This window comes from Faunimonas pinastri, from assembly GCF_900110915.1.
Lineage (GTDB): Bacteria > Pseudomonadota > Alphaproteobacteria > Rhizobiales > Afifellaceae > Faunimonas > Faunimonas pinastri.
Map to the genome: position 1 here is coordinate 56984 of NZ_FOFG01000015.1, position 42026 is coordinate 99009.

The 42026-nt window shown below is 65.8% G+C and carries 38 protein-coding genes and 1 pseudogene (1 of these 39 cut by a window edge); 15 read left to right on the forward strand and 24 right to left on the reverse strand.

The window, feature by feature from the left end:
* The 5 genes from urtE to urtA all read right to left on the reverse strand — a co-directional run.
* Window positions 1–218, reverse strand: the 5' portion of a protein-coding gene (urtE, locus tag BMY25_RS17040) for an urea ABC transporter ATP-binding subunit UrtE (RefSeq protein WP_092498775.1). The gene continues 478 nt to the left of window position 1, outside the view; the window shows 218 of its 696 coding nt (coding positions 1–218); it begins with the start codon at window positions 216–218; its stop codon lies beyond the left edge, outside the window.
* Between the two features lie 4 nt (window positions 219–222).
* A complete protein-coding gene (gene urtD, locus BMY25_RS17045; RefSeq protein ID WP_092498777.1) occupies window positions 223–975 on the reverse strand; it encodes an urea ABC transporter ATP-binding protein UrtD in 753 nt (250 codons plus the stop codon).
* A gap of 4 nt (window positions 976–979) precedes the next feature.
* The gene (gene urtC / locus BMY25_RS17050; protein ID WP_092498779.1) at window positions 980–2173 is read right to left on the reverse strand and encodes an urea ABC transporter permease subunit UrtC; all 1194 of its coding nucleotides are present in this window, start codon (window positions 2171–2173) and stop codon (window positions 980–982) included.
* Window positions 2170–3792 (reverse strand): urea ABC transporter permease subunit UrtB, encoded by a 1623-nt coding sequence (urtB, locus tag BMY25_RS17055; protein ID WP_092498781.1) that lies wholly within the window; start codon window positions 3790–3792, stop codon window positions 2170–2172. The genes urtC and urtB overlap by 4 nt, the downstream gene beginning before the upstream one ends.
* Window positions 3793–3856: 64 nt before the next feature.
* Window positions 3857–5101, reverse strand: coding sequence for an urea ABC transporter substrate-binding protein (gene urtA / locus BMY25_RS17060; protein WP_092498851.1), 1245 nt, complete (start codon window positions 5099–5101; stop codon window positions 3857–3859).
* A gap of 291 nt (window positions 5102–5392) precedes the next feature.
* Here urtA and BMY25_RS17065 point away from each other — a divergent pair, with 291 nt between their 5' ends.
* The 4 genes from BMY25_RS17065 to BMY25_RS17080 all read left to right on the forward strand — a co-directional run bounded on the left by BMY25_RS17065 (window position 5393) and on the right by BMY25_RS17080 (window position 14250).
* On the forward strand, window positions 5393–8788 hold the full coding sequence (locus BMY25_RS17065) for a hybrid sensor histidine kinase/response regulator (RefSeq protein ID WP_092498783.1): 3396 nt from the start codon (window positions 5393–5395) through the stop codon (window positions 8786–8788).
* Window positions 8778–9695: a response regulator gene (locus tag BMY25_RS17070; RefSeq protein WP_092498785.1), complete on the forward strand. Its 918-nt coding sequence runs from the start codon at window positions 8778–8780 to the stop codon at window positions 9693–9695. Before BMY25_RS17065 ends, BMY25_RS17070 begins: the two co-directional genes overlap by 11 nt.
* 92 nt (window positions 9696–9787) lie before the next feature.
* Complete coding sequence (locus BMY25_RS17075; RefSeq protein WP_092498787.1) at window positions 9788–11083, forward strand: efflux RND transporter periplasmic adaptor subunit; 1296 nt, start codon at window positions 9788–9790, stop codon at window positions 11081–11083.
* A gap of 2 nt (window positions 11084–11085) precedes the next feature.
* Entirely contained in the window at window positions 11086–14250 is a 3165-nt protein-coding gene (locus BMY25_RS17080) for a multidrug efflux RND transporter permease subunit (RefSeq protein ID WP_092498789.1), read from the forward strand.
* 29 nt (window positions 14251–14279) lie between these two features.
* Here the strand turns inward: BMY25_RS17080 and BMY25_RS17085 are convergent, their stop codons facing one another.
* The 4 genes from BMY25_RS17085 to BMY25_RS17100 form a co-directional block, all read right to left on the reverse strand.
* Entirely contained in the window at window positions 14280–14708 is a 429-nt protein-coding gene (locus tag BMY25_RS17085; RefSeq protein ID WP_092498791.1) for a DUF1178 family protein, read from the reverse strand.
* Window positions 14705–15565, reverse strand: a complete 861-nt coding sequence (locus BMY25_RS17090; RefSeq protein ID WP_255365516.1) for a carbon-nitrogen hydrolase family protein — start codon at window positions 15563–15565, stop codon at window positions 14705–14707. Before BMY25_RS17090 ends, BMY25_RS17085 begins: the two co-directional genes overlap by 4 nt.
* Before the next feature lies 1 nt (window position 15566).
* A complete protein-coding gene (gene grxC, locus BMY25_RS17095) occupies window positions 15567–15821 on the reverse strand; it encodes a glutaredoxin 3 (RefSeq protein ID WP_092498795.1) in 255 nt (84 codons plus the stop codon).
* 93 nt (window positions 15822–15914) lie between these two features.
* The gene (locus tag BMY25_RS17100; RefSeq protein WP_092498797.1) at window positions 15915–16670 is read right to left on the reverse strand and encodes a ComF family protein; all 756 of its coding nucleotides are present in this window, start codon (window positions 16668–16670) and stop codon (window positions 15915–15917) included.
* A gap of 82 nt (window positions 16671–16752) precedes the next feature.
* On the opposite strand from BMY25_RS17100, the pseudogene BMY25_RS17105 reads away from it, so the two are divergent.
* Window positions 16753–17613 (forward strand): annotated as a pseudogene (locus BMY25_RS17105) (methyltransferase domain-containing protein); the annotation flags it as partial.
* Between the two features lie 129 nt (window positions 17614–17742).
* Here the strand turns inward: BMY25_RS17105 and mutT are convergent.
* From mutT to BMY25_RS17120, 3 genes are read right to left on the reverse strand one after another with little or no spacing between them, the layout of a single operon-like run.
* A complete protein-coding gene (mutT, locus tag BMY25_RS17110; RefSeq protein ID WP_092498799.1) occupies window positions 17743–18147 on the reverse strand; it encodes an 8-oxo-dGTP diphosphatase MutT in 405 nt (134 codons plus the stop codon).
* A 4-nt stretch (window positions 18148–18151) separates the two neighbouring features.
* Window positions 18152–19390, reverse strand: coding sequence for a bifunctional glutamate N-acetyltransferase/amino-acid acetyltransferase ArgJ (gene argJ, locus BMY25_RS17115; protein ID WP_092498801.1), 1239 nt, complete (start codon window positions 19388–19390; stop codon window positions 18152–18154).
* A gap of 8 nt (window positions 19391–19398) precedes the next feature.
* Window positions 19399–20484, reverse strand: coding sequence for a peptidylprolyl isomerase (locus tag BMY25_RS17120; RefSeq protein ID WP_092498803.1), 1086 nt, complete (start codon window positions 20482–20484; stop codon window positions 19399–19401).
* Between the two features lie 232 nt (window positions 20485–20716).
* On the opposite strand from BMY25_RS17120, the gene secA reads away from it, so the two are divergent.
* The 3 genes from secA to BMY25_RS17135 all read left to right on the forward strand — a co-directional run bounded on the left by secA (window position 20717) and on the right by BMY25_RS17135 (window position 25093).
* On the forward strand, window positions 20717–23443 hold the full coding sequence (secA, locus tag BMY25_RS17125; RefSeq protein WP_092498805.1) for a preprotein translocase subunit SecA: 2727 nt from the start codon (window positions 20717–20719) through the stop codon (window positions 23441–23443).
* A gap of 260 nt (window positions 23444–23703) precedes the next feature.
* Entirely contained in the window at window positions 23704–24132 is a 429-nt protein-coding gene (locus BMY25_RS17130; RefSeq protein ID WP_143062034.1) for a hypothetical protein, read from the forward strand.
* 181 nt (window positions 24133–24313) lie between these two features.
* Complete coding sequence (locus tag BMY25_RS17135; protein ID WP_092498809.1) at window positions 24314–25093, forward strand: DUF4396 domain-containing protein; 780 nt, start codon at window positions 24314–24316, stop codon at window positions 25091–25093.
* Window positions 25094–25100: 7 nt separating this feature from the next.
* On the opposite strand, the gene aroQ is transcribed toward BMY25_RS17135, so the two are convergent.
* The 3 genes from aroQ to BMY25_RS17150 form a co-directional block, all read right to left on the reverse strand.
* Window positions 25101–25526 carry a type II 3-dehydroquinate dehydratase gene (gene aroQ, locus BMY25_RS17140; protein ID WP_092498853.1) on the reverse strand — a complete coding sequence of 142 codons (426 nt, stop codon included), beginning with the start codon at window positions 25524–25526 and terminating at the stop codon, window positions 25101–25103.
* Window positions 25527–25698: 172 nt separating this feature from the next.
* The gene (locus BMY25_RS17145; protein ID WP_092498811.1) at window positions 25699–26652 is read right to left on the reverse strand and encodes an aminoglycoside phosphotransferase family protein; all 954 of its coding nucleotides are present in this window, start codon (window positions 26650–26652) and stop codon (window positions 25699–25701) included.
* Between the two features lie 369 nt (window positions 26653–27021).
* Window positions 27022–27984 (reverse strand): hypothetical protein, encoded by a 963-nt coding sequence (locus BMY25_RS17150; protein WP_092498813.1) that lies wholly within the window; start codon window positions 27982–27984, stop codon window positions 27022–27024.
* 210 nt (window positions 27985–28194) lie between these two features.
* Here BMY25_RS17150 and BMY25_RS17155 point away from each other — a divergent pair, with 210 nt between their 5' ends.
* Together BMY25_RS17155 and BMY25_RS17160 are read left to right on the forward strand one after the other, a co-directional pair.
* Entirely contained in the window at window positions 28195–28923 is a 729-nt protein-coding gene (locus tag BMY25_RS17155) for a response regulator (RefSeq protein WP_092498815.1), read from the forward strand.
* Window positions 28920–30476, forward strand: a complete 1557-nt coding sequence (locus tag BMY25_RS17160; RefSeq protein ID WP_092498817.1) for an ATP-binding protein — start codon at window positions 28920–28922, stop codon at window positions 30474–30476. The genes BMY25_RS17155 and BMY25_RS17160 overlap by 4 nt, the downstream gene beginning before the upstream one ends.
* A gap of 20 nt (window positions 30477–30496) precedes the next feature.
* Here the strand turns inward: BMY25_RS17160 and BMY25_RS17165 are convergent, their stop codons facing one another.
* Window positions 30497–31408, reverse strand: a complete 912-nt coding sequence (locus BMY25_RS17165) for a DUF3829 domain-containing protein (RefSeq protein ID WP_092498819.1) — start codon at window positions 31406–31408, stop codon at window positions 30497–30499.
* On the opposite strand from BMY25_RS17165, the gene BMY25_RS17170 reads away from it, so the two are divergent.
* Genes BMY25_RS17170 through BMY25_RS17185 form a run of 5 tightly spaced genes read left to right on the forward strand, consistent with a single transcriptional unit; the run spans window position 31407 to window position 33472 of the window.
* On the forward strand, window positions 31407–31640 hold the full coding sequence (locus tag BMY25_RS17170; protein WP_092498821.1) for a hypothetical protein: 234 nt from the start codon (window positions 31407–31409) through the stop codon (window positions 31638–31640). The genes BMY25_RS17165 and BMY25_RS17170 overlap by 2 nt on opposite strands.
* Entirely contained in the window at window positions 31625–31909 is a 285-nt protein-coding gene (locus BMY25_RS21240; protein WP_238858394.1) for a hypothetical protein, read from the forward strand. Before BMY25_RS17170 ends, BMY25_RS21240 begins: the two co-directional genes overlap by 16 nt.
* Complete coding sequence (locus BMY25_RS17175) at window positions 31876–32718, forward strand: M20/M25/M40 family metallo-hydrolase (RefSeq protein WP_238858395.1); 843 nt, start codon at window positions 31876–31878, stop codon at window positions 32716–32718. The genes BMY25_RS21240 and BMY25_RS17175 overlap by 34 nt, the downstream gene beginning before the upstream one ends.
* A gap of 9 nt (window positions 32719–32727) precedes the next feature.
* Complete coding sequence (locus BMY25_RS21485; RefSeq protein WP_092498823.1) at window positions 32728–32997, forward strand: GntR family transcriptional regulator; 270 nt, start codon at window positions 32728–32730, stop codon at window positions 32995–32997.
* Entirely contained in the window at window positions 32909–33472 is a 564-nt protein-coding gene (locus tag BMY25_RS17185) for a GntR family transcriptional regulator (protein WP_092498825.1), read from the forward strand. The genes BMY25_RS21485 and BMY25_RS17185 overlap by 89 nt, the downstream gene beginning before the upstream one ends.
* Window positions 33473–33487: 15 nt before the next feature.
* Here the strand turns inward: BMY25_RS17185 and BMY25_RS17190 are convergent, their stop codons facing one another.
* The 8 genes from BMY25_RS17190 to BMY25_RS17225 form a co-directional block, all read right to left on the reverse strand.
* Entirely contained in the window at window positions 33488–35284 is a 1797-nt protein-coding gene (locus BMY25_RS17190) for an ABC transporter ATP-binding protein (protein WP_092498827.1), read from the reverse strand.
* Entirely contained in the window at window positions 35281–36225 is a 945-nt protein-coding gene (locus BMY25_RS17195) for an acetamidase/formamidase family protein (RefSeq protein WP_092498829.1), read from the reverse strand. The genes BMY25_RS17190 and BMY25_RS17195 overlap by 4 nt, the downstream gene beginning before the upstream one ends.
* Window positions 36215–37837 (reverse strand): ABC transporter substrate-binding protein, encoded by a 1623-nt coding sequence (locus tag BMY25_RS17200; protein WP_428976981.1) that lies wholly within the window; start codon window positions 37835–37837, stop codon window positions 36215–36217. The genes BMY25_RS17195 and BMY25_RS17200 overlap by 11 nt, the downstream gene beginning before the upstream one ends.
* A 62-nt stretch (window positions 37838–37899) precedes the next feature.
* On the reverse strand, window positions 37900–38820 hold the full coding sequence (locus BMY25_RS17205) for an ABC transporter permease (RefSeq protein ID WP_092498831.1): 921 nt from the start codon (window positions 38818–38820) through the stop codon (window positions 37900–37902).
* Window positions 38820–39734, reverse strand: coding sequence for an ABC transporter permease (locus tag BMY25_RS17210; protein WP_428976982.1), 915 nt, complete (start codon window positions 39732–39734; stop codon window positions 38820–38822). The genes BMY25_RS17205 and BMY25_RS17210 overlap by 1 nt, the downstream gene beginning before the upstream one ends.
* On the reverse strand, window positions 39706–40320 hold the full coding sequence (locus BMY25_RS17215; RefSeq protein ID WP_092498833.1) for an ANTAR domain-containing response regulator: 615 nt from the start codon (window positions 40318–40320) through the stop codon (window positions 39706–39708). The genes BMY25_RS17210 and BMY25_RS17215 overlap by 29 nt, the downstream gene beginning before the upstream one ends.
* A complete protein-coding gene (locus tag BMY25_RS17220) occupies window positions 40317–41495 on the reverse strand; it encodes a transporter substrate-binding domain-containing protein (RefSeq protein WP_092498835.1) in 1179 nt (392 codons plus the stop codon). Before BMY25_RS17220 ends, BMY25_RS17215 begins: the two co-directional genes overlap by 4 nt.
* 173 nt (window positions 41496–41668) lie before the next feature.
* On the reverse strand, window positions 41669–42026 hold a 358-nt coding region (locus BMY25_RS17225; protein ID WP_177176831.1), incomplete at its 5' end, for a transposase.

Sequence of the window (42026 nt, forward strand, 5' to 3'; positions counted from 1 at the left end):
CGTGAATAGGGCGCGGAGCGACCGAGCCTCTCGCCGTTGAGAACGATCTGACCGCCGGAAATCGGATGCTGGCCGGCGATCGCCCGGAGCAGGCTCGTCTTGCCGACCCCGTTGCGACCGAGGACGCAGGTGACCTTGCCCGGCACGGCGGCGACGCTGACGTGTCTCAGCGCCTGCGCGGCCCCGTAATACAGGTCGATGGCTTCCACATTCAGCATGGCTTTACCGCCCGAGATAGACATCGATCACCTTCTGGTCGGCGCTGACATGGTCGAGCGATCCCTCGGCCAGCACCGATCCCTCATGCAGCACGGTTACCTTGACGCCGAGATCGCGCACGAACGTCATGTCGTGCTCCACGACGACCACCGACCGCGTTTCGGCGATGCGGCGAAGCAGCGTCGCCGTCTGAACCGTTTCCTCGTCGGTCATGCCGGCGACGGGTTCGTCGACCAGCAGCAGCTTCGGGTCCTGCGCCAGAAGCATGCCGATCTCCAGCCATTGCTTCTGGCCGTGGCTGAGGCCGCCGGCGAGGCGGTTGCGGAGATGACCGAGTCGGGTCGTCTCCAGGATCTCGTCGATCCGCGCCTGCTCGCGCGCGTCTGTGTTGTGGAACAGGGCGGCAAAGACCGAGCGCTTGCCGGAAAGCGCGAGCTGGAGATTGTCCCAGACTGTGTGGCTCTCGAAGACGGTCGGCTTCTGGAACTTGCGGCCGATGCCGAGCGAGGCGATGTCGGCCTCGTCGCGACGCGTCAGGTCGATATCGCCGCCGAAATAGACATCGCCGGTATCCGGCTTCGTCTTGCCGGTTATGACGTCCATCATCGTCGTCTTGCCGGCGCCGTTTGGCCCGATGATCGCCCGCATCTCGCCTTCCGCGATCACCAGCGAGAGGCCGCGCAGGGCCTTGAAGCCGTCGAAGGAGACGTTGACGTCATTGAGATAGAGCAGGTTGTTGTTAGCGCGTTCGCTCATTGCCCTACTCCGCTGCGGCCGGTTCGTATTTGCTGCCGGCGGGCATATCCGGCGGCAGGCGAGGTTCGGCATCCGTGCCCGTCTCGGCAGACGACGAGGCCCGGCGCTGCCGCAGGCCCGACCAGCCGTGGGCGAGCGTGCCGATGATGCCGCGGGGCAGGAACAGCGTGACGGCGACGAAAAGTCCGCCGAGCACGAAGAGCCAGAGCTCGGGCAGCCAGCCGGTGAAGAAGCTCTTGCCGGCATTCACCAGCAGCGCGCCGACGATGGGTCCGATCAGCGTGGCGCGGCCGCCGACTGCGGTCCAAATCACGATCTCGATGGAGTTGGCCGGGGCGAATTCGCCGGGATTGATGATGCCGACCTGCGGCACGTAGAGCGCGCCCGCCACCCCCGCCATGCAGGCGGAAACCACGAAGGCGAAGAGCTTCACCCGCTCCGGCCGGTAGCCGAGGAAACGCGTCCGGCTTTCCGCGTCCCGCACCGCGATCAGGATCTTCCCGTATTTCGAGCGGATGATCGCCGACGTGACGAGCACGCCAAGGGCGAGCGCCACGGCGGAAGCGGCGAAGAGGACCGAGCGGGTCGCGTCGGACTGGATGTCGAAGCCCAGGATGTCCTTGAAGTCGGTCAGGCCGTTATTGCCGCCGAAGCCCATGTCGTTGCGGAAGAAGGAGAGCAGCAGCGCGTAGGTCAGCGCCTGCGTGATGATGGAGAGGTAGACGCCGGTGACGCGGGACCGGAAGGCGAACCAGCCGAAGACGAAGGCGAGCAGGCCCGGAACCAGCAGCACCATGATTGCTGCGAACCAGAAATGGTCGAAGCCGTGCCAGAACCAGGGCAACGTCTTCCAGTTCAGAAACACCATGAAGTCCGGCAGCAGCGGATTGCCGTAGACGCCGCGCGAGCCGATCTGGCGCATCAGGTACATGCCCATCGCGTAGCCGCCGAGCGCGAAGAACGCGCCATGACCGAGCGAGAGAATGCCGCAATAACCCCAGACGAGGTTCAGCGCGACCGCGAGGAGCGCATAGGTCAGGTATTTGCCGAAGAGCGACACGGTGAACGTGGAAAGGTGCAGCGCGCTGCCTGGCGGCGTCAGGAGGTTCAGCGCGGGAACGACGGCGGCCAGGACCAGCAGCGCGAGGATCGCCAGCGAGGCCTGACGGTCGAGGGCGCGGAGGAAGAAGTGGCTCATTGTTCCACCGCCCGGCCCTTCAGCGCGAACAGGCCGCGCGGGCGCTTCTGGATGAAGAGGATGATCAGGACGAGCACCAGGATCTTGGCAAGCACCGCGCCGGCATAGGGTTCGAGGAACTTGTTGAGAACGCCGAGCGACAACGCGCCGACCAACGTACCCCAGAGATTGCCGACCCCGCCGAAGACCACGACCATGAAGCTGTCGATGATGTAGCTTTGTCCGAGATTGGGCGACACGTTGTCGATCTGCGACAGCGCCACGCCGGCGATACCGGCAACGCCGGAGCCGAGCGCGAAGGTGAAGGCATCGACCCACGGAGTGCGGATGCCCATCGAGGCGGCCATGCGCCGGTTCTGCGTCACCGCCCGCATCTGCAAGCCGAAGGACGTGGCGCGCAGGAGAACGTTCAGCAGGACGAACACGGCCAGCGCGAAGACGAGGATCCAGAGGCGGCTGTAGGTGATCGTGAGATGGTCGACATCGAACGCGCCCGACATCCAGGCGGGCGCGCCGACCTGCCGGTTGTTCGGGCCGAAGATCGAGCGGACCGCCTGTTGCAGGATGAGGGACAGGCCCCAGGTCGCGAGCAGGGTTTCCAGCGGCCGGCCATAGAGCCAGCGGATGATGGTGCGCTCGATGACGAGGCCGATCGCGCCGGCGACGATGAAGGCCAGTGGCAGCGCGATGGCGAGCGAATAGTCGAAAAGCCCGGGCGCGGAGGTGCGTATCGCTTCCTGCACCACATAGGTCGTGTAGGCGCCGAGCATCACCATCTCGCCATGCGCCATGTTGATGACGCCCATGACGCCGAAGGTGATGGCGAGACCGATGGCCGCGAGCAGCAGCACGGAGCCGAGCGACAGGCCGTAGAGCACGTTCTGCCCGGCGTTCCAGAAGGCAAGATCGCGCTGGATGCCGGCGATGGCCTTTGCGGCGGCCGTCCGGAGATCGCCCTGCGCGGAGGATTGGACGGCGTTCAGCACCTTCAGCGCGTCGTCGTTGCCGAGAGCCGCGATGCGCTGGACGGCCTCGATCTTTTCCGCTTCCGGATGCTGTGAATTGAGGATCGCCGCTGCCCGCGCGTTCTCCATGGCGTCGCGCACCTGCGCGTCGGTTTCCTTGGCGATGGCGGTGTCGAGGATCTCCAGCGCATCCGCGTCGCGGGCCTGGAACACGGCGTTTGCGGCCGACAGCCGCGTGTTCCGGTCGGGGCTCATCAGCGTCAGCGTGCCGATGGCGGACCGGACCACCCGGCGAAGCTTGTTGTTGACGCGCACCTTCTCCAGTTCGGAGCTCTTGGCGGTGCCGAGGTCGGCGCCCGTGATCGGATCGGTCAGCGCGAGATCGCTGCCCTTGCGCCTGGCGATCACCACGGACTTGTCGGACTTGCGCGCGTAGAGATCGCCGTCGCCGAGCGCCTGGATGACCGGCGCGGCGCGGCTGTCTCCGGTCGCGGTGATCGCGTTCACCGCCTGCTCCGTCTGGTCGTAGCCGCCCTGCCCCAGCGCGGCCACCAGCGGCGCGAGGTCCGTCGCGGCCTGGGCCGGCGAGAACAGCCTCCCCCCGAGAACGAGGACGAGACCGAGAAGCAGGACGATGCGGGTGATCGGGGTCATGACGCGTTCCGCTGGCTCAGGAAAGAGGCTGCGGGCGGGTGCCCGCAGCCGGGTTTGCGCGAGGTCAGGAGCCCTTGCCGCCGCATTTGCCGGTCGCGACGTTGAAGTTGCCGCACGACATCGGCTTGCGCCAATCGGAGATCAGGTTCTTGGAGTCCGGCAGGTAATCGGACCAGGCGTCGCCCACGACTTCACCCTTGGTCTGCCAGACGACATCGAACTGTCCGTTGTCCTGGATTTCGCCGATGAGAACCGGCTTGGTCAGGTGATGGTTCGGCATCATGGTGGCGTAGCCGCCGGTCAGGTTCGGCACGGTCACGCCGACCATGGCATCGATCACCGCGTCCTGGTTGGTGGTGCCGGCCTTCTCGACCGCCTTGACCCACATGTTGAAGCCGATATAGGCGGCTTCCATCGGATCGTTGGTGGTGCGCTTGTCGTTCTTGATGAACTTGTGCCACTCGTCGATGAACGCCTTGTTCTCCGGCGTGTCGACGCTCTCGAAGTAGTTCCAGGCGGCGAGATGGCCGACCAGGGGACCGGTGTCGAGACCGGCAAGCTCTTCCTCGCCGACGGAGAAGGCCACGACCGGCGTGTCTTCCGCCTTCACGCCCTGGTTCGCCAGTTCCTTGTAGAAGGGAACGTTGGCATCGCCGTTGATGGTGGAGACGACGGCGGTCTTGGCGCCCGATGCGCCGAAGCTCTTGATCTTGGAGACTTCCGTCTGCCAGTCGGAGAAGCCAAAGGGCGTGTAGTTGACGATGATGTCTTCCGGCTTAACGCCCTTGGATTGCAGGTACGCCTGCAGGATCTTGTTGGTCGTGCGGGGATAGACGTAGTCGGTGCCTTCCAGCACCCAGCGCTTCACGCCTTCCTCGTTCATGAGGTAGTCGACGGCCGGGATCGCCTGCTGGTTCGGCGCGGCGCCGGTATAGAAGACGTTGCGCGAGCTCTCCTCGCCTTCGTACTGCACGGGATAGAACAGGATGCTGTCCAGTTCCTCGAAGACCGGCAGCACGGACTTGCGCGACGAGGAGGTCCAGCAGCCGAACACGGCGGCGACCTTGTCCTGGCTGATCAGCTGACGGGCCTTCTCCGCGAAAAGCGGCCAGTCGGAAGCCGGATCGACGACGACCGGCTCCAGTTTCTTGCCGAGGAGACCGCCCTTCTTGTTCTGCTCGTCGATGAGCATGAGCATGACGTCTTTCAGCGTCGTCTCCGAAATCGCCATCGTGCCCGAGAGCGAATGCAGCACGCCGACCTTGATCGTGTCGTCGGCGGCCAAGGCGCGCGTGGCCGTGCCCGCCATCAGGCCGGCAATGGCAAGGGCGCCCAGAATGCGGCCTGCGCCGATCCCGCGCCTGAAGTTGTTCAATCCCCCGGAAAACATGATGCCCCTCCTCGAAATCCAGCGAGCGGCAGCCTCTCGGGGCGCCGCTTGGGGATCAGTGTGGAGCGGATCCTGCGGTGCAGCATATACGTCGATTAACGTAGGCCCGGACGCGCCGGACGGGCGCTTAGGCGTTTGCGCCGCAAGGACCGCGCGATAGAGTGCGCGAGCGGCACGGGCTCGCCTCCGCACGAAATCACACGGAACGTCATGGCAGGACGCCAGCGCATTCTTCCGGTCCGGCGGGACTATAATCGCTGGGTCGCCAACCAGACGCTGGAGGATTACGCGCTTCGCTTCACCGCCAAGAGCGCGCGTCGCTGGTCGCCTTTCCGCGTCGGGCAGACTGCCATGGGCGCCATCTCGTTTCTGGCGCTGGAAGCGATCGGCGGCACCGTCACGTTGACCTGCGGGTCGACCAACACCATCGCGGCGATCCTCGTCGTCAGCGTGATCCTGTTCGTCACCGGCCTGCCGATCAGCCGTTATGCCGCGCGCTACGGCGTCGATATAGACCTGCTGACGCGCGGCGCGGGCTTCGGCTACATCGGCTCCACGGTCACCTCGCTGATCTATGCGAGCTTCACCTTCATCCTCTTCGCCATCGAGGCCTCCATCATGGCCTCGGCACTGCAGCTCTGCTTCGGCGTACCGCTGGCGCTCGGCTATATCGTGAGCTCGCTGGCGGTGATCCCGCTCGTGATCTACGGCATCACCGTAATCAGCCGCTTCCAGCTCTGGACGCAGCCCTTCTGGATCGTGCTGAACGTCCTGCCCTTCGCCTTCATCGCGCTTCACGACTGGCCGGCGGTGGTGGCGTGGACGCGGTTCGGCGGGACGGAAGGGTTTTCGGCTGGCGGCTTTGACCTCCTGCGTTTCGGAGCGGCCGCGTCGGTCATCTTCGCGCTTTTTCCGCAGATCGGCGAACAGGCCGATTTTCTCCGCTTCCTCCCCGCGCGAAAGAAGAAGCGGGACCCGCGCTGGACGGCGGCGCTGATGATCGGCGGCCCCGGCTGGATCGTGCTGGGTGCGCCGAAGCTCCTGGCCGGATCGTTCCTCGCGGTGCTGGCGCTCCGGGCCGGCGTGCCGCCCATGCATGCGGGCGAACCCGCAGAGATGTATCGGGTGGCCTTCGAATACGTCATCCCGTCCGCCCGCGCGGCGACGATCCTGACCGTCGGCTTCGTCGTGATCTCGCAGCTCAAGATCAACGTGATGAACGCCTATGCCGGTTCGCTCGCCTGGTCGAACTTCTTCTCCCGGCTGACGCACAGCCATCCCGGCCGCGTCGTCTGGCTGGTCTTCAACGTCACCATCGCCTTGCTGCTGATGGAGCTCGGCATCTATGGCGCGCTGGAGCGGACGCTCAGCCTCTTCGCCATCGTGGCGGTCGCGTGGCTCGCCGCCGTGTCATCCGATCTGGCGATCAACAAGCGGCTCGGGCTCAGCCCGCCCGGCATCGAGTTCAAGCGGGCGCATCTCTACGACATCAACCCGGTCGGCGTCGGCTCCATGCTGGCGGCGACGGCGGCGGCACTGGTTACCTTCTCCGGCTGGCTCGGCCCCTTGCCGCAGGCGCTCTCGCCCTTCGTGGCGCTCGTCGTCGCCCTTATCCTGGCGCCGGTGATCGCGTGGGCGACCGGCGGCCGCTTCTATCTGGCACGCAAGCCGAGGGCGCAATGGGCGACGCTGACGGAGATCCAGTGCAGCATTTGCGAGCATCATTTCGAGCCGGAGGACATGGCGTTCTGCCCCGCGTATTCCGGGCCGATCTGCTCGCTCTGCTGCTCGCTGGATGCGCGCTGCCACGATCTCTGCAAACCGCAGGCGCGGATGCAGGCACAACTTATCGGCGCACTCGGCTCCGTGCTTCCGGCACCGGCCGTGGCGCGGCTGAACTCGGGCGTCGGCCAGTATCTCGGCATCCTGACGCTTTCGGTCGCGGTGATCAGCACGATCCTGTCGCTGATCTACTGGCAGGCGACGGTCGGCGGTTCTGAATTCGCCGAGATCATCGGGCGGACGCTCTGGGCCGCGTTCTTCTTCCTGCTGATCGTCGCGGGCATCGCCGCGTGGTTCTTCGTGCTGGCGCAGGAAAGCCGCCGCGTGGCGCAGGAGGAATCGGCGCGGCAGACGACGCTGCTGCTGCGGGAAATCGAGGCGCACCGGCGCACCGACGCTGAATTACAGCGCGCCAAGGAGGTGGCGGAAGCCGCGAACCGCGCCAAGAGCCGCTACGTCATCGGCCTCAGCCATGAACTCCGCACACCGCTGAACGCGGTTCTCGGCTATGCGCAGGTGCTGGAACGCGACCCGGCGATCCCGTCGGCACGGCAGAACGGCGTGCAATCCATCCGCCGCAACGCCGAGCATCTCTCCGGCCTGATCGACGGCCTGCTCGACGTCTCCCGCATCGAGGCGGGGCGGCTGCAACTGCATCAGGATGAAATCCGCATCCGCGAGTTCCTGGAGCAACTTGCCGACATGTTCCGCCCGCAGGCACAGGCGAAGGGTCTCGCTTTCGAGGTCTCGCTGCCGGAAAACCTGCCGCCGGTCATCCGCTCCGACGAGAAACGACTGCGGCAGATCCTGATCAATCTCCTGTCCAACGCGATCAAGTTCACCGAGCGGGGAGAGGTCGCCCTCCGCGTAAGCTACCGCAATCAGGTCGCCGGTATCGTCGTGGAGGATACGGGGCGCGGCATCCGGCCGGAGGACCGGCAGCGGATCTTCGAGCCTTTCGACCGCGGCACCCTGCCCGGCGCCCATTCCGCGCCGGGTCTGGGGCTCGGACTGACCATTACCAAGCTGCTTTCAGAGCTGATGGGCGGCGACATCAACGTGACGAGCGAGATCGGCAAGGGCAGCACCTTTCAAGTCCGTTTGATGCTTTCCGCCGTGAACAATCCCTCCGCCGCGCCAGCCTCGACGCAAAGGATCAAGAACTATCGCGGCGCGCGGCGGACGGTGCTGGTCGTCGACGACGACCCGGACCACCGCGAGCTCGTGCGCGAAATCCTGATACCGCTGGGCTTCGTGGTGCTTGCCGCGCCCGATGCCGCCGCCGCGCTGGATCTCGTCGCCGAGCTTCGGCCGGACGTCTTCCTGCTGGATATCTCGATGCCCGGCATGAGCGGCTGGCACCTCGCCAGACGGCTGCGCGCCAGCGGGCATGAAGACGCGGCGATCGTCATGCTGTCCGCCAATATCGGGGAAAGCCTGCCGGAAGGGGCCGGCGATGACGCAGGTGGCGATGCCCATGACGACGCCTTGCCCAAGCCGCTGCAAATCCGCCGCCTGCTGGACAGCCTGCAGCGGCTGCTCGATCTCGAATGGATCGAGGAAAACGATGCGCTCCCGGCGCCGCCGCCGATTTCAGCGGCCCCGCGCCCAGAACCGGGCCCCTCGCTCGTCGCCCCGGAACAGGTGGAAGAGCTGCTGCATCTCGGCCGCATCGGCTATGTCAGGGGCATCGAGGCAAAGCTCGACGAGATCGCCTCCGAGCCGGCCAATGACGATCTGGTCATCGCGCTGCGGTCGCGCGTGCGGAACTTCGACTTCGCCGGTTATGCGTCCATCCTGAAGGAAATCGGCCATGGTCGGTGACCCCGGGAGCGCCCGCGACATGGTACTGGTCGTGGACGATTCGCCCGACACCCTCCGCTTCCTGACCGACGCGCTGGAGCAATCGGGCTGCACCGTGCTGGTTTCGATCGGCGGCGAGCAGGCGCTGGCGCTGGTGGAGGAAATCACGCCCGACGTGATCCTGATGGACGCCGTGATGCCAGGGCTGGACGGCTTCGAGACGTGCCGCCGGCTGAAATCGATGGGAGCCCTCGCCCATGTGCCGGTCATCTTCATGACGGGCCTCAGCGAGACGGAGCACATCGTGCGCGGGCTGGAAGCCGGCGGCGTCGATTACGTCACCAAGCCCATCGTGCTCGACGAGCTCTTCGCCCGCATCCGGGTCCACCTCGGGAATGCGCGGGCGGCGCAGAGCGCGCGCATGGCGCTGGACAGCGCCGGCCGCTTTCTCTTCGCCGCCAATCGCGCCGGTCGCATCCAATGGTCGACGCCGCAGGCACTGAAGCTGCTTGCGTCCTTCCTGCCGCCGGACGGAGCCGACATGCTGCTCGATGGCGTGCCTGGAGACTGGATCCGGCAATTGCCCGCGACCGGGTCGGCGGCCGATCTCACCGTCTCCGAATCCGGCCCACAGCTGCAGTTTTCGCTGATCGGCAGCGTCGGGCCGGACGAACTGCTGATCCGCCTCACCCGCCTCGATAGCGCGGACGAGCAGGCGAGCCTCCGCAGGAGCCTGCCGGTGACCGCCCGCGAGGCGGAAGTTCTGCTATGGATCGCGCGAGGCAAATCGAACCGCGATATCGCGGAGATCCTCGGCCTCAGCCCGCGAACGGTGAACAAGCATCTGGAGCAGATTTTCGAAAAGCTGGGCGTCGAGAACCGGGCGTCCGCGGCGGTCGTCGCCATGAAGGCGATCGCGGGCGGCTGATCTTCCCTCGGCGACACGAACTGGTGATGGAAAGTTTTCCTCAACTTCGCGTTGATCGGATTCGATCCTCCAAGCCCCGTCTCAGGCGCTCCATGACCGACGAACCCCGTTCCCGCAAGATCGTCCGCTGGGGTCTTCCGCTTGGCGTCCTCGTGCTTGCCGTCGGGGGTTATTTCGGCTGGTCGCACTTTCACGGAAAGAGCGGTCAGGGCGACCAGCAGGCGCAGTCGGGACAAGGCGGCGGCTCGGGTGGCGGGAAGAAGGCCGGCAAGGGCGGCGGCGGCAAGGACGATGCTTCCGCCCAGTCCGTGCCGGTGACCGTGAGCGCGGTCTCGACCAAAGACTTCCCGGTCTATTTCGACGGGATCGGCACCGTACAGGCCTACAACTCCGTGGCCGTGCGCTCGCGAGTGGACGGACAGATCGAAAAGCTCGCCTTCAGCGAAGGGCAGATCGTCCAGCAGAACGACGTGCTGGTGCAGATCGACGCGCGAACGTTCCAGGCGGCGCTGGACCAGGCCAGGGCCAAGCTCGCGCAGGATCAGGCGAACCTCGGCAACGCCCAGCGCGATCTTTCCCGATATCAGGAACTCGCCAAGAGCGACGATGCCTCGCGCAAGCAGGTCGACACGCAGTTCGCCACCGTGAACCAGCTCAAGGCACAGGTGGATGCCGACACGGCGTCCGCCGACAGCGCCGCGATCCAACTGAGCTACACCACGATCCGCGCGCCGATCACCGGCCGGGTCGGCTTCCGCGGCGTCGATCGCGGCAACATCGTCCACGCCACGGACACGGACGGCATCCTGACCATTGCGCAGATCCAGCCGATCTCCGTGCTTTTCACGATGCCGGAGGACCAGCTGCCGGCAATCGACAAGGCCATGACGGCGGGCGCCGTGCCGGTCACCGCGCTCAGCTCCGACGGACGCGAGACGCTTGGACAGGGCAAGCTGGAGGTGATCAACAACCAGGTCGATACCTCCAGCGGCACGATCCAGATCAAGGCTACCTTCGAGAACAAGGACCGGGCGCTCTGGCCCGGCCTCTCCGTCAATGTCCGCGTGCTGGTACAGACGCTCAGGAATGTCGCCGTCATACCGGAGGGCGCCGTGCAGCATGGGCCGGACGGGCTCTTCGCCTTTCTCGTGGGCGATGACAACAAGGCCAGGCGCCAGCCGATCAAGGTCCGCCAGCAGGGCGAAGGCGAAGCCGTTCTGGACGGCGGCCTCAAACCCGGCCAGCGCGTCGTCACGGACGGGCAGTACCGCGTGAAGGACGGCGCTCCGGTGCAGCCCAAGGATGCGGAAACGAAGACGGCGGAAAACGACAGCCCCGGCGGCGCCGGCAACAAGCAACAGGCCGCCCCGGCCCCGAAGGCGGAGTGAGTATGAAGGGCGGCGGCATCTCCGGTCCGTTCATCCGGCACCCGATCGCCACATCGTTGCTGATGATCGGCATCCTCTTTGTCGGCCTGGTCGCCTATCCCAAGCTTCCGGTCGCCCCGTTGCCGCAGGTGGATTTCCCGACCATCCAGGTCTCCGGAAATCTTCCCGGCGCCAGTCCCGAGACCATGGCTTCCTCGGTGGCGCAGCCGCTGGAGCGGCAGTTCGCACAGATCCCCGGCGTCTCGCAGATCACCTCCACGAGCACGCTAGGCTCCTCCCAGATCACGGTGCAGTTCGACCTCGACCGCGACATCGATTCCGCCGCCAACGACATCCAGGCGGCGATAAACGCCGCCGGTGGCCAGCTGCCGGAGGACCTTCCGAGCCCGCCGACCTATCGCAAGGTGAACCCGGCGGATTCGCCGATCCTCCTTCTGGCGGCGACCTCCGATACCCTGCCGCTCACCGAGGTGGACGACAACGTCGACACCAAGCTCGCGCAGCAGATCAGCCAGATCGCCGGCGTGGCGCAGGTGTTCATCGGTGGCGAGCAGAAGCCTGCGACCCGTATCCAGATCGATCCCGCCAAGCTGGTGAGCAAGGGTCTGTCGCTGGAGGACGTGCGCACCCAGCTCACCATGGCGACCGTCAACAGCGCCAAGGGCAGCATCGACGGCAGCGCCCGCAGCTACACGATCTACGCCAACGACCAGCTGACGAAGTCGCAGGACTGGAATGACGTCGTCATCGCCTATCGCAATGGCGGGCCGATCCGCGTTCGCGATATCGGTCAGGCCGTGCGCGGGCCGGAGGACGCGAAGAAGGCCGCCTGGGCCAACGGCAAGCGTGGCGTTTTCCTGGTGATCTTCAAGCAGCCGCGCGCCAACGTCATCGACACGGTCGACAAGATCAAGGCGGAGCTGCCGAAGCTGGAAGCGAGCATTCCTTCGGCTATCCAGATTTCCGTCCTCAGCGATCGCACGGAAACGATCCGCGCGTCCCTGCATGACGTGCAGTTCACGCTGCTGATCACCATCGCGCTGGTGGTGATGGTGATCTTCCTGTTTCTGCGCAGTCTCTGGGCGACCATCATCCCGAGTATCGCCGTGCCGCTGGCGCTGCTGGGCGCCTGCGCGCTCATGTGGCCGGTCGGCTATACGCTCGACAATCTCTCGCTCATGGCGCTGACGATCTCGGTCGGTTTCGTCGTGGACGACGCAATCGTCATGCTGGAGAACATCACCCGCTATGTGGAGCAAGGCGAGAAGCCCTTCGACGCGGCGATCAAGGGCGCGGGCGAGATCGGCTTCACCATCCTCGCGATCAGCATCTCGCTGGTCGCCGTGCTGATACCGTTCCTCCTGATGGGCGGCATCATCGGACGCCTCTTCCGGGAATTCGCCGTCGTTCTCACCATGACGATCCTGGTTTCTGGCGTGGTGTCGCTGACGCTCACGCCGATGATGGCCTCGAAATTTCTTGTGAGCGAGAAGGAGGCGAAGCACGGCCGGCTCTACCGCTGGAGCGAGAACCTCTTCGAGCGGCTGGTGAAGGCCTATGGTCGCGCGCTCGACGTGGTGCTGCGCTTCCGTTTCATCACGCTTTGCGTGTTCCTCGCGACGATCGTGGCGACCGGCTTTCTCTACGTGAAGATCCCCAAGGGCTTCTTTCCGCAGCAGGATACAGGGCTGATCAGCGGCAAGTCCGAAGCGGCGCAGGACATCTCCTTCGCCGCGATGATGGCGAAGCAGCAGGAACTCGGCGCCATCGTCCAGAAAGACCCCGACGTCGCCAGCATCGCGATGAACATCGGCTCGGGCGGTGGCGGCGGCTCGGCGCTGAACGGCGGCAGCGTCTACATCACGCTGAAGCCGCGCGACGAACGCAAATCCACGGCCGAGGAGGTCATCGCCCGCCTTCGCCCGCAGCTCGACAAGGTGCAGGGCGCGCGGCTCTTCCTGCAGGCAGCGCAGGATGTCCGGGTTGGCAGCCGCTCCTCCCGCACGCAGTACCAGTACACGCTGCAAGGGCCCGATTTCGCCGAGCTCAACCAGTGGGCTCCGAAGATCCTGGACAAGCTGAAGTCGTTGCCGGAGCTCACCGACGTAGCGACCGACCAGCAGACCGAAGGCACGACGCTGACGCTGACGATCAACCGAGAGAAGGCGTCACGCTACGGGATCAAGCCGCAACTGATCGACGACACGCTCTACGACGCCTTCGGCCAGCGGCAGGTCGCCCAATATTTCACGCAGACCAACAGCTACCATGTGGTGCTTGAAATCCTGCCCGCGCTGCAGGGCGAGGTCGGCACGCTGGACAAGATCTACGTGACCTCGCCCACCACCGGATCGCAGGTGCCGCTCTCCACCTTCGCGCAGTGGACCACGGACCCCATCCAGCCGCTCTCCATCAGCCATCAGGGCCAGTTCCCGGCGATCACGATCAGCTTCAATCTCGCGCCGAACGTCTCGCTGGGCAACGCCACCAAGGCGATCGACAAGGCGCAGGCCGATCTGCGGATCCCGCCGTCCCTCACCACCTCGTTCCAGGGCAACGCGCAAGCCTTCCAGCAATCCCTGAGCACGATCCCGCTCTTGATCCTGGGCGCGCTGGTGGTCGTCTACCTGATCCTCGGCATCCTCTACGAGAGCTACATCCACCCCATCACCATTCTCTCCACCCTGCCCTCCGCCGGCCTCGGCGCGCTGGCGACGCTGATGCTGTTCGGCTTCGAATTCAGCCTCATCGCGCTGATCGGCGTGATCCTGCTGATCGGCATCGTGAAGAAGAACGGCATCATGCTGGTGGATTTCGCGATCACCGCGGAAAAGGAGCAGGACCTTTCGCCGGAAGAAGCGATCAAGCAGGCGTCGCTGCTTCGCTTCCGGCCGATCCTGATGACCACGATGGCGGCGATCCTCGGCGGCGTGCCGCTGATGCTGGGCCACGGAACGGGCTCGGAAATCCGCCAGCCTCTCGGCTATTCGATGGTCGGCGGGCTCATCGTCAGCCAGGCGCTGACCCTCTTCACCACGCCGGTGGTGTACCTTTATCTCGACGGCCTCTCCACCTGGCTGGCCAAGGTGTATGGCTGGAGGCCGGAGCGAGAGGAGAAGAAAGAGCCGCGCGTTGCTTCGGAAGGCGCGGCCGTTCCGGCGGAATGATCGCCGGGATCGTCTCCGGCGATCGTGGGTCAGTTCTGTTCTTCCGGCAGGATCGGCAGCGGGTGGAAGTCGATGCCTTCGTCGGCGAGTTCCTTCACCTCGTCCAGCGTCGCCTCACCATAGATGCCGCGCTGCTCGACTTCCTCGTAGTGGATCTTGCGCGCCTCCTGGGCGAAGCGGTCGCCCACATAGTCGGAGTTTTCCGTCAGCTGCTGGCGAAGCTTGCGCAGGGTCGCGACGATCTGCTCCTGCTGCGCGGCATGGGCCGCAATCCGCACGGTTTCCTTCTTGCGGGCGGTGGAGACAGCCGGCGCCATCAGCGCCTTTTCGACGTCCGGGCTGCCGCAGATCGCGCAAGTGACATGACCGGCGCGCTGCTGCTCATCGAAGGAGGCGGATGAGGCGAACCATCCTTCGAATTCGTGCTGGTCGGGGCAGACGAGGGTGAACTTGATCATGATGCAAGCTGAACGGCCGGAGGGGCCGCTTCGGGAGCCGTGAAGGCCCTTTCGTTGAGAAGAGAGGGAATGCGCTGGCGCGCGTCCGTGGATTGCGCGGGATCGATCTCGGCCAGGATCACTTCCGGCCCTTCGCCCGCGGCTTCGGCCAGCACCTCGCCCCACGGCGAGACGATGAGCGAATGTCCAAAGGTTTCGCGTCCGTCCTGATGCTTTCCGGCCTGCGCGGCGGAGATCACGAAGGCGCCGTTCTCGATGGCGCGGGCGCGCTGCAGCACGCTCCAGTGCGCCTCGCCCGTCTGCCGGGTGAAGGAGGACGGCACCGTCAGCACCGCTGCGCCCGCATGGGCCTGGGCGCGGAAGAGATGCGGAAAACGCAGATCGTAGCAGATCGAGATTCCCGCCCTGCACCACGGCAAATCGACGACCAGCGCCTCGCCGCCGGGGCTATAGACGGCGGATTCGCGCCAGCTCTGCCCGCCCGGCAGATCCACGTCGAAGAGGTGGATCTTGTCGTAACGCGCAAGAAGCTCGCCGGAGCGGCCGAAGACGAAGGCGCGGTTGGCGATCTTTCCATCGGGCAGCGCGATCGCCAGCGAACCGACATGCAGCACGATGCCGAGCTCCGCCGCCAGCGCCGAGAAGGCGCGGACGGAGATGTCCTCGTCTTCCCCGGCAAGCACGGCGCGGAGAGCCGCACGGTCGCGCTGGAGCAGGTTCGTCATTTCCGGCGTCTGGACGTAAGTCGCACCCTCGGCCGCCGCCTGCCGCACGAGATCGCTCGTGACGCGCAGATTCTCCATCGGGTCGGTGCCCGACCGAAGCTGGACGCATGCGGCGACGAAGGGTTGGCTCACCTCAGGCGCCGAGCATGGTGTCGAGTTCGCCACGCTGGTCTAGCGCGTAGAGATCGTCGCAGCCGCCGATATGCTTCCCGTCGATGAAGATCTGCGGGAACGTGGATCGGCCGCTGCGCTGGATCATCTCCGCGCGCTTGTCCGGCGTCACCGTCGCGTCGAACTCCTGATACTTCGCGCCCTTCTGTCCGAGCAGTCGCTTGGCGGCCGAGCAATAACCGCAGCCCTGGCGTGTATAGATGATGACTTCGGCCATCCGACCCATCCTTGATGATTTCGTGCGTCATATAGGTGAAGTGCGAAGGCTTGCCAAACGGCAGCATGCCTCCAGCGGGACCGATGTGAACGGTTATCGCAGCACGCGGGCAAAGGTGAGCACGTCCACGCGCGCCGCTCCCGCCCGCAGCAGCGCTCTCGTGGCAGCCTTCACCGTGGCGCCCGAGGTATAGACGTCGTCGACCAGGACCACGTGCCGCCCCTGCACGCGGATCTTCATGGCTTCCGGCACGAGGAATGCGCTCTGCACGTTCAGCCGTCGCTGGCTGCCGCTGAGACCCACCTGCTGGCGCGTCGCCCTGATGCGAACCAGCGTGCGGGCGTCGAAGCCGGTCGAAGTCATTTCGGCGATCTTTCGCGCCAGCACCGCCGCCTGGTTGAAGCGCCGACGCCAGAGGCGCCAGCGATGCAGCGGGATCGGTATGAGCAAGGTTTCCCCCTCCAGCAACTCCGCCCCGGCGCGTGCCATCGCGCGTGCCATGAAGGACGCGACTTCGGGCCGGTCGTGATACTTCAGCTGGTGCACGAGGTCCTGCGTGATGTCGCCGAAGGCCGTCGCGGCGCGCGAACGGTCGAAAGGCGGCGGGTCGGCAAGCGCTTCGGCGGATAGCACGGACGAACCGAGACGGTAGGCGAACGGCGTACCGTAGACCGGGCAATAGGGCTTCTCGATGAAGCGGATTTCGGACCAGCAACGCGCGCAAAGCGCATGCGGCTCGCCGACCGGTGCCCGGCAGGCGGGACATACGGGCGGCAGCAGCAGATCCAGAACGGCGGCGGAAAGCCCCTTCGTGGCGGTGCCGGCCTTGCGGAACGCGGGGCTGAACATGCATCCATGCTACCGCACGCCCATATGGAAGCAAGGCAGGCGCGATTCGGGTGACCTGCTTGAGTGCCCGCCGGAGAATGACATGTCGGTGATCGAAGTCGTGAAAAAGAGCGCGTTGCGCCGCAACGTCGCCCGCGCTCTGCGAAAGCGCACACCCGGGGTGGACTTCCTGCTGCGCGCCGCCGTGGACGATCTGGGCGACAGGCTCGCGACGGTGGAGCGGGTGTTCGAGCGGGCGGTTCTCCTGGCGCCTGACACTCACCATCTTGCGGGCATGGTGCAGGCGAGCGGCAAGGCCGGATCGATCCTTCAGCTCGCGCCCGCCGCCGTCGGTCTCGCGCCGGATATCGCGGCAGCGGTGGCGGACGAGGAAGCGCTACCGCTCGCGCCGGCCAGCATCGACCTCTTCGCGACCGCGCTTTCCCTGCAATGGACCAACGACCTGCCGGGAGCGATGGTGCAGATCCGGCAGGCCCTTCGCCCGGACGGGCTGTTCCTCGCCAGTCTTTTCGGGGGATCGACGCTGGTGGAACTCCGGGATTCGCTGATGCAGGCGGAGACGGAGCTCCGTGGCGGCGCGAGCCCGCGCGTGCTTTCCTTCGCCGATGTCCGCCAGCTCGGGGCATTGTTGCAGCGCGCCGGCTTTGCGCTTCCGGTGGCGGACCGGGACACGCTGACCGTCCGCTATGATTCGGCTTTCGGGCTGATGGCCGATCTTCGTGCCATGGGCGCCGCCAACGTCCTCACCGACCGCGACACGGGCTATGTCGGGCGCGACCTCTTCCTGCGAACGGCGCAGATCTACGCCGAGCGCTATTCCGATCCGGACGGTCGTATCCGGGCCACGTTCGAGATCGTGTCGCTTTCCGGCTGGGCACCTCATGAGAGCCAGCAGAAGCCGCTCCGCCCCGGCAGCGCCAAGGTGAGCCTTGCCGACGTTCTGGGCCATGACCGACCGGGCAAGAGCCAGGCTTTCACTGGCAGCCGCCACGACCTGCCGGAAAGAACTAGCCCCCCTCAGCAGGCAGCAGGTGGACCAGCGATTCGACCCTCCGGGACGGAACCAAGGCGTTCAGAGTAGCAGGTCGGTCAGATGGCTGATCAGCGGCTCGTCCGCCGGGGGCATCTTATAATCGCGAAGCTTGGCCGGCCGTACCCATTTCAGGGCCTGATTTTCGCGGCCGACGGCATCGCCCTCCCATCGCCGGCAGACGAAGAGGGGCATCAGCAGGTAGAAGTCGTCGTAGTCGTGGCTTGCGAAGGTCAGCGGCGCGAGGCAGGCCTCCTTCACAGTCAGGCCCAGTTCCTCGTCGAGTTCGCGGATCAGAGCCGCTTCCGCAGTCTCGCCGGCTTCCACCTTGCCGCCCGGAAACTCCCAGAGGCCGGCAAGGCTCTTGCCCTCCGGCCGTTGCGCCAGCAGGACCCGGCCGTCCGCGTCGATCAGCGCGCAGGCGGCCACCAGAACGAGCCGTTTCATGCGGTCAGCTGCGGTAATCGGCGTTGATCGCCACGTATTCGTCGGTGAGATCGCAGGTCCAGAGCACGGCGGCGCCGGACCCCATGCCGAGATCCACGGCGATCAGGAGGTCGCTGTTCTTCATGTAAGCCGACACCGCCTCCTCGGAATAAGCGGGATCGCGCTCGCCATCGACCGCCACGCGATGCTCGCCGAAGAAGATAGCCAGCTGGTCGCGCTCTGCCGGCTCTCCGGCCTTGCCGACGGCCATGACCACGCGGCCCCAGTTGGCGTCCTGGCCGGCGACCGCGGTCTTCACCAGCGGCGAATCGGCAATCGACCGGGCGATCCGCCTCGCCGACTCGTCGGAAACCGCGCCGGTGACCTTCACCTCGACGAATTTCGTCGCGCCTTCGCCATCGCGCACGACCTGATGCGCGAGTTCGAGGCAGATGTCGGCCAGAGCTTCCTGGAAGGCGTTGAAGACCGGCCCGCTGGCGGGGATCGCCGCAACGCCGCGCCGCTCTGAAGTGCCCGTGGCAAAGGCCATCAGGGTATCCGAGGTCGAGGTATCGCTGTCGATCGTGATCGAATTGAAGCTGCCCCGCACCGCTTCCACGAGGCAGGCCTGCAGCGTCTCCTGCGGGACCGATGCGTCGGTGAAGACGAAGGAAAGCATGGTCGCCATATCCGGGGCGATCATGCCCGCGCCCTTGGCGATGCCGTTCAGGGTGACGGAACCGCCTTCCACTTCGATCGTGCGCGTCGCCACCTTGGGATAGGTGTCCGTCGTCATGATCGCACGGGCGGCATCCATGAAGCGGCCGGGCCCGGCAGAGCCGGAAAGCTGCGTCAGGTGCCGCTCGAACGGCGCGGGGTCCAACGGCTCGCCAATGACGCCGGTGGAGGCGAGGAAAACCTCATCGGGCGTGCAGCGCGCCGCGTCGGCGGCGGCGCGTGCGGTCGCGGTCGTGGAGCTGCGGCCCTTCATGCCGGTGAAGGCGTTGGCATTGCCGGAATTCACCACCAGCGCCCTCGCCTGCCCCTTGCCGAGGCGAGCGCGATTCCACTCGACCGGCGCCGAAGCGCAGCGGGAGCGGGTGAAGACACCCGCAACCGTTGTGCCCTCGTCGAAACCGACGAAGAGCAGATCCGTGCGCCCCTTGTACCGGATCCCGGCCTCGGCCGTCGCGATGCGAACGCCCTCGATCTCAGGCATCTCCGGATAGGAGGTCGGCGCCAGCGGTGAAACCTTGCCTGCCATCGCGAGGATCAGTCCTGGCCGGAGCCGCTCGTGCCACCGGGTGCAGCCGGCGCATCCGTGCCGGCCGGCTCCTGATCCGAATCGCTCGGCGTCGCCGCATCGTCGGCCGGAGCGCCCGCGCCCGCAGGTGCGCCGACCACGTCGACCTTGGTCTTGGAGCGAAGGTCGGCCATCACCGTCTCGAACTTCTGGCGAAGCAGCGTCGAGCGGATCTGGTCTTCCACCTCCGCCAGCGGCGGCGGCGTGGTCATGCGCTTGTCCTCAAGCTCGATGACGTGCCAGCCGAACTGCGTCTGTACCGGCTCCTTGGTATAGTCGCCCTTTTTCAGCGCGAAGGCCGCCTTCTCGAAGGCATCGACCATCTGGCCGTGCTTGAAGTAGCCGAGGTCGCCGCCATTGTCGGAGCTCGGGTCGATCGACTTCGACTTGGCGATGGCCGCGAAATCCTTGCCCGATTCGAGATCCTTGATGACCTGCTGGGCCTCTTCCTTGGTCTTCACCAGGATGTGGCGCGCATGGACCTCTTCCTCCGGTTTGAAGGAGGCGCTTTCCTTGTCGTACTCGGCCTTGATCTGGTCCGGCGTGATCGACTGGATCACGGCCTTCTGCACATATTCGTTGCGCAGCGCGCGCAGCCGCAGGAAGGCGAGATGCTTCTGGAACTCGTCGGTCTTGTCGAGGCCCTGCTGCTCGGCGGCCTGCGCCAGAACCTGCATGTCGACGATCACGTCGGTCAGGATTGACTGGCGCTTGTTCGGCGGCACCTGGGCGAGCTCGGCGGAGAAGTCCTCGGCGGCCAGCGCGAGATCGGCCTGGGTGATCGTCGCGTTGCCGACATGGGCGACGACGGCGTTCGGGTCCTTGTCCGCCTTGGCGGCACTGCCCTGCGGGGTCACGGGGGAAGCAGGCGCCGGAGCAGCCTGCCCCGCGTCCTGAGCCGGTGCGGGCGTGCCCTGGGCCGGAGTGGTTTCAGCCGGCGCGCTCTGGGCCGGAGTCGTCTTCGCATCCTGCGCGAAGGCCGGCACGGCGGCGGTGGACGCCAGCAGGACGGCAAGGGCGCAGGACGTGCGCTTCAGCGTGGAGACGGCCTTCATGTAACCTCCTTGGAGCGCCCGAAGGGCCGTCTAAATCGGCTCCCGGTCAGCGCCCGGCGTTGACAGAAATTTGGGTCGTTCTTATCTGTCGGGCGTCTCGCCGTCCAGAAGCGGGCGCGGTCTCTAGACGAACCTGACCGACATTTAATATTTGCACTGGCTGGCGCGCGATCTTACGTCCCGCAGCGCGGCCCCGTGTCAGGTCTCGGTCAGCCGACAGGAAGGATTTTTAATGCTTGGCTTGGGCAATCTCGGCCGCAAGGTCTTCGGTACGGTAAGCGACCGCCGCGTGAAACGTTACCGACCGGTTGTCGAAGCGATCAATGCGATGGAACCGGAGGTCCAGGCCCTCTCCGACGAGCAGCTGCGCAGTCGCACGACCGAGTTCCGCGAGCAGCTCGCCAACGGCAAGTCGCTCGAAGACCTTCTCGTTCCGGCCTTTGCGACCGTTCGCGAAGCGGCCCGCCGCGTGCTCGGCCAGCGGCATTTCGACGTGCAGCTCATCGGCGGCATGGTGCTGAACGAAGGCTCTATCGCCGAAATGAAGACCGGCGAAGGCAAGACGCTGGTGGCAACGCTGGCGACTTACCTGAACGCCCTGCCCGGCAATGGCGTTCACGTCATCACCGTCAACGATTATCTCGCCAGCCGCGATGCGGAGACGATGGCGCGAGTCTACGGCTTTCTCGGGCTGAGCACCGGCGTGATCGTGCATGGCCTGTCGCCGGAAGAACGCCGCGCAGCCTATGCCGCCGACATCACCTACGGCACCAACAACGAATTCGGCTTCGACTATCTCCGTGACAACATGGAGTACACCGTCGCGACCATGGTCCAGCGCGGCCATAATTATTGCATCGTCGACGAGGTCGATTCGATCCTGGTCGACGAAGCGCGCACGCCGCTGATCATCTCCGGCCCCGTGGAGGACCGTTCCGAGCTCTACGTCGCGATCGACCAGATCATTCCGCTGCTGACCGCCGAGGATTTCGAGCTCGACGAGAAGGTGAAATCCGCCGTCTTCACGGAGATCGGCACGGAGAAGGTGGAGGACATGCTCCGCACCTCCGGGATGCTGCTCGGCGATTCGCTCTACGACATCGAGAACGTGGCGCTGGTCCACCACCTCAACAGCGCGCTGCGCGCCCACAAGCTGTTCCTGCGCGACCGCGACTACATCGTGAAGAACGACCAGGTCGTGATTATCGACGAGTTCACGGGCCGCATGATGGAGGGCCGGCGCTATTCGGAAGGCCTGCACCAGGCACTGGAAGCCAAGGAGAGGGTGCAGATTCAGCCCGAGAACCAGACGCTGGCCTCGATCACCTTCCAGAACTACTTCCGCATGTACAAGAAGCTCAGCGGCATGACCGGCACGGCCGCGACGGAAGCCGAAGAGTTCATGGACATCTATAATCTCGACGTCGTCGAGATTCCGACCAATGTTCCGGTCCGACGTATCGACGAGGACGACGCGGTCTATCGCACGGCTGACGAAAAGTACCGGGCGATCGTGGAGCTGATCCGGGAGGCCTCGGAGCGAGGCCAGCCGGTGCTGGTCGGCACGACCTCCATCGAAAAGTCGGAACTGCTGGCGAGCCGGCTCGCCGACGCCGGCGTTCCCGACTTCGAGGTGCTGAACGCCCGTCACCACGAGCGCGAGGCCTTCATCATCTCGCAGGCCGGCCGTCCGGGTGCGATTACCATCGCCACCAACATGGCGGGCCGTGGCACCGACATCCAGCTCGGCGGCAACCTCGACATGCGCCTCAAGGCCGAGCTGGGCGAAATGCCGGAAGGGCCGGAGCGCGATGCGCGCGAGGCGGAGATCCGCGCCGAAATCGCGGAACTCAAGCAGAAGGCGCTGGCCGGTGGCGGCCTCATGGTCATCGGCACGGAGCGGCACGAAAGCCGCCGTATCGACAATCAGCTTCGCGGCCGTTCCGGCCGCCAGGGCGACCCTGGCCACTCCCAGTTTTTCCTTTCGCTCGGCGACGACCTCATGCGCATCTTCGGTTCCGACCGGATGGACAGCATGCTGCAGAAGCTCGGCCTCAAGGAAAACGAGGCTATCGTCCATCCCTGGATCAACAAGGCGCTGGAGCGTGCGCAGAGCAAGGTCGAGGCGCACAACTTCGACATCCGCAAGAACCTGCTCAAATACGACGACGTGATGAACGACCAGCGCAAGGTCGTGTTCGAACAGCGCATCGAGCTCATCAACGAGGAAAATCTCGGCGGCACCGTCAACGACATGCGCCACGAGGTCATCGAGGAACTGGTCGCCCAGCACATTCCCGAGCGGGCCTATGCCGAGCAGTGGAACGTCGAAGGCCTGAAGACCGACGTTCAGCAGCATCTGAACCTCGACCTGCCGATCCCGGAATGGGCGCAGGAAGACGGCATCGCCGATGACGACATCAGCGAGCGCCTGAAGCTGGCCGCCGACGAGGCCATGGCACGCAAGGCCGAAGCCTTCGGGCCCGAGCTCATGGCCATGGTGGAAAAGCAGCTCGTGTTGCAGACGCTGGACCAGCTCTGGCGCGAGCATCTCAGCATGCTCGATCACCTGCGGTCGGTGATCGGCTTCCGCGGCTATGGCCAGCGTGATCCGCTGAACGAGTACAAGTCGGAAAGCTTCGAGCTCTTCCAGTCCATGCTGGCGCAGCTACGCCGCGCCGTGACGACGCAGATGTCCTACGTGGAACTCGCTCCCGCCCCGGAAGAGGCACAGCAGCCCGAGATGTTCGAGGCACACCATATGGATCCGCTGACGGGCATGGACGACGTGGAAGCCGGCCAGATTACGGCTGCGGCTCCGGCCGTGGCGTCGGAGGACTCCCTTGCCGCGGCGCGCGACCCGAACGATCCCTCCACCTGGGGCCGCGTGGCGCGCAACGAGCCCTGCCCCTGCGGGTCCGGCAAGAAGTACAAGCAGTGCCACGGTGCGCTGGTCTGATCCTCACTTCGTTTGAGAAGGCAGACGCCGGCCCTCGTGGCCGGCGTTTTCGTATCTGCCATTCAATCCAAGTTCTGATCACGAATTCGTCAATTCCTGGGGAGGCCGTGATGGTATTGCAACGGAAATTGCATAATCATCGTGTCAAGCACGTCCGATAACGGATCCCAGAAACATTGCCGGGATCATCGCATCGAGCCGCCTGTTGCATAGGACCGAGGCCAAAAAGGTCCGGCACTTCAAGAAACCGGGAGAAAGTGATGTCGATTTCTTTTATCAAGGTAACTTTCGCAGGTGCACTCTGTCTCGCGCCCGCGATGGCGTTCGCCCAGACGACCACGCCTGACAGCAACTCCGGAATGGACACCTGCGCCGCCGGTGCTACCGACTGCTCGACCACCAATGGTCAGATGAACGGCTCCACCACCACGTCCGGCGGACACATGACGAGCGGCACCACCGGCGGAAGCGGCAGCTCCGGCGCGGGCATGAGCACGACCGGCACCAACGGCGGCGATTCGACCGCAAGCGGCGGCAGCAACAGCAACTCGTCCGGTCTCGGAACCAATAGCGGCGGTTCATCCGGAACTTCCTCGAGCGGTTCGTCCAGCGGTTCCGGCAGCTCGACCGGTGGCGCTGGCGGCACTGGTGGCACAGGCGGCGGCGGCGGCAGCGGCAGCGGCGGCTGACGTGGCCCCGTAAGATATCCCTGCCTCACCCGGCGCCGCGCCTGCGGGTGTCGGGTGAGGCATTCCTGACGCGCAGGCCCCTTATCCCCGGTAAGAGCCCGACAAGACGACGCATCCCGGATCGAAAGGGCGGGCTCCGCCATTCCCCCAGGGTCACGCTTCCGTTTGAAGAGAGCTTGCCTTGACCCCGGCCTCCTTCCCGACCTGGCTGCACAGCCTCGCGATCGTCTCCCTGATCCTTGGTTTCATCTGTGCGATCGTCATCATCGTGGACGAATTCCGCCGCCCTCAGCACATGTGGATCATGAACGTCGTCTGGCCGCTGACCGCGCTGTTCGGCAGCGTGATCTGGCTGGCGTTCTACTTCGCCTGGGGCCGCGGCATGACGCGCGAACGACATCAGGCGATGCAGCGGCAGCAGGAGCGGAAGAAGCGCGAGGGTAGCGACCCGGACGGCGGGATGGACATGGGCACCCAGCCTCCTTTCCCCGTCATGGTCGCCAAAGGCGCCAGCCATTGCGGCGCCGGCTGCACGCTGGGCGACATCGTCGCGGAGTGGCTGGCCTTCGGCATTCCCGCCGTGGCCGTCGCTTTCGGCTGGCACAGCCTCTTCGACGAGAAGACCTTCGCCGTCTGGATCCTCGACTACATCGTCGCCTTCCTGCTCGGCGTGATCTTCCAGTATTTCACGATCAAGCCGATGCGCGACCTATCCGTCGGGCAAGGCATCGTTCAGGCGCTCAAGGCCGACGTTCTTTCCATCTCGGCCTGGCAGATCGGCATGTATGGCTTCATGGCCATCGCCCAGTTCGCGTGGCTGAACCCCGCCTATGGGCACAAGGCGGAGGTGAACAGCCCCGAGTTCTGGTTCGTCATGCAGGTCGCCATGCTCTGCGGCTTCGTCACCAGCTATCCCGTGAACTGGTTCCTGCTGAAGGCCGGCGTGAAAGAGAAGATGTAAGCTGTTGTCATTCCAAAAGGAACGCTTCCAGCGCGAGAGTGTACGACTTGACGCCGAAGCCGACGATCACGCCGCGGCAGACGGCGGAAAGATAGGAGTGGTGCCGGAAGCTCTCTCGCGCATGAACGTTGGAGAGGTGGACCTCTATAGTTTCCGCCATCGATCCTGAAATGGCGTCCCGCATGGCGACCGACGTATGCGTATAGGCGCCGGCATTCAGGATGATCCCGGCCCCGTTCTCCCCGGCTTCCTGGATCCAGTCGACCAGCTCGCCCTCATGATTGGACTGTCGGAACACGAGTTCGGCCCGGTCGCCCGCCCGCTCGCGCAGCAGCTTCTCGATGTCGGAAAGCGTCTGGGCGCCATAAATGCCGGGCTCGCGGGTGCCCAGGAGGTTCAGGTTGGGACCGTTCAGGATATAGATCTGCCGCATCGTTAGCTCCATGAGGTCCTGTCGGACTAACATGGAGCGGAAGCATCGGCACGCTCATTCGGCGGCTTGGCCGGGTAACGGAAAAGCTCGCCCCCTGTGCCGCCCACGGATGCGAACGCCGGTCTCAATTCCGCACCTGCGGACGTCTTTCCCCTACACCGCCGGCCTCGGCTCAATCCAACGAAGGCCACACCAGATCTTCGAGATCGAACAGGCTCTGGACCCGGTCTTGCCAGCCATCGATAGCGACGTTGCGCAAATCGCTCGCGCGGTGAAGAACCATCAGCGTCAACAGGCGACGCCGCAGGGCAGCGTCGCTTTCATGCGGGGCCATGCCGTATCCCCTGAGAAGACTGCGGACGCGGCCGGGCAACCCCGCGCACATGAAGGCGCTCGGGCCCAGCAGGTCGTATTCACGCCATCCAACCATGACGTCGCCAAAATCGATCACCGCCGCCAGTTTCCATCTGCCACCGTCTTCGGACAGGAGAAAGTTTTCTGGAATCCATTCTCCGGTCAGGATCACGCCTGGCTGATCCAGCGGAACAACCGATGGCACATCCGAAAGGAGCTCGCGGAGATCGGACAGGAACCTGGGCGGCAATCCCTGGCTGCGGTGCCGATCGAGCCAGCCGGCGACCTGTGGTTCGATGAAATCCGGCCACGCGGGTTCGACCGACGCGAGGTCCCCGAGCGGCACCGACTGAACTTCGGCGATCGCCTGTCCGATTTCCTGGAGGATAAGTTCCTTCTCCTCTTCAGGCACCGCAGACCAAACCTCCGAGCCGGCAATGCCGTCCAGCTTGGTCATGACAAGCCAGCACCAGCCGTCGTGCTCTCCCTCGGCGACCATGCGGGGAATGGCAACGGAAAGCTTCCCGTCCAACTGACGAAGGGTCGCCCGCTCACTGACGAACTGCGACCGAAACATGGGCGGGAAGAGCTTGAGGACCGATTTGCCATCGAGATCGACGACGAGGTTGGTGCCGGTCTCGAATGCCGAGAAGGCGCGGGCCGGCACGTTCGCCAGCCGGGCAATCTCGCCTACCGTCGACGACCAGCGACGCGGATCCGCCCGCCACCTCGCAAAGTCTGTCTTGTTGGCGATCCTGGGCAGCTCGATCATGCCGGACTCATCTGCGCCGAATTCTGCACCGTGTCACGCTACGGCCGGAAACGCCGACGCTCCAGCGGTCCCATTCGCGAGCGGAATATTCGCTTCCGCCCATGGTGACCTGCTTTTGGCGTGCCAGTCACTCGGCTCCCGCATCCGCATCCTGGGAGCGTCGAACAGTGGCAAGTCCTGCCTGGCGGACTGTCGCTCCGTTCGCAAGGCTCTTTCACGTATCGCCGCAGAGTAGAACGGCGGCGCCGGGGAGCGCCGCCGTCCGCTCGGAGAGCCGACTTTGCTGGGGTGGGCTGTCGGCTCTCCGACGTCCGGATCACGGGGAGGCAGTTCCGGGAACCGGACGATTGGGTCATGGGTCTTTGGCCGTTATCCGGGCTGGAAGTTCGACCCGTGATCGCCATCCGGTTCCGGCGCCTGATCGGGTCCGGGGCGTGGGCCATGGCCGTGGCCGAAGCCAACCGGGCCGCCGTCCTGCGGGCCAAAACTGTGGGGGCCGAAACCGTGCGGGCCGACATCGGGGGAGCCGGGGCCGCCGAACGGTCCGTGCGGCATATGCGGGTGCCCCATCGGACCGCCCGGAAGCATGCGCTCGAACATGGCGGCCTTCTGCTGCTGCTCCGGGGTCAGCTTGCCACGGAGCGCCTGAACCGCCTTGGACAGGGCGTCCGCCTTGCGGGCCTTTGCCGCCATGTCATCGGCGAAGCGCTCGATCCCGGCGAAAGCTTGCGGTGTGGGAGCATTCGCCCCCGGCCCGCTCGGCTGGTCCGGACGCTGGGGAGCGCCGGGGCGGGGCTGGGCAGGACCCGAAGCTCCGTCAGGAGCCATCGGCGGCTTCGGCGGTTCGGTCAGGGCGAGAAGCGCATTCGTGAAGTCGCGCCAGACATCGAGCTGGTCGGCACGAATGCCGATCAGGGTCTCCTCGGCACCGAGAATACCGGCGAGCTTCAGCTGTGCACCCGGACCTCCCATCGCGCCGTCCGGACCTCTTTCCGGGCCGTCGGCGAAGCGATCAGCGAAGCCCCCGGGGCCACCCTGCGGACCATCGTGCGGGCCACCGTCGGGCCGTTGCGTCGGACCGCGCGGGCCGAAACCCTGTTCGCCCGGACCGGGATGGAAACCGGGACCGAAGCCCGGTCCGCCCATGCCCTGATCGAAGGCGGCCGCACCAGCTCCACCGGGATGCGCCGGAGGCGGCGGCGGCGGGAAGTCGGAGCCGGGCTGATTCTGCGCCACGGGAGCAGGCGCGGGCTGGGCGACGGCCGGGACTGCCGACAACGCCGTCAGGCTTGTCGTGGCGGCCAGCGCAAGTGCGGCAATGGCATGTCTCATCTGGAACCTCGCTTGTTTGCTTTGGCTTGCCAGACGTATGCGCCGGTCGTTTCCCGCGAAGGTCGCACGGTGTCTCAGAATGTCTTCCGCCCGGCTTTTGATGTCGAAACGTTGCCGACGTCTCGGGCAGTGATCCTGTGTTACAAAAATCACCGTCCGAGGCCGCTGGATCGGATGACATTGCGACCGCATCCCGCTTAGCTCAGGCTCATGCAGACCGCTTCCCCGCACATTCTCGTCGTCGATGACGACCCGGAAATCCGCAAGCTCCTTGGCCGCTACCTCGACGGGCAGGGTCTTCGCGTCACGCTGGCGGCCAGCCGGCACGAACTCGAGGAGCGGCTGGAGACCGGCGCCATCGACCTGATCGTGCTCGACGTCATGCTGCCGGACGGCTCTGGCCTGGAAATATGCCGCGATTTCCGCAGCCGGGCGATCCTGACGCCGATCATCCTGCTGACCGCGCTCAAGGAAGATGTCGACCGCATCATCGGGCTGGAAATCGGCGCTGACGATTACCTCGGCAAACCGTTCAATCCGCGCGAGCTCGTGGCGCGGATTCGCGCGGTGCTCCGCCGCACCTCGGAAACCCAACCGACCGCCGAACCGAAGCCGCGCTATCGCTTCGCCGATTTCACCGTCGAGCCCGCAAGCCGCCGCGTGATCGGCCAGAACGGCCGCGACGTGACGTTGACGGGCGCCGAATTCGATCTCCTCTGCGTCTTTCTCGACCGCCCCGGGCGAGTGCTGTCGCGAGATCAACTTCTCGACCTCACGCAGGGGCGCGAAGCCGATCCCTTCGACCGCTCAATCGACGTGCTGATGAGCCGGCTTCGCCGCAAGCTTGGCGATGGCGGCACGTTCCAGCTCTTCAAGACGGTGCGTAACGGCGGTTACCAGCTTGCCGCAAAGGTGGACAGCCTGGACGACGCTCCGTGATCTCGCTTCGCGCCAAGATCGCGATCCTCATCGTCGCCGCGATCGTCAGCGTCGTGGCGCTCGCCTCGCTCGTTGCTGTGGCGGTGATCGGACGACCCGGCCCGGGCCGGATGTTGGACCGCGCAGCCGCGCAGATCAGGCTGGTCTCCCGGATGGCGGAAGCCAATCCCGGCCAGTTCTCCGGCAATCTCGCTGGAACGGGGCTGCGCGTTTCCGACAAGCCGCTTTCCGGCGAGATCTCGGAACAGTTGACCGCCGTCATGCGGGACGCCGTCGCCCGGCTGGGGGAATCTCGCGCGCTGATCGTAACGCTGCCTCATCGGCCAGGTCCTCGCCCCCGCGAGGCCGGACAACCGGCGGCTGGCACCGACGAAGGACCGGATGCCGGCGATCCGGGCAGAGGTCCGCCGGACTGGCCGGAGGACCTGAGAGGCCCCCCGCCGGGTGGGCCACCGCCGGGCTTCTTCTCGTTCCTCTGGCCAGGCCATCGCCCGCCTCCTCCCCCGATGGATTCTTCCGGGTTGGGACCTCCGCCGGGCCCTCCCCCACGGGGCGCTCCTCCGCCTGGGGGGCCGCCGCGCCGCGGGCCTCCGTCCGTCTCTGTTCCACTGAAGAACGGAAGCTGGATCATCATGGCCATGCCCGACCTGCCGCCACCGCTGGTCGGCTGGGGCATCCTGCTCGGCTGGATGGCACTGATCGTTGCGGGCGCGACGGCGATCGCGCTTTATCTGACGAGGAGGCTCACGGCGCCGCTCGCGCTTCTCCAGAACACGGTCGTCGCCATGGCGCCGAACGGCAACCTGCCGGAACTGCCGGAATCGGGTCCGCCCGAGGTACGCGCCACGGCCCACGCGATCAACAGCCTTTCCGCTCGCCTCCGATCAGCCGTGGAAAGCCGGATGCGACTGGTGGCCGCCGCCGGCCACGACCTCCGTACGCCGATGACACGCATGCGGCTGAGGGCGGAATTCCTTCCCGAGGAGGACCGCGCTCTCTGGCTCAAGGATCTGGGAGAACTGGAGCGGATCGCCGATAGCGCGATCCGCCTGGTGCGCGAGGAGGCGCGGCAGGAAGCCGCCGAGATCGTGGCGCTGGATCTCCTTCTCCGCGATCTCGTCGACGATCTCGCTGCGCTCGGCCTGAATGCGGAGTTGCGGGAAGCCGAACCCATGAGCGTCCATGGCGGCGAACTGGGCCTCACCCGCGCGCTCCGCAACCTCGCGATCAACGCGGCGACCCATGGGCGACGCGCCGAGATCAGCCTTGCCCGGATCGATGGATGGGCGGAGATCAGGATCGAGGACCAGGGTCCCGGAATTCCCGAGGAGTTGCTGGAGCGCGTCTTCGAGCCGTTTTTCCGGGTCGATCCGGCGCGCCGCCAGACGGTGCCGGGCGCGGGGCTGGGCCTCGCCATCGCGCACGAGATCATCACCCGCAACGACGGCACGCTGAAACTCAGCAACAAGCCCGAAGGCGGGCTCCTGCAGGTTGTCAGGCTGCGGCTTCTTGCGGCCTCAGAGGATCGGGCGCCCCTTCGGGAGCCGCAATAAGGGTCAGGTCGGCTGCCACCTCATTCTGAAAACGTGGTGGCCGACCGGGCGCTGGAGATCATCGAGTTGTAGTCGTTCACGATCCACTCCAGGTCGCTGCCTGCCGACTGGGTCAGCCGCCCCTTGGACTTGTTCAGCTTCTCGTCGAAGCCGCGGAGCTTGCCGAGCAGCGAACGAGGCTCGGACTCGAACGTGAAGAACGAATTCGGATTGTCCGCACTGTAATTGTCCATGTCCTTCACCGCGCCGGCATAGGCGCCAAGGGTTTCCCTGAAGGCGGCCATGTCCAGTTTCTTGGCGTCGGGATCGGTCAGAATATCCATGACATGGCTCGCCCGGATCATGACGTTGCTGACATGCCAGCGCGCCTTCTTGCCCTGCTGCTGCTCGATCATGGCGAGTTCCATGACCTCGCTCTTGCGCTTCTCGGCGGTGTAGAGCGCATCGACCTTCTTGCGCTCAGCGAGGAAGGCGTCACCAGCGCTGGCCAGATCCTTGTGCATGGCCTTGCCCTCGGCCATCTTGTCGGCCCGGTAGTCCTCACGCTCGTAATAGGCGTCCGCCTTCGTGACGATCGGGGCCAGGCGCTGGTAGGCGGCGATATAGGCGGGGATGGCGGCATCGAGCTCCGGCATCGCAGGAGCAGCACTGGCCGCCGCGCTCGCCTCGCCGATCTCAGAGCGCACGTCATAAAGCGAGTAGAGCCCGTAGATGTTCATCTCGCGCCCCGTCGGTCCCTTCTTCATCTCGACCCAGCTCTCATAGCGATCGAGCGATTTCGATGCCCGCAACGTCCGGTTCAACAGCGCGACATAGGCGTTCAGCTTCCCCAACACGGCCTCGGTGGCGGCAGGCGATGCCGCCTCCGCCTGCGTCGGAGCCTCCGGCTGCTGCGCCAGAGCCGGCGACACGCACGCCAGCCCGATCAGCATGAGACTTCGCAAGAACAACCGCATCCGTCTTTCCTTCCAGGTCACGTGGACCGTCTTCTTTGCACGAACAAAGAACCCGGCCAACATGAAGCCGCCGCGAGCAGCGCGTCGGCGGACTGGAAGGCAGCATGCCGTTCTCGCGGATAAGTTCGACCTCTCCGGGCTGCGCGAAAAGCAACTTGCCTTCTTGTCTGACAATATCGTGGGCGGCAAAATGTGGCCGATCTGGTGAACCAGGACAGCGGCTCGTATGACAAAGCCGGGGTCGACCGGACGGGCGAGATCCTGCAGGCTTTTCTGGGCGAGCACGGCATCGATTGCGAGCGGGTGCCGGTCAGCGAATACGGCGATGCTTTCCGTGCGACGGTGCCGGGCCGGACGGAAGGCCGCCCTATCGTGCTGATCGGGCACCGCGACACCGTGTTTCCCTCGGTGAGGCCACCCGTCGCCCCTTCCGCATCGAGGCCATGCGCGCGTTCGGTCCGGGCGTGGCGGACATGAAGGCCGGGCTGGTGATGAACGCCTTCGTTCTCGCGGCCTTCGCCCGCCACGGCGGCGCCGAGCTACCGCTGGTGGGCCTTTTCACAGGCGACGAAGAGATCGGGTCGCCCGGCTCCCGTCCCATCATCGAGCGGGAGGGCAAGGGCGCGTATTGCGTCTTCAATGCCGAGCCCGGCCGGATCAGCGGCAATGTGGTGACCGGCCGTCGCGGCGGCATCTTCTTCCGCTGCGACATCAAGGGAAAAGCCGCCCATGCGGGGCTGAACTTCGAAGACGGCCACAGCGCGATCCTGGCGCTTGCCCGCAAGATCGAGGCGTGGATGGCGTTGCCTAAACGGTTTCCCGGCACGACGACCAATGTCGGGACGGTTGCGGGCGGCCAGTCCGTCAACACGGTCGCCCCTAATGCCACTTGCGACATCGACCTGCGCTACGAGAACCTCGCTGAACGCGAAGCGCTGATCGGGGCGATCGAGGCGATCGCGACCGAAACCAGCGTGGAAGGAACGAGCGCGAAGATCCGCATTCTCGGCGAATTCATGCCGATGCGGCAGACACCCGAGGCGAAGCGTCTCTTCGACCTCTATGTCGCCTCGGCGCGCGAAGTCGGCCTTGAGGTCGGCGGCGAGTTCACCCGCTCCTGCGCCGATTCCGGCCTGACCGCCGCGATGGGCGCGCCGACGCTTTGCGCGACCGGTCCCGTTGGCGGCAAGGCCCACAGCCCGGACGAATACCTGGAACTCGCCACCCTGATCCCACGCGCCAGCGCGCTTGCCCGCACCCTTGCCGTGATCCGGGCGGAGGGCTAGACCCAGTGAATGCTCGCAGACAAACTCGATCTCCTGTCGCCCCCGGTCCTCGTCAGGGAACAGGCATTCGAGCAGATCCGCGATGCCATCATTTCCGGCAAGCTGGCGCCGGGCACGCGACTGATCGAGCGTGAGCTCTGCGAAGCGCTCGGCATCAGCCGGGCGCTGGTCCGGGAGGTGATCCGCCGGCTTGAAGCGGGAACAGCTGATCGCTGTGCAGGGTCGCCGCAGCCCCCTCGTCGCAAGGCTCACGGCCAAGCAGGCCGTGGAAATCTATGAGGTGCACGCGACCTTCGAGAGCCTGCTGATCCGCCGCTTCACCGAAAAGGCCAGTCCGACCGAGATGGCGGAGCTTCGCGCGATCTTCACCGCCGTGCGGGAAGCGGCTTCCCGCGATGCGGTCGACGAGATCGTGCCGCTGATGCGGCGCTTCAACGACCATCTCGTGGGCGTCGTCGATCACGAACTGATCCGCGATCTTCTTCGCCAGCTCGACGCGCGCATCAACTGGCTGCGCGTGAGAGCCATGGCGCGGCCCGGGCGCCTCTCCGCCAGCATGGAGGAGATCGGCGCGGTTCTGGCCGCCGTGGAGCGAGGCGACGCCGAAGCCGCGGTCAATGCGATGGCGCATTCCTCCACCAATGCACGGGACGCGGCCGTCGAACAGCTTCGGCTGGAAGACCAGCAGTCCCCGGGCCGACAGCCCGAGGGGGCAACCCGGCGCCGGCTCAGGAATTCCGTCACCGCCGCCTGAGGTCGCCAGGCTCCCTCAGGCGTTCAGCGCCACCGCGTGCCCGTCGCCGATATCCGTTAACCTTACGCGCTCCGGTCCGCTTCCTGCCGGCCAGAGTGGGGATGGCACCTCGCCTTCCAGCTGCTTGAAATGTTCGCGGCGGCGGCTTGGATCGGCAATCGGAACCGCCGATATCAGCCGCTTCGTATAGGGATGCCTCGGATCCTCGAAGACCTGCGCGCGCGTCCCGATCTCGACGATCTGGCCGAGATACATCACCGCGACACGGTGGCTGATCTGCTCCACGACCGCCATGTCGTGCGAAATGAAGAGATAGGAGATCCCGAGCTCGTCCTGCAGTTCCTGCAGAAGGTCGAGCACACGGGCCTGCACGGACACGTCGAGCGCGGAGACGCTTTCATCCGCGACGATCACCTTCGGCGATAGCGACAGCGCCCGGGCGATGCAGATGCGCTGCCGCTGCCCGCCGGAAAACTCGTGCGGGTGGCGGGACATCTGCTCCGGTGAGAGGCCGACCCGCTCGAAGAGCCACGCGACCTTTTCCCGGATTTCCCTGCCGGAGGCGAGTTCGTGGATCGCCAGCGGCTCGCCGACGAGGCTGCCCACCGTCTTGCGTGGGTCCAGCGAGGCGAACGGATCCTGGAAGATCATCTGGATGTCGCGGCGCACCGGTTTCATCGTTTGCGACGTCAGCCCCGCCGTGTTGCGCCCGGCGATCCGGATATCGCCCTGCCACGGCACGAGGTTCATCAGCGCGCGGCCGGTCGTGGACTTGCCGCAACCGGATTCGCCGACCAGCGCCAGCGTTTCCGCCGGGCGGATCGCGAAGTTGATTCCCTCCACCGCGTGCACGCGCTGCACGGTCCGCTGCAGCAGTCCGCCCTTGATGTCGAAGCGGACCGTGAGATCGGAGACCTCGACCAACGGCGCGGGATTGGTGAGGGTGCGTCCGGCCGCGACGGGCTCGACGGTCCCTGCCCGCATGGGTCCTTCGCGACCGGTCATGGCACCGAGCCGTGGCACGGCGGCCAGCAATTCTCGGGTATAATCCTGACGCGGCGCGTGGAAGATCTCCGCCACCGGACCGTTCTCGATCACGCGCCCCTCGCGCATCACCATGACGCGGTTGGCCATCTCCGCCACCACGCCCATGTCGTGTGTGATCAGGATCACGGAGGTGCCGAAATCACGTTGCAGATCGCGGATCAGGCCGAGGATCTGCGCCTGCACGGTCACGTCCAGCGCCGTGGTCGGCTCGTCGGCGATCAGCACCTTCGGCCCGCAGACCAGCGCCATGGCGATCATCACGCGCTGGCGCATGCCGCCGGAAAGTTCGTGCGGATATTGCCTGAGCCGCCGCTCGGGATCGGAGATCCGAACCTTGCGCAGCATCTCCGCCGCCGTCTTCCGCGCCTCGCCCGCGCCGACGTCGCGATGCGCCAGGATGGCCTCGGTCAGCTGCTTGCCGACGGTGAGCACCGGGTTCAGCGACGTCATCGGCTCCTGGAAGATCATGGCAATGCCGTCGCCGCGGATCTTCCGCATCTCTTCCTCGGGCAAGGCCATGAGGTCCCGCCCGCCGAAGATCGCGGACCCGGAAGCGACCCGCGCCATCGGCTCGGGCAGGAGCCGCATGAGCGAGAGAGCGGTCATGGACTTGCCCGAGCCGCTCTCCCCCGCGATGCAAAGCGTCTCGCCCGGCATGAGGTCGAACGACAGGCCGTCCACCACCGTGCGCGGGCCGGAGGGCGTCGCAACCTGCGTCCTCAGGTCCCGCACGGAAAGAACGGGCGTGGCCGGCATCTGGCTCATTCGAAGACGATTCGCGGAAAGTAGAAGGAAACGACCCAGTTCGGCTGGTCCACGATCTCGCTGATGCGCAGGTCGCCGCAAGCCGAGCAGAGCATGTAGGCATCCACCGCCGACATTCCGTGCTGCCCCGAAAGCAGGTCCACCATGCCCGAGACGGCCTCGCGCGCGCCGCTCATCAGGTCCGGACCGACGCCGGTCGTGACCTCATATCCCCTGGCGTCGAGGTGGCGTGTCACCGGACCATGCGTCGTAAAGCGGGGCATGCGAAGGTTGGCGCCCTTCACGAGGTCCAGCGTCAGCACCACGTTCATCGCGCTTTCGATCGCCGTGCCGCAGACTTCGCCATCACCCTGCGCGGCGTGGGTGTCGCCGATGGAAAACAGCGCACCCGCCACTTCTACCGGCAGGTAAAGCTCTGTGCCGGCGGAAAGATCGCGAATGTCGAGGTTGCCGCCGACCCGGCGCGGCGGCACCACGGAATGCAGACCCGGCTCAGCGGGAGCGACCCCGATCGTGCCGGCGAAAGGCTTCAGCGGCACGCGGCCGAAGCTGGAGAACGCCGAGGGCCCGAGTGTCGCCTTGTCGTAGCTCCAGAGATGCAGGGCCGGATCGACGAACTGGTCCGCCAGCAATCCGAAGCCCGGAATGTTGGCGGTCCAGCCGAAGCCCGACGGCTTGAACTCCTGGATGGTGATCTTCAGCGCGTCGCCGGGCTCGGCGCCATCCACGTAGATGGGACCGGTGACAGGATTCACCTTGGAGAAGTCCAGCGTGGAGACATCGGCCACCGTGCTGGAGGGGGTGTAGTGGCCCGACGCGCTGTCGAGGCACTCGAACTCCAGCGTGGAGCCCGGCGCCACCGTCTCGACGGGCGGGATCGAACGATCCCACCCGTAATGATGATGGCGCCCGTGGATGGTGTAGTCGCAGTTACTGCACATCGGTCGCGTAGATGTAATCGTAGTTGACGGGCTGGTGGACGAGATCGAGGAACTGGGCGTCGGAGCCTCCGATCTTCGGCGAGTGGACGGAGATGCGGGCGTCGTTGAAGACCGGCACCCACGGCGCGTCGTCCATCACCTTGTCGAAGATGCCCTTCCACTTGGCGTAGCGTTCCTCGGCTTTCGCGGGATCGGCCATCGCGTCGGCGTCCAGCCCCTGCTGGTCGAGGTCCTTGTTGCAGTACCACGACCAGTTCCAGCCGCCCTTCGTGGCGGAGGCGCAGCTCAGGATCGGTCCGTAAAAGTCAGACGGATCGGGAAAGTCAGCGCCCCATGCCATGCCGCCCGACCAGATCATCGGCGCCTGATCCGGCTCGCCGCCGGCCGCGATGACGTTCGCCTGATCCAGCGCCTTGATCGTCGCCTTGATGCCGACCGCCGCGAGATCCTGCTGGATTGCCTGCGTGATGCGCGGGTTCGGATCGGTGTTGTTGGTGAAGATCGTCGTCTCGAAGCCGTCGGCGAGGCCGGCCTCCTTCAGGAGATCCTTCGCCTTGGCGGGATCGTAGGAATAGCCCTTGTAGTCCTTGTCGTAGCCCGGCATGTCCGGCGGCAGGACCTGGTTTGCCGGCGTCGCGCGACCGTTGATGACGCGGACGATGCGATCCTTGTTGATCGCCATGTTCACCGCCTTGCGCACGCGCACGTCGTCGAACGGCTTCATCCGGGTGTTCATGGTGATGTAGCTGGTCTTGAGGTCGGCCGTGCGCAGGATGCGGCCCTGATAGGCAGGATCCTTGGTGACCTCCATGTACTTGGCGGGCGGAATGCCGTCGCCCGGCAGGTCGACCTCGCCGCGCTGCATGCGCAGAAGCGCCACCACCGGCTCCTGGCCGACCTCGAAGGTGACCTGGTCGAGCTTCGGCACGCCGGCCTTGAAGTAGTCCTTGTTGCGCTCGAAGACGATGCGCTGGCCGAGCGTCCATTCCGACAGCTTGAAGGCGCCGGAGCCGACGGGATGCTTGCCGAAATCGGCGCCCGCCTTCTCCACCTCCTCCTTCGGCACCACCGAGGCGAAGTTCAGCGCCAGCACCTGCAGGATCGTGGCGTCGGCATGGGCGAGCTCGATCTTCACCGTGTAGGGATCGACGACGCTGACGCCGGCCAGCGTATCGGCCTTGCCGCCCGCGATATCGTCATAGCCCTTGATCGACTTGAAGAAGCTCGCCCCGGGGCTCTGCGTCTTCGGGTTGGTGGCGCGGTCGAGCGAGTACTTCACGTCGTCGGCCGTCAGTTCGCGGCCGTTGGTGAACTTCACGCCATGGTGGAGCTTGAAGGTGTAGACGAGGCCATCGGGCGACACCGTGTAGTCGTCGGCGAGGTCCTTGGTCAGCTTTGACGTGCCGGGTTCGTAGTCCATCAGCCGCGTGAACAGGCTCTTGATCATCGACCAGTTCTGCCAGTCGTAGCCGATGGCCGGATCGAGCGTCGCCACGTCGTCCTTGTAGGTGACGACCATCGAGCCGCCCTGCTTGATGTTTTCCTCGAAGGCCGCCGCGGGCGTGGCGAACGCCGCCAGCCCGATCAGGCCGGCCAGCGCGGTGGAAAGCAGGAGTCCCCTCGTCTTCATGTCCATTCTCCCTCTTTATTCCTTGAGCCGAGGCGCATCGGCGCTCAGCGAAGCTTGATCCTCGGGTCGATCATCGGCGCGATCAGGTCGGCCAGGAGGTTGCCGAGGACGATGGCGCAGGCGGAAATCAGCGTGACGCCCATGATGATCGGAATGTCGACGCGCTGGATCGCCTGCCATGTGAGCTGGCCGATGCCGGGCCATCCGTAGACGCTCTCCACCACCACGATGCCGCTCATGAAGATGCCGACATCGATGCCGATCATCGCGACGATGGGCAGGATCGCGTTCGGCACGGCATGACGGAAAATGACGCGCAGCCGGGCGAGCCCCTTGGCGCGCGCGGTGCGGATGTAGTCCTGCCGCAGCACGTCGAGCATCGCGGAGCGCATCATGCGCGAGTACCAGCCGGCGCCCAGCACGCCGAGGGTGAGCGACGGCAGAACGAGCTGTGAGAAGCTGCCGTAACCGCCGATCGGAAACCAGTTCAGCTTCACCGCGAAGACGTAGAGCAGCAGGATGCCGACCACGAATTGCGGCGCGGAAACGCCGACGAAGGAGGCGATCATCAGCCCCTGGTCAAGCCGGCTGTTGCGCCGCAACGCCGCGACCAGTCCCATGGTGAGGCCGAGCACGAGTTCGCAGACGATGCCGCCGGCCATCAGCAGCAGGCTTGCCGGCAGCCGCGCCCAGACCAGCGTGGAGACGTCGGTGCGCTGCAGGTAAGAGCGGCCGAGATCCCCATGCAGCAGCGCGCTCAGGTAGCGCCAGTATTGCTGGTAGATCGGCAGGTTCAGGCCGAGCTGCTCGCGAATGCTTTCCACCATCGCCGGCGTGGCGCTGCGGCCGGCGATCTGCCGGGCGGGATCGGCGGGCACGAGGAAGAGCAGCAGGAAGGTGACGATGCTGACGCCGAGCAGGATCAGCACGGCCTGGATCAGCCGGCGCAGGAGATAGGCCGCCATCAGTGCCGACCCTTCTGCGTCGGATCGAGAATGTCGCGCAGCGCGTCGCCGACGAGGTTGAAGGACAGCGCCAGCAGGATGATCACGAGACCCGGGAAGAAGACGAGCCAGGGCGCCGAGGTGAAATAGGTCTGGTTCTCGAAGATGATGTTGCCCCAGCTCGGCGTCGGCGGCTGCACGCCGATCCCGAGATAGCTGAGCGTCGCCTCAAGCAGCGTCGTCGTGGAGATGCCGAGCGTGCCCCAGACGACCACCGTGGAAAGGAGATGCGGCAGGACGTGGCGAAACAGGATGCGGGCATTACCGGCGCCCAGCCCGCGCTCCGCCTCGATGAACTCGCGCTGCGCCAGCGAGCGCGTCTCCGTGTAGATGATGCGCGCCACCTGCACCCAGTTCACCATCGCGATGACGAGCACCACTATCCAGAGGCTGGGATGGAAGAGCGCCGCCAGCACGATGGCCAGCAGCAGCGCGGGGAACGCCATCATCAGGTCGGTGAAGCGCATCAGCGCCGCGCCGACGATGCCGCCGAAAAACCCGGCGACTATGCCGACGAAGGCACCGATCGCCACGGCGATGCCGTTCGCCGCGATGCCGATCAGCAGCGACGTGCGCGCGCCATAAAGCAGCCGGGACAGGAGATCCCGGCCGAGCAGGTCGGTGCCCAGCCAGAACCGGGCGTTCGGCGCGAGTGGCGAACCTTCCAGCGTCAGCCCGTCGAAGGTCTGCTCGTTCGGATCAAACGGCACGATCCACGGCGCGGTCACCGCGAGCACCACGATCGCCAGGATGACGACGAGGCCGAAGAGCGCCAACGGCCGACGGAGGAGCTGCCCGACAATGCCGGGCGGCTGGAATGGTGCATGCCGGGCTGCCGGCACCGGCTCAGGCGCGGTTGCGACCGACATCGGCATCTCCGAAATGGGCAAGGGTTGCGTCGGCAGCGTCTTCCAGCGACAGGCGGGAGGCCATGGCGAGCGTCTGCAAGCGGCGGAACGCGTCCTTGTCGCTCAGCCCGTCGCGCACCATCAGCAGCGCCGTGGCGCGGGCGACGGCGGTGCGACGGCCCTGCTTGTCCTGAAGCGCGGCGAGTTCCGCCTCCAGCGCCTGACGACGGGCGAAAGCGCGATGCGCGATCAGGAGTGCGCCGAAGACCCCGGACGATCCGATCGGCTTCAGCACATGCGTGTCCGCGCCCTGCCGCAGAGCCCATTCGATGCGCCCGGGTGCTTCCGAGCCGATCATGGCGATCTGCGGCATCGGCGCTTGGCCCGGCGCCCATGGGAACTGTTCGTCGTAACCCATGTCCGCATCGAAGAAGATCACGTCCGGGCGCTCGGAACTCCCGCGGTCCTTGAACGGGAGATCCGGCCAGCACTGCTCGGCTGCGACGCCGATCTTCTCCAGCTGCTTCAGCAGGGCATCGGCGGCGGGATGGGCGCGGTGAAGCACCAGGGCCTTCCAGCTGCGGAAATGGGGAGCGGGTAAGCTTCGCGTCATTGCACCAGCCTCAGCCGCGGCGCCTGCGAGGCGCGGGATGTCGGATCGCCGAGACCCCGAACGTCTTGCAAGGGCGACGCCATGTAGGGATCCGGCATCACGATCCGGCCCGTCTCCTCCAGCAGCTCGAAACGTCCGCCGGGGACGGCCCGGCCGAGCCATGGGGTCAGGACCGCATGCTTCGTGAGGGGATCGAGGGCAAGCGGTCCCATTGGGAGGATCGGGCGGCACTCGGCCGCCACGGCATCGATCGCGGCGGGGTCGTCGGTGCCGGTCCGGCGAATCGCCTCCGCCAGCAGCAGCACGGCGGAATAGGCGCCGACGAAGAAGGCGGAAACGCGCTGTTTCGGGCCGAGCCGCGCCGCCACGCGACCCAGAAAGGCGCGGTTTTCCCCGGTCGGGATGCTGTCGAAATAGCTCGCGGTGGCGATGTGCCCGATCGCGGCGGGGCCGACGATATCGAGTTCCAGTTCCGTGAGGTTGCAGCTGAGCACCGGACGGCGCTCGGGAAGGAACGCGGCGTCTTCCTGCGCCAGCGCATGGTAGGCGCGCAGGAAGGCGTAGCTCGACGGGCCGATCAGATTGTTGAGAACGAAATCCGGACGCGTCTCGCGGATTTCCGCGATCAGTCTTCCCACGTCCGTGTCGCCCAGCGGCAGGCAGCGCTCGCCCGCAACCTCGCCGCCCCCATGCGTCACGAGCTCCCGGGCGATCCGGTTGTTTTCCCAGCCCCAGATGTAATTGGAGCCCACCAGGAAAGGCCGCGTGCCGAAAGTCTCGAAGGCATGCGCGAAGAGCGGCAGGACATGCTGGTTGGGGCAGGCCCCGAGATAGAAGACGTGGTCGTTGGCCTCGAAGCCCTCATAGGGGCAGGCATACCAAAGGCGCGCCTCGTGCTTCTCGACGACCGGGATCACCTCCTTGCGGCTCCAGGACGTGATGCCGCCGATCACGTGCCGAACGCGGCCCGGGCGGACAAGGGCGTCGCACATAGGGCCGTACCGGTCGAAGCGACCGCGCGGATCGGCGATCTCTGCGCGGAAGCTGAAGCCGTAATCCGGCGATGCGTTCACCTCGTCGATCGCCATGCGCGCGCCGGCGAGACCCTGCTGCCCGAGAGCAGCATAAGAACCTTCCGTCGAGTAAAGCACGCCGAGATCGAAGATCCTCTCCATGAGGGTGCGCCAGCTCCAAAACGAAAAACCCCACGCCATCGGAAAGATGGATCGCGGGGCGCAATTGCCGGGTGGCCGAAGAGGCCGATTGAGACGAACGTATCGACCGAGAGGGGGGAGTCAAGCGGGCCAGAGACCGGAATGCCCGCTCGATGAAACTTTGCGCAATCTGCCTAGGTCGTAGACTCATAAGCTCTCAGCCATAGGCGTGTTGAGGCGATCAGGACGGCTGCGAGAAAGTTTCGGGCGAGCTTGTCGAAGCGCGTTGCGACACGGCGGAAGTGTTTGAGCTTGCAGAAGAACCGCTCCACGAGGTTGCGCCGGCGGTAGAGGGCTGGCTCGACGGAGCGCTGCACACGGACCCGGCTCTGGGTGGGGATATGCGCCTGTCCGCCTGTTTTGGCGACAAGATCGAGGATGGCGCGGCTGTCATAAGCGCGGTCCGCAACGAGTGCTCCGGCTGCGGGCAGGCCGACCAGCAGGTCCGGAACGGCGGTTTTGTCCGAAGCCTGGCCGGCGGTGATCAGCAGC

What these genes read in the sequence shown, in the direction of transcription:
- urtD (WP_092498777.1), bottom strand. Translation starts at nt 975, where the DNA reads ATGAGCGAACGCGCTAACAACAACCTGCTCTATCTCAATGACGTCAAC.
- urtC (WP_092498779.1), bottom strand. Translation starts at nt 2,173, where the DNA reads ATGAGCCACTTCTTCCTCCGCGCCCTCGACCGTCAGGCCTCGCTGGCG.
- urtB (WP_092498781.1), bottom strand. Translation starts at nt 3,792, where the DNA reads ATGACCCCGATCACCCGCATCGTCCTGCTTCTCGGTCTCGTCCTCGTT.
- urtA (WP_092498851.1), bottom strand. Translation starts at nt 5,101, where the DNA reads ATGGCGGGCACGGCCACGCGCGCCTTGGCCGCCGACGACACGATCAAG.
- BMY25_RS17065 (WP_092498783.1), top strand. Translation starts at nt 5,393, where the DNA reads ATGGCAGGACGCCAGCGCATTCTTCCGGTCCGGCGGGACTATAATCGC.
- BMY25_RS17070 (WP_092498785.1), top strand. Translation starts at nt 8,778, where the DNA reads ATGGTCGGTGACCCCGGGAGCGCCCGCGACATGGTACTGGTCGTGGAC.
- BMY25_RS17075 (WP_092498787.1), top strand. Translation starts at nt 9,788, where the DNA reads ATGACCGACGAACCCCGTTCCCGCAAGATCGTCCGCTGGGGTCTTCCG.
- BMY25_RS17080 (WP_092498789.1), top strand. Translation starts at nt 11,086, where the DNA reads ATGAAGGGCGGCGGCATCTCCGGTCCGTTCATCCGGCACCCGATCGCC.
- BMY25_RS17085 (WP_092498791.1), bottom strand. Translation starts at nt 14,708, where the DNA reads ATGATCAAGTTCACCCTCGTCTGCCCCGACCAGCACGAATTCGAAGGA.
- grxC (WP_092498795.1), bottom strand. Translation starts at nt 15,821, where the DNA reads ATGGCCGAAGTCATCATCTATACACGCCAGGGCTGCGGTTATTGCTCG.
- BMY25_RS17100 (WP_092498797.1), bottom strand. Translation starts at nt 16,670, where the DNA reads ATGTTCAGCCCCGCGTTCCGCAAGGCCGGCACCGCCACGAAGGGGCTT.
- mutT (WP_092498799.1), bottom strand. Translation starts at nt 18,147, where the DNA reads ATGAAACGGCTCGTTCTGGTGGCCGCCTGCGCGCTGATCGACGCGGAC.
- argJ (WP_092498801.1), bottom strand. Translation starts at nt 19,390, where the DNA reads ATGGCAGGCAAGGTTTCACCGCTGGCGCCGACCTCCTATCCGGAGATG.
- BMY25_RS17120 (WP_092498803.1), bottom strand. Translation starts at nt 20,484, where the DNA reads ATGAAGGCCGTCTCCACGCTGAAGCGCACGTCCTGCGCCCTTGCCGTC.
- secA (WP_092498805.1), top strand. Translation starts at nt 20,717, where the DNA reads ATGCTTGGCTTGGGCAATCTCGGCCGCAAGGTCTTCGGTACGGTAAGC.
- BMY25_RS17130 (WP_143062034.1), top strand. Translation starts at nt 23,704, where the DNA reads ATGTCGATTTCTTTTATCAAGGTAACTTTCGCAGGTGCACTCTGTCTC.
- aroQ (WP_092498853.1), bottom strand. Translation starts at nt 25,526, where the DNA reads ATGCGGCAGATCTATATCCTGAACGGTCCCAACCTGAACCTCCTGGGC.
- BMY25_RS17145 (WP_092498811.1), bottom strand. Translation starts at nt 26,652, where the DNA reads ATGATCGAGCTGCCCAGGATCGCCAACAAGACAGACTTTGCGAGGTGG.
- BMY25_RS17150 (WP_092498813.1), bottom strand. Translation starts at nt 27,984, where the DNA reads ATGAGACATGCCATTGCCGCACTTGCGCTGGCCGCCACGACAAGCCTG.
- BMY25_RS17155 (WP_092498815.1), top strand. Translation starts at nt 28,195, where the DNA reads ATGCAGACCGCTTCCCCGCACATTCTCGTCGTCGATGACGACCCGGAA.
- BMY25_RS17170 (WP_092498821.1), top strand. Translation starts at nt 31,407, where the DNA reads ATGAGACTTCGCAAGAACAACCGCATCCGTCTTTCCTTCCAGGTCACG.
- BMY25_RS17165 (WP_092498819.1), bottom strand. Translation starts at nt 31,408, where the DNA reads ATGCTGATCGGGCTGGCGTGCGTGTCGCCGGCTCTGGCGCAGCAGCCG.
- BMY25_RS17175 (WP_238858395.1), top strand. Translation starts at nt 31,876, where the DNA reads ATGCGCGCGTTCGGTCCGGGCGTGGCGGACATGAAGGCCGGGCTGGTG.
- BMY25_RS21485 (WP_092498823.1), top strand. Translation starts at nt 32,728, where the DNA reads ATGCTCGCAGACAAACTCGATCTCCTGTCGCCCCCGGTCCTCGTCAGG.
- BMY25_RS17190 (WP_092498827.1), bottom strand. Translation starts at nt 35,284, where the DNA reads ATGAGCCAGATGCCGGCCACGCCCGTTCTTTCCGTGCGGGACCTGAGG.
- BMY25_RS17195 (WP_092498829.1), bottom strand. Translation starts at nt 36,225, where the DNA reads ATGTGCAGTAACTGCGACTACACCATCCACGGGCGCCATCATCATTAC.
- BMY25_RS17205 (WP_092498831.1), bottom strand. Translation starts at nt 38,820, where the DNA reads ATGGCGGCCTATCTCCTGCGCCGGCTGATCCAGGCCGTGCTGATCCTG.
- BMY25_RS17210 (WP_428976982.1), bottom strand. Translation starts at nt 39,734, where the DNA reads ATGCCGATGTCGGTCGCAACCGCGCCTGAGCCGGTGCCGGCAGCCCGG.
- BMY25_RS17215 (WP_092498833.1), bottom strand. Translation starts at nt 40,320, where the DNA reads ATGACGCGAAGCTTACCCGCTCCCCATTTCCGCAGCTGGAAGGCCCTG.
- BMY25_RS17220 (WP_092498835.1), bottom strand. Translation starts at nt 41,495, where the DNA reads ATGGAGAGGATCTTCGATCTCGGCGTGCTTTACTCGACGGAAGGTTCT.